Raw genomic sequence first — 57,671 nt, forward strand, 5'->3', positions numbered from 1 at the left:
TTCGGATGAGAGTGTCCAGGTCGCAGCTACTGCCGAAGAAGCTAAAAAGCAAGCGCAGCAAGGCCATGACCTTGCTTTGGATGGGCAACAGCGCATTAATCTAGTCACCAAGGAATTTGATAAAATTGCCTCTGCCATCAGTCACTCGGCTACATCTGTCGAGACATTGCAGGAAAGTGCCGCTTCCGTTCGCCAGCTGGTAACCACCGTCAGAGAAATTGCCGAACAGACTAACCTACTGGCCTTGAATGCTGCCATAGAAGCTGCCCGCGCCGGAGAAAGCGGACGAGGTTTTTCTGTCGTTGCCGACGAAGTCCGGAACCTAGCCACGCGAACAGGTACGGCTACCGTCGAGATCAATAATGTCATCGACAAAATCGACAGGGAAACCAATGAAGCGGTAACCAGTATGGTCGAGGGACGTTCCGAAATGGAACGCGGTGTTTCGATGGTCACTGATATGGTTAAGCCTCTGAGTGAACTCAGTGCCGGAGCAAAATTATCTCTGAGTCAGCTTGAAGAGTTAGAGGAAATCGCCGCCAAGCAAGCAAATGACAGTATCAATATCAAATCCGAAATTGAACGCATTGATGACATTGCCAGAGACAACAAGCATCTCGTCAATCACCTTGCTCAAACAACAGACACACTGAGTCGCCAATCTTCGGATCTGATTGAGCAAGTATCAAAATTCACCCACAATCAGTAGCTACAACACCTAACCCGCACTTATACCCAAGCTACCTCAAGGTGCAGGATTCAGAGTGAGGCCAGCGGGCTCAGATTAAGGAAAATAACGGTAAGAATAGTAGCCCCACAGTAAGGTGGGGCGACATCTTTCCTGTCAGTGTCCTATTTCAGATACTTCACATGCGCTTCCATCTCCTCACCGATCTCCTTGCGCATATTCATTAACTTAATCGCGGAGTCACGCAGCATCTTATCTTCCTCGGTTTGAGGCACCCACTCAGGGACTGATGTCGGTTTACCATCTTCGTCTACGGCAACCATGATCACAATACAATGCGTCGTTAACCTTCTTTCCAGTGTTTTTGGATCACTCGCCTGTACATCAATAGCAATATGCATAGAAGAGCTACCGGTATAGATAACCTTTGCACTTACCTCAACCAGATTGCCAACATGAATCGGTGCCACGAAGCGGATACCACCAGCATAAGCCGTAATACAGTATTTCGCACTCCACCCAGCCGAGCATGCATAGGCCGCCAAATCAATCCACTTCATCACTGCCCCGCCGTGAACCTTACCGCCGAAATTCACATCTCCCGGCTCCGCAAGAAACCTCAACGTCACATCACGTTGTCCACCTTCCATATCCACTCTCCCTACAGCAACTTCACGGCTCATGCCTGATTGATCCTAGTATCACGATACACTAAGCGTTAAAAATACTTAACATAATCTAAACATTTATCAATCTCAGCCTTGTTGGGCAAGAACTTTCGAGCATCTTGTACCAGATAAGCTATGGAGCATAAAAAAAACGCCCTGTGAGCGGGGCGCTTTAAAGAATAGAAAGAATCATTATTCGGTATAGTTTGAAGAATGTTCCAGCTGGTGCTGTAACTCTTCTATACGTTTTTGTAAGCCGTCTTTCTCGGCAATCAATTTTGTTTGCTCTGTCGTCAGGGCTTCAAGTTTAGTAGCCACCTGCTCAGAGTCATTTTTTTGCAATTCCGACTCTTGCCTTGCTTGTGCAAGTTCAAGCTCTAAGTGCTTATTTGCTGTCTTCAACATTGAGTTATCCGACAGTTGTTGATCGTATCTCTCTGTATATTTTTCGCATTCAGCTTTAAGTGCCGATACCTGATCGTTACTTTTCTCAAGCTCAGATTTTAACTTTCGCTGAGCACGCTGCGCTGATAGTTTGGCTTTCCGGGCCCTTTCTGATTCAGATAATTGTGATGCTAACGTCTCCTCTTTCTCTGACAACCTATGGATTAATGAAGCATTCTCTCTTTTAAATTGCTTTTCCATTCGGGAGAATAACTTCTCCTGATTATCAACCCGCTCAGCCAGCTTAAGCTCAGCCGTTGATTTACCGCCCAGCAACACACACCAATTATCAAATGCCGTTTTGGATACGTGATCCATGACATCAAAGGGAAAGACCAAGCTATTGTCCATTGCGCTTACCGTTGTTGAAAGGTTGGCATCCATGTTTTCAAGCAACTGGTTTGTTTGAATAGTAGCCGTCTCAATTGAATATTGAGCCTGTGTGACTGCAAATGCTTCCAGCATTTTACCAGGCAACATAAACAACTGTATTGAATGATAAAAACTCTCTAGTGGCGTGTTCAATGATAAGGAATGGTAACGGTTATTTTGCGAGTTACAGTCCATTCATTCTCTCCCTGAATTTTGTTTTAAACATCTAAAATTTATAGACTATAAACATACACTACGCATATAAATTTTTGATGACGCTTCAGGAGGCAACCAACCTACCTCACTATCATCTGCCATCATCAAGGCAGCTTTTTAGCGCAATCGTCCCTATGGCTACTGATATACATGTACCTCCAATGATCATTATTAGTGCTTCCCAGAGAAAATACTCCATTACATACTGCCCGATAGATAGGTAATGTATTGCAACAACTCTGGCCAGGAAAAAACCAAGCACTGTAATAATCAATGAATTAACCATTAGACAAAGTAATATCTCATTATCGTTTAACCCAATCACAACAAATGATTTAAATTCAGATGCATTATTTATAACTTTATTTATGGCTATCCCCCAAGTGCACAATATAAATAGTAATATGACTAGAGCCTGACCCAATAGAGAGAGAGTATTGCTATATTCATAATATGCGGTTGAACCTGGTATATAATAACGGAAAATCAATAACAGCAAATAAAATATGCCAACAGATACTATCGAGAGCAAAGAAGAGCGCCAGTGATAAATTAGACAATTTTTCATCAATCTTAGCTGCAGGTTTAGACTCCCCATGGAAGCGCCTCAGAGACCTTGCTCCGCTGAATAGAGGCCAACGGCACATGCTCTACAATATTGCCATCATGTAAGTGTATGATGCGATCACAGCCAGAGGTCAACTCAGCGTCACATGTTGCGATCAGCACAGCACTTCCTGTTTCTTTTCCTATTTGATTGATTGAATCAATCAGACTCGCAGCATCACTACTCTCTAGGTCAGCGACTGGCTCATCCGCAATAACCGCAGCAGGCCGATTAATAAAGGCTCTGGCAACCACAACCCTTCGCTTCAGTTCCACAGGCAATTGATCGGGCTTAAATCTTTTGTACTTTTCCAGATTTAACTTCAATATCATGTCCGAAACACGCGTACGGCGAAGCTCATCAGGAACATGATTGAGAATCAGTGGAAATTCAATGTTTTCAAACACAGTATAGGCTGCAACCAAACTAAACCCGGGATAGATTAATCCTATTTTTTCACGACGAATATCGACAGAAAATTCAGGCGTTTTCGTAATTGCCTCACCATCTATAATCACTCGCCCTTTATAACTATTATCAAGCAGGCTGCAAATATTTAGCAACGAACTTTTTCCCGAGCCTGATGGGCCCAACAAAGCGACAGTCTCACCTCGGTTAATTATGCCGTGAACCCCCTTCAGGGCCTTATGAGCCTTCTGGCCTGATAACTGATAATTCTTTTGTATTCTCTGAAACTCAATCACAATCATTCCTCATAATAGAACTGAGTACAGAACACTAGTTTAACCTGCCCCCAGAAGGGGGCTCGGTTAAGTGCCAACCAACATTATTTTTATTCATTACAGAGTGATAGTAACAAGCTGCTTCGTTATTCCTGCAACTCTTCAGCTATATTCTTTAGGCCGTCTCCGTATATGCTGATAGATTACCAATTATATAGGTCTCGTAAACATCCATGCGATAAATGGTTATTGAGTAGGATAAAAGGAAGATACCACGATAAATGGGAATCAGAGTGCATATATCATATTGCTATTTCCCAGATTTACTCTGACAGCACTGAGAACCTAAAACCGCCAACCGCAAGCAGATGAAGCCACTTAAACGATATCAATATGAACGATACGCCATTCTTTGCAACCTTGCCTATCCGACAACCTGCGATCATACCCTGTATGGGTTCCCTTCGGAGGGGCGAAACTACATTTGCTTAAATAAGCCCTGGGCGTTTCGGCTCACCGCCAATTTCACATCGCCTGTCGACAAATGAACGTGCATTTTGCCAGTAAAATCTCGCTTTACACGTTCTATTGCGTCTACCCGTACAATCGTCGCTCTGTGGATTTGCCAAAAAAGATCTGGATCAAGTTGTTTAATGAGTTCTTTGAGCGGAGTACGAATGAGATACTCGCCATACCGTGTATAAACACTGACATACTTATCTTCAGCTTGTAGATAGTTCACATCATCAACAGGAACCAGACAAATATCATCCCCTTTACTGGCTTTAATCCACCGTAAATAACTGTTAGCCGGAGACTGAATTTTCGCAACCAGTCGCTCAATCGCTTCAACTGAATTTGAATCGGTCCGGTTTTGCTCCGCCCGTACGGAAAACAAATAAGATCTGATTCGTTCACAAGTCTTTAGCAGACGTTTTTCGGTAATTGGTTTGAGCAAGTAGTCAAAAGCATGTTCATCAAAGGCTTGAATGGCGTACTCGTCGTAGGCCGTAATGAAAATAATCAAAGGAATTGGATCGGTCCCGTTTAGTGCCTTGGCTACAGAGATACCATCAAGTCCCGGCATCCGAATATCTAAAAACACAACGTCCGGTCTTTTTTGCTTTATGCTCTCTAACGCTGACTTACCATCCGCTTCACTGGCGACAATATCAAGCTGGGGAAACGCCTCAGAAAGGGAACGATTTAAGTGGTGTCGCAGTAATGGTTCATCATCAGCAATGACAGCCGTGATCGTTTTCAAGTCTGTCATTATATGTATTCCCCCGGGATTAATTCGATTTTGGTTATTACTCCTCCCGTATCTGGTGACGTAACCGACAGAAAGGATTGATCCCCATACAAAGCAATCAACCGCTGGCGAATATTATCCAAACTCACTCCGTTTCCCTTATGCAAGGATTTACCATCAAGCCCTACACCGGTATCTTTAATTTCTACTCTTACTCTTCCATTTAGAGATGTCAGGTGAACCATAACCTCTCCCCCTTCCTTACAAGGTTCAATCCCGTGGTACACCGCATTTTCAACCAGCGGCTGCAACATGTGAGGCGGTATATTCCATCGTTTATTTACGCTTTTATCAACAATGAGCTGATAAGTTAACCGCTCCCCTAGGCGTATTGATTGAATCCCCAAATACGCATCAAGTAGATCGATTTCATCTTCCAGCATTATCGATTCTTGACGGCTTTTCTTTAAGCAGACCCTCAATAGATCCGTCAGGCGCTCAAGCAACATATTGGCTTTCTTTGCATCTGAATCGATCAAAACTTGCAGATTTGCTAACGTATTGAACAAAAAGTGAGGCTCAATTTGGCTTTGAAGAACTTGTAGCTGGCTAATAACCAGCGCTTTCTCATGCTCTACCTGAAGTAATTTGGCCTGTTTCAGCTCGGACTCGTATCTCAGTGCCTTTTCGCGATTATGGAAGAAATAATAGATTAGGGTTGAAAAAAACAGGGCTGCACTTAGCAAGCTAAAAAGTTGCCAGAGATCACTTTCGTACGGCGTCCAGGCCGACCAGAGCATGGCATGTAATGTTCCGAAAATAACAGTACCACTAACGACAACAAGAAAGTGAGCATAAGACTGCCACGACGGCCAATAATTTCTTAGAAGCAGACTGATTAAATTACAACCCCCACCATAACCAAGCACAATGATTAACTGGCGGCTAAACTCACCGCCTCGGGCAAGGTAGGTGACAAACGCAATACCAATACACAGTAATATACTGATATAGATGTCACTTATAGGGTTATTAAGCCTCATAGCACTCTATAGTACATTTCAAACATAATTGGCTATTAAACAGCATGTACATCAGGTGGCGTATTGGTTAAAAACCATTTTGCGACCTAGTAGACAATAATGTCAAAAGTCCCCAATAAAGTTACATCTCCCCCTGCTCTCTCTTCAATATTCAAAGCCCAAATTGGTGGTTTAGCTCAGGAAGGCTGGTTGATATAATTCACGTAATCTCATATCGAAAGCGTAGATAATTCAGCATGTCAGAACATCACTCTTATTTTAACGATCTCATCCATTCTCGGCGCTCTGTCAGAAAGTATGACCAGGACTCTGAGTTTGATCATGATGCCGTCGCTCGGTCACTTGAATTAGCCACACTCTCCCCAAACAGTTCTAACATGCAGTTATGGGAATTCCACCGTGTGATCAGTGATAATGAGCGCCATCAACTGGCCCATATCTGCATGGGACAAAACGCGGCCAAAACAGCGAATGAACTCGTTGCCTTTGTTATCACTCCCTATAAATGGGAATCTCGTGCAGAAATGAATGCGGCGCAAATCCGCCAAGCATTCGACGGACGCGAAGACGCAACAGCCAAACGAGCTTTAAAGTACTATGAGAAGCTCATCCCCTTTGTTTATCGCAACGACCAATTAGGCTTAATGGGTGTTGGCAGAAAGTTCCTTAGCTATTGCCTCGGCCTTAAAAAGCCTATGGTACGAGAAGTCAGCAAAAGCGATCTACGAGTCTGCCTCCACAAAAGCAGCTCTCTGGCAGCCATGACTTTCATGATGGCAATGCGGGCCGAAGGTTATGATACCTGCCCGATGGAAGGGTTTGACTCCAAGCGAGCCAAGAAACTTCTTGGTTTACCCAAAGAAGCTGAAATTACTATGATTGTCAGTTGCGGTAGACGGACAGAAGAAGGGATCTATAGCGAACGACATCGCGTACCTAATCAAGATATCATTATAAGTCATTAATTAACCAATTAACCTTCTTCACCATACCTTATCAAACACAATTGCGGTAAGGTGTGGGAACCACTACTCAAGAATAGATGATATGCCTTCACAGATTGAACAACTCATCAATGCAAAAAATGCCTGGATGGCTAGACACATAACCGAGGCAGAATTCCCAACGCCGTTAAGCAAGCAAGGGCTTGCTCTCTATCAGCAGCAACAACAGTCTAGCCAACAGATATCATCTATTCCCGATACCCCTGAACCGGCGCTCACCATCTACCCCGTTGACTGTCACCCACTGACAATTCGCTATGCGCTAATATTATCCAGTAAATGGCAAGATGAGGCCGAAAAAGAAGCTGTTGTCGAATTTTTGACCCAAATGATGTTTGATGATGAATCACCTGCGCAACTGTTTGTCGGATTCTATAAAGGCAAACCTGCGGCCTGCGGCCTGCTTTACCACACTAATTATGACCTGTCGCTGGTATCAGATATATACGCACTGCCGCTTGCCAATCAGCAAGCTTTAATTGAAGAAATGGAAAACCGCTTACTTGCGAAAGCCGGCTCTGATAATAATCGCACACTAGTCATTAGCAGAAGCTCGCTTTAGGTTATACGAACACCTAAGATCAATATCACCTTCATTCTTCAGGAAAATACCAGAAAACGATATATTTTCTTTGGGTATTTTCCAGAGGTTGATTGCTCTCTCCATTGCTTTTTTAGCATGTTTTCCGTCACATTCCTTCAATGAACTTTGACGCTCCATATTTCGCTTACCATAATGGATCATAGATGTTGCGAAATAGGTAAGAATATGAAAGGAATCATCTTTACTGAGTTTTTAGACATTATCGAAGAGAGTTTTGGACTCGAGGTTTGTCAACAGATGCTTGATGAAGCCGCCGATACTGGAAGTTATACTGCCGTCGGTAGCTATGACCACCGGGCGCTTGTAAAACTCATTACTACATTAAGTAAGCTTACGGGCGTTAAAGCAGAGTCCCTCCAGGAAGTGTACGGCGAGGCCGTTTTCGTTCGCTTGCTGGAAACTCTGCCAGCAATGGCAGATCGCCAACAAGATACATTTAGTTTCATCAGAAAAGTCGAAGATCATATCCATACAGAAGTCAAAAAGCTCTACCCGGATGCTACTCCGCCCCAGTTTGAATTTATATCAGAAACTGAAAGCCACATGGTCATGGACTATAAATCCGCACGATGCATGTCACATGTCTGTCTGGGACTTATCAAAGGCTGTGCAAAGCATTTTGACCAGACCGTTTACATCATGATGGAGCCACTGAATAAAAAAGAAAGTCACGTCCGGTTCAACCTTGAGTTAATTGTGGAGTGAACATGGATCACAGCCAGCATATTGCGTTACTGCATAAAAAGCTTCAACGCGAAAAGCTCGCTCGCAAGGAGGCAGAAAAACTACTGGAGGTTAAAAGTCATGAGCTTTACTCTGCCAAAAAGCTCATTGAACAGTCTGTTGAAAAACTAAAGGCGAAAGCTGAAGTTGACTCAGAGCTGCTAGCCTATCAGGCGAAAATGGAAACCATGCTTTTGGAGTATGGTCGCCTGTTCCTCATTCAGTCTCCCAGCAAAACCATTATTCAGAAACTGGCAGATAGTTTAGTCGATAGCCTCTCGGTAACTGCCTGCCATATTGAAGTTAGTTGTGAACCCGATATAGGAATAAACGACAGCTTTATCTCAGGCCGACGTCAGGTGTGGCAGCCTCCCGCTTTATTAAAAAACACTAACACGTATTGGGATAGCACGGAGGGCATTCTATGGATATCAATGAGTACTCCCCCGGCAATTGATGGCTTTTTTGCTATTCGAATTCGGGCAACAGGTGTTTGGCTTCAGACGCTTAAGAAGCACATGGCCTTATTTAGTGAAATGCTCCGCTCATCGATAGGTCGACAGCTAAACTACGAAGAAGCTATTTCGGCTAGACAGCGAGCAGAAGCCTCTGAACAAGCCACACGTGACTTTCTGGCGATGATAAATCATGAACTCAGAACGCCGCTGAATGGCGTCTTGGGCTCAGCAGAGCTGTTAGAAGATACCGAGCTCACTAAACACCAGCATAAGCTCTTAAACACCCTGAACCATTCTGGTGAACTCTTACGGGCTATCATTAACGACTTATTGGATTACAGCAAGATCAATGCCGGAATGCTGGAGTTATCAGAAAAACCCTTTAACTGTCATAACATGACAAAAAAGATCGATGATATTTTCCAACTTCGCGCATCAGAAAAACAGCTCCAACTATCGGTAACATGTAGCCGCTCAGTACCAAGCTCACTCATTGGTGATGAGGACAGAATCAAACAGATCTGCGTGAACCTAATTGGTAATGCCATCAAGTTTACATCTCAGGGGCATGTCACTGCTCTCGTTGACTGGCAGGCAGAGCACTTAGTCCTTACTGTTACCGATACTGGCTGCGGTATCTCTCCTGAACAACAACATAAGCTATTTAAACCTTTTAGTCAGGTCGATATCTCCAGCAAACGTACCCATGAAGGGACAGGACTAGGACTCGCTATCTGCAAGAAACTTGCCGTTCAAATGCAAGGCAAGATAACTGTCGATAGTCAAGCCGGAAAAGGGGCAACCTTCACCGTCGCTCTCCCCTTATCTATCCATCATTCACCGATGGAGCAAGCCCCGACAAACAGCAAAGAACACAGGCAAATTGATGAGCTTAAAGTGCTGGTGGTTGAAGACCTCAAAACCAACCAGATGTTAATCAAGCTGATGTTAAGCAAACTCGGCCTTGTTCCAACAGTCGTTGATAATGGCCAGCAAGCGCTCGATATTTTAAGTGACCATTCTTTTGATGTGATTTTGATGGATTGCAGAATGCCGATTATGGATGGGTACTGCGCAACCAAGAAGCTGCGCGAGCATGGTTACCGGAAGCCAATACTTGCTTTAACTGCCGGGACGACAACAGCCGAACGCCAAGAGTGCATTGATGCCGGCATGGACGATATCCTCTGCAAGCCATACCAATCCAAAGAGCTAAAAGAAATGCTTGAAAGGTGGGGAGCGCACTAGCTCTCCACCTTTTCGTCTATACCTCAACGTGACACGGTCACCAAAGCGTTGGCTAAATAATCTAGCTGCTGTTCCTGCATACCGGCAACATTGATTCGCCCGTCACCAACAGCATAAATTGCAAACTCATCGCGTAAGCGACCAACTTGTTCAGGGCTCAAGCCTGTCACTGAGAACATTCCCTTATGCTGTTCTATAAAGTCGAATTCATCTGAACCTTGTGCTCGTACCGCCTTTGTCAGGCCGGCGCGCAGGCTCAACAATCTACCCAGCATTTCATTCAGCTCTTGCTTCCACACTTGAGTTAGGGCTGGATCGCTCAGAATTGTCGCAACAAGTGCAGCACCATGATCAGGTGGCATGGTATATGTAGAACGTGCAAGGTTCAAAATTCGTCCTTTGGCATTTTGGGCTACCTTCAGGCTATCGCTAATCACGATCGCGGCACCAGTTCGCTCCCGATATAAGCCAAAATTCTTAGAACAAGATGTAGCGATAATCATTTCTTCAGTATTGTCTGCCATGTGTTTTAAGCCAGCTGCATCTTGCTCCAATCCATCACCAAACCCCAAGTAGGCAATATCGACAAAAGGCATAAAACCATTCTTGTTGGCGAGTTCCGTAATCGCCTGCCAGTCAGAGAAGGAAATATCAGCGCCTGTCGGGTTATGGCAGCATCCATGAAGCAATACCACATCCTTGGGGCCGGCCTTCGCTAACTCGGCCAGCATCGCTTGGCTATCAACTAACTTCGTTGTCGGGTTAAAGTACGGGTAATAACGTACTTTAAGCCCTGCCGCCTCCATAACAGGCTTGTGGTTAACGTAACTAGGGTTGGAAATCCATACCGTTGTATCAGGTTGGGCTATACACATTAGGTCTGCCAACATTCTCAGTGCCCCGCTGGCACCTGGTGTTTGGATAGCCGCTGCGCGGGTATATGCTGATGTGTCTGCCAGCAACAGATCCATCATCGACTGGTTAAATACCTCATTCCCGGCAAGACCGACATAGCCTTTAGTTGTTTGCGTCTCCAATACATGCTGCTGAGCCTGCTGAACCGCCTGCATAATTGGCGTTTCACCTTGGCTATTCCGGTACACCCCAATACCTAAATCCATCTTGTTTTCACGCTCGTCTTCTCGATAAGCAATTGAAAGCGATAGAATAGGGTCAAGTTGTGCTTCAGTAAGCTGCTTAAACATCGGATAAATTCCATTTAGTGGCTGTTCATAGAATCAACCTATCACTTAGCTTACGAAAGGTCACTATGAAATCATTAAAAATATCAATGTTGTTCTATCCCTTTTTTGGCAAAACTGTGACCCTTAGCGGGCTCTGTTTTTGATCTTAAATAACATTCAACTAACTTAGCTTGCAGTCAACGGAGCAGGACCTAAATTTATAAGTGTAACTTTCGTTTTTTATCGTAGGAACAATATGAAATTGGGTGGAGGTTGTTATGAAGAATAGTGTTGATGTGCGTACCCTGCTTAGTGTGTACGAAAAGATCAAAACTCAGGGAACAGCGACAGATACTGGCATCCAGCTTGGTGGAGTCACCTGTACTGAGAACCCGGATGGGTATTATGTCAATCTATCTGATAGCAATGTCAGTCTTGATATTAACTTCCATAATACTTATCACTTCCATACCGCGAATGAAGATCCTGATACAGTCATTAACCAAACAACCACTGAGTTTCATAATAACAACGAAGCCCAAATCCAGGCATTCATTCATAAGCTAGTGGAGTTAGACAAAAGGTATTAGCCTTACGAAAACCTCCCAATAATAAGCGGCAGGCATGATTTTGAGTATTCACATAATCATTACTCAGCATCAGCCTGCCCAACACCTTGAATTGCCACCAATTACTTTCTTTATTTGACACTTTCCTGACAAAGCCAGCTAGCAAAATCAATAGGCTAGATTCGTTTCCAACAACAACAAATAAGCAATTACACGCCGTTCAGTTTGCATTCATACAGACTGGGATATGGTCGAAATATAAAATTACGACCCGCTTAAACGGCATGTATTAATAACGTTTCTGTCTTACCAGGGAGAGAACCAAGATGCACACTCCACAACTCAGTACTAAAGAGATTGATAATGCGATTGCTGCCCTAGGTGAATGTTATAGGCGTCTAAACGCAGCCGAGATGACAGCCAAGGAATTGTCGCAGGACGGCTTCACTCTAATGTTCAAGTCAGCTTATGAGGATCTCTCGAAGCGCCATTAGGGTATAGGCATAGACAAAAAAGCTCAGGTCTTAGCCTGAGCTTTTAAATATGTATTGAAATTAGCAATCCCAATCGCGGTTTTGTAGTACCACGCGGTATCCATCCACATCTTCGAATGTTTTACCGACATTCTCCCAATAAGGGTTCGTCGAATCTACCACACTAAACCCCGCATCAATCATATTACGGCAGGTTCGTTCCCACACGCGGCTGCAGTCAATAAAGAAAACTAGCAGGTGCTCTTGTGAGGGCGCTTTCCCGACGGTAGCGCCTTGCTGATGAATAAACTCCAAATGATAGGCATGTTGTTGGTGACCTAGCACTACACCATCAAAGCCATCATGATCTTTAAACTGTTTAAGCATCTCAAAGCCGAGCGCCTTGCTATACATGACAGCAATTTGCTCTAAATTATCGGTAGGTCTGACAACACGGAGTGTCGCGTCTCTTGGTATCATGGCCGTATCATCCTTTGATTCTAATTTGTTTCTATCGCGTTATAGTCCGGTATTATTTTTTCTATATAAAATGAATCACCACACTAACTAGCAATATCGTTATTTTTCACCCCTCAATACTCAAGGGGTTGAATATACCTATACTGTTACAGCTATTCTCCATACCGTCAAGCCATTAGATAAATTAATCAAATGCTAGAGCTCAGCTTTGCTGAACATCGCACATTTTCTGCCCTGGATCACACTAAGATGGAAAAAGAAAAAAGTGGCACCAGGCCACTTTTTAAACAACATTTATTGTTTCAACTCTCCTGTGGAAAGCAGCGACAAATTATCGGGAGTAAATTTCTGGTAACAGATCTGTGAACGTTCTGGTGGATAAATAAACTTGGTTACTTTAACCACGTATTTGGCAATAATGCTTCCGGTTAAATCTTTCTCATCATACCAAAAGGTATCAATATCTGTTTCCTTGCCGATATCCCACTTCATGTCTGTGCGTATGAAACTATGACTACTGGGTATCTCTAGTAACTCTTTGTACATAGTGATGCTCCAACTTTCAAAATCCTGACGCTATATTTCCATAACATTAAAAGGGATATAGTTAGTCCAGTCACAGTTCAAAAAACAACCAACATATCAATTCACTTTCATCGCTTTTCATAAAGCATGGTTAAACTAGTTCATTTACGGCACAACATTAACAAGCGGTGGGTTCAGCGATTTACAATAGATAAGCTCACGCTTCTTCGACTCACCACGTAGCTCACAACGGCGCTTATCCCATAAAAAACCCTCTGGTATGTGTTTTTTATCGATAACTATAAATACATCTGACTTAGCATTTTTCATCAACTCTGTAATTGGCTCACTCACCGCTTTAGCCTGACCATTGGAATAGAACTGGGCAGAAAAAGGCCTGTGGTTGATATATAGCAACTCGCTCTCGCTCGTTTCGGCTTGTGAGGACCATTGAGCCATCAAGTGTTTTTCAGCTTCTTTTCCGATTAGGTTGAATTTGAGCAATAGAGCAACGATGACAATTAACACAGGAGTGATCAGCCCCAGCTTAAACACGCGTTCAGATAAAGGTTGTTGATAATGGTAAGCCGTAATGAGTAAAGCCAACGCGGGTAAACCGGGAAGTACATAGCTAGGCAGAATATTGCCAGCAAACGTAAACAAAAGTAATGGCGATACCATCCAGCACCAGAGAAACCCTAGGTAGCCCGATTCAGACTGAACACCTTCTTGTCCGTTTCTAAAAAATCGCGAAACCTGATAGATCAATACCGGAGACCAAGGTAACGCAGCCAATACCCAATATACCCAAATGGTACCTCTTAACTCTTTATGGGCCGAACCATAGAGATCTCCCTCCCAGCCGCTAACAACAAATCGCTTAATATGCTCGCCGATGATGAAGTAATTCAAAAACCCCGGGGTTTTCCATTCTGCCAGCAAGTACCAAGGCAATGATATGAGTAAAAATAAAACCACTCCTCCCTTCCATGGCAGACAAGTGGGTATTTTCTGCCAGCGTTTATCCTGAGCCAGCCATAACACCAAACTAATTCCGACCAGTACTAACGTCAATGGTCCTTTCGCCAACATACCAATAGCGAGGCCGACAAAGAACAAGTAGCCCCACCCGCGCGATTTTTGCTGCCACGATAGCCAAAAGCTCACCATACTTAAGGTAATGGCCAGGGTTAACGCCATATCGGTCATAACTGCACCCGCAATAACACTGAATGCAGCTGTAGTTGCCAAAACTGCAACAGCCAGCCAGGCAGTATTGCGATTACCTTTTCCTCTGGCAGCCATTAGCCACACCAGGCCTAACACTATACAGCCAACGATGAGGTGTGGGACTCTAGCCGCGAATTCGGATACACCCAAGAACTCAAATCCCGTCGCACTTAGCCATGAAAACAGAGGAGGTTTACCCCAAAATGGAACATCATAGTCAAACATCGGCGTGATCCAGTTACCGGTCTCGAACATAATTCGAGCCATCTCGCCATAACGCGCCTCTGTTGTATCCATTAATGGATAAATACCAAGTGTTAACAACCGAACAGCCATTGCGAACACAGCTAATGCAATTGCAAATTGAGTGAGTGAAAGTTTCTTTAGTGAATGAATCATGCTTCTACTTCTTTATTCATTTTAACTGCTTCTCGTACGTTGTTATCCATAACAACAAATAAAGGTCGCTGCTTTGCTTCAATAAATAATCGCCCGACATACTCTCCCATCAAGCCGATGGAAAGCAGTTGGATTCCGCCGAGAAGCAAGACAACCATGATTGTTGACGGATAGCCTGCTACTGGATCTCCCCAAATCATGGTTTTGGTAAAAACAACAGCTGCCATTGCAATTGCTGCCACCGAGGTAATCAAGCCGGCACCAGTTGCCAATCGCAACGGACGAGTACTGAACGATGTGATCCCCTCAAATGCCAGGTGGACAAGCTTGGTGTAGTTCCACTTAGTTTCACCCGCGAGCCTTGGGTCTCGATCGAACATCATGGTTGTACGACGAAAACCGGGCCAGGCGAATAACCCTTTCATAAAACGGGTTCTCTCTGGCAGCTTATTGATTTCATCGACAACTCGGCGGTCAATTAACCTAAAGTCACCCACATTTTCAGGTATAGGCATTTCTGTGAGCTGATTGATGAGTTTGTAAAACATTGACGCGGTAAAGCGCTTAAGCCAGCTCTCGCCATAACGTTGATTTCTCTTCATATCGACAACATCAAATCCCCGTTGCCACTGTTCAACCATTTCGGGAATCAACTCGGGGGGATCTTGTAGATCAGCATCGATCAAAATAACCGCCTTCCCTGATGCTGATTGCAAACCCGCCGTCATGGCCGCTTCTTTGCCAAAGTTACGGCTGAGCCTAACCGTTCTCACCCAATGATTCGAACTTGTCATCCGACTGACCAAGTCCCAACTACGATCAGTGCTACCATCATCGACATAGATGATTTCACATTTTTTCTCTAAAAGATCTAAAGCATTACAGAGACGCTCGTGGCAATCTTCAAGCACTGCTTCTTCGTTATACATAGGTACGATCACCGAAACAAAGAGCTCCCCATCCCGGTTATAGCGTTGCTCTCGGTGCTGAGAAAGCAAAGTAATAGATGACATAATTAACCTCAGTTCGTAACCTGTCTGTTAATATGTATTTTATCGTTTACTATGTCGTAAAAAGGTCATCGACATTTTTTTCACGTTTATATATGCCATCATAGAGAAGCTGTTTCTTACCTACGGACAACCTTCATGAAGTTACTATTAGTTGAAGATCATCAAGACATTGCCGGGATCATTTTTGACTTTTTTGAAATCAAGGGATACACACTGGATTACGCCAGCAATGGCCGGCAGGGATATGATTTGGGATGCGAGAATCACTACGATCTGATTATTCTTGATGTCATGCTTCCTCGCATGGATGGCTATACGGTATGCAAAAAGTTGAGAGAACATGGGGTCGATACCCCAATCCTAATGCTTACAGCTCGAGATACGCGGGAAGACACCCTGGAAGGTTTTTCTCAGGGAGCTGATGACTACCTGGTCAAACCGTTTGATCTTGAAATCCTTGAAGCCCGTATCAAGGCCTTGACTCGCCGCCGAACCGGAGAGACAGCAACCACGACACTGACTTTCGGCCAGCTTGAATTAGATCTTGGTAGTCATACTGTTCACCGGAGCAACTGCAGCTTTTCTCTAAACCCAACGTTATTCACCATTTTAAAGCTGCTCATGGTGCGGGCTCCAAAATTGGTTACCAAAGAAGAAATCATTTCGACCCTATGGGGAGACGACGAACCTGAAGGGAATGTATTAAGAAGCCACATTTATCAGCTTAGAAACCAGATAGACAAGCCTTTTAAACATAGCTATATCAAAACAGTGCCCAAAGTTGGCTACCAGCTGATTCCAGAGGAAAACCAGTGACTGCAAACAAACAGGTTAAAAGTGCAAAGCAGCTGACCTTCACCTACTTTTCGATTGTTGCCTTTGCCATCATCAGTATCCACTTCGTCTTACTTGAGACAACTCTTGAAGACTTCGAACTGATTAATGCCAATAATAGATTGCAGCATGCAAAAGAAGTGGCCAAGGAAGTACTCAGCGAGAACGATGCCCAGACAATCTCGATTCCTCCCTTCAGCCATGCCTATATTGGGAGAGAGCTCCTGCCGTCACACCTCATCATTCCAGACTCCCTGCCTGACGATGAAGCCGTTGAACTCAAAAGAGTCAGCTCGGATGATACCGAGTACTTTATCATGCGCAGTAACTTGATGATTAAAGGTAAACAGCTGAGCGTTTATTTCCTGTATTACGATGACATCTACGAATTAAGCGAGGAGCAGATATTCTGGAATCAGGCCAAACAGCTTTCCATCACTCTAGTCTTAATCTTAATTAGCCTCTTTGTCATTTTAAGCATTTCCCGAAGGCTGACCGCCCCTTTGTCAGAGCTAACCAATGACCTAGAGGCCCGTTCTGTCACAGATTTATCCCCTATTCAGCCGCCCAGAGGTGTGGTTTCAAAGGAGCTTTTGCAGCTTGTCACCAGCTTTAACCTCTATTCCGAACGGATCCATCAGCTACTGGAGCGAGAGCGTTCTTTCAATCGCTATGCCAGTCATGAACTACGTACTCCTTTGATGGTTATGAAGGGAGCAATCTCTCTGCTTGGGCAGTCGAACGATCCCGCGTTTATAGAAAAACAGCGCATACGCCTACTCCATGCTAGTAATGAGATGAACGACTTCGTCACTACCTTGCTCTCGCTAACTCGAGAAGAAAACCTGACCAAGCTCAGTCCGCGAGCCTTAGGCCATGATGAACTCAGCAGCATTGCCACCGAACATGAGCACTTGCTGGCAAACAAACCCGTTGAATGGCGTGTGACCATGAATGGTGAGACGACTGTCAAAGCGCCTGAGACCACAATGAAAATACTCATTGGCAACCTCATTAAAAATGCTTTTGCCTGCACAGAAGAAGGGACCGTTACGCTAGAGACCTCCCCTGATAGCATCAAGGTGATTGACAGCGGGATCGGGTTAGGGGGCAAACCTCGTGGCGTCGAAGGCTTTGGCCTTGGTTTGCTTATTGCCGGTGACATTTGCCGTAAATACGGCTGGCAACTGAAGCATTACAATAACGACTCGCAAGGCTGTACTGCTGAAATCATCCTAACGTCGGGCGATATACCCAGCGAGCCGCAAGGCTAAAATTGGCAGCCATACCTAATAAAATACCGGGGATCATCGCAGCCAGTGGCCAGAAATAAAGCCCGTTTTCACCCACCAGTTGCGTGATCCATACATCATCTACCCACCTGATCAGCACCCAGTAGCAACCCCAGTTTGGAATAAAACCTACACATGCGGTTAAGAGAGACTTGAACCATTGTCGCAGTGGTGCACTTTTTTCGGCACCTTTAAAAGTAAACTGACGATTACACCACCACGTAAACGATGCCGCGGCCCAAAATGCTGCCGCCCTTGCCGGTATTACCGGCAGCACTTCAGACAATAATGTCATTGTCGATACATCCACAACGAAGCCAAGCCCTCCTGACACCGCGAATTTTAGTATTTTTTTATCCATTAAATCATATACACATCTATAACCTTGTCTGGCATACAAAGACTAGCCGTACACAAGTCAAAAAAAGGTAAAACTGACTCATTGCTACATTCCTATATAACAACGTCACCAAAGAGCAAAAAAACACTTATTTTTCACGGCGACACGGTATAATGGCGGTAAGTTCTGCTATTCAATTATTCAGATTACGGAAAACCATGAGCAAAGTTTTTACCTTTCTAAAAGGCATGGCGATGGGTGCCGCTGACGTGGTGCCTGGCGTTTCAGGCGGTACAATCGCTTTTATTACAGGGATCTACGATACACTACTTGAAAGTATTCGACGTGTTAACCCAAGCCTAATTGGCATTTGGCGGGACAAAGGCTTCAAGGCCGCTTTCGAGCATATTAACGGGACATTTTTGATCTTGTTATTATCGGGCATTCTAACCAGTATCTTTACTCTGGCACGCATTATTACATGGATGCTGCATACTCATCCGATCCCGCTGTGGTCATTTTTCTTTGGCCTCATCATCGTCTCGGTGAACCATATGTTCAAACAAATCAAGCACTGGAAGCCCAATCGCTTTCTTTCGGTTGTGGCTGGTGCGATGTTTGCCTACGGAATTACAGTCCTGCACCCACTTAGCCTAGAGCCAACATTACTGAACACCCTTATCGCTGGCTCCATCGCTATTTGCGCCATGATCCTACCCGGCATTTCAGGCAGTTTTATCCTGTTGCTACTGGGGATGTACACCCCTATCCTTGCAGCAGCCAAATCACTCGACATCGTAACACTTGGGACGTTTGCCTCCGGCTGTCTGCTGGGTCTATTAAGCTTCTCCCACGTTTTGTCCTGGGTACTTCGCCGCCATCGTGATATCGCCCTAACATTCCTGACGGGCTTAATGATAGGTACGCTCAGTAAAATTTGGCCTTGGAAAGAAACCTTGACCTGGAGAACAAATTCTAGTGGCCAGCAGGTTCCGTTGTTAGAGCAGAACCTTTCGCCATTAAACTTTGAGCAAATTACCGGACAGCCTGCACTGCTAGGCTACGCCATTGCTGCAATGCTAGTGGGAATTGGTATTGTCTGGGCGCTTGAAAAAGTCGCTGAAAAATAACTGCTTACTTCACCTTGCCCTGCTTATCCGGGGCAAGGTTTACACAATTCCCACGAACGAACAGCTTAACTTCAACGCCCCTCACAAAATTATCTCGTCACCAATTGCCCCCACTATTATCGTGATATCATTCACAAAGTCATTACAAGCACGGACCAAATGTAAATAATGAAAAAGAGCACATGGAAGCCAATAGCCAACCTCGTATTTATCGTAGCCGTCGGTTGGGGCGGATACCAGGTGTCTGAAATCGGTAAAAACAAGACTGACAAGCAACAACAGCAAATTGACTATTGTCAGCTCAGCACTCAAGTTTGTGAACAAAACAACGCATCTGTTACACTTGCTACTGATGTAATCAACCCAATGCAAAACACTGAAATCAATGTCCAATGGCCTGACTTACCGGCTGAAACCGATCATTTAGTACTCACATTGGAAGGTCATGAAATGATGATGGGCGTCTATCAGTTACAATTATCACGCACCGCCAGCGGTGGGTTTTCTGGCGACCTGACACTCCCGTTTTGCACATCGGATGAAATGACTTGGCAAGGGAATATTAAGCCCTTGTCTGACCAAGAAAAAATCACACCTATCAACGTTTCAATAAGGATGGTCAAGTGAAGTTTCAGTGGATTGTACTCGCACTCGCACTTTCAGCAGGTTTAATTACCCAGTATATTGTTGGCTCCAAGGATCCTGCTTTAGCTGAAGCCAGTTACCCTATGAATATTCTTGAGAGCGGTCAAGAAGCTGTTGACCTTTATGACGAGGAAGACTCGCGTCTACGAGTTATCTACTTTGGCTATACCCACTGCCCTGATGTCTGTCCGACCTCATTGGCTGTACTTTCTGCTGCACTGAAAGAGCTCGATAATAAACAACTGGAAAATCTCTGGCCTATTTTTATCACCCTGGATCCAGATCGTGATACTCCTGAGAAAAGTGCCGAGTACGCACAATATTTCCACAAAAATATTATTGGAATGACAGGGACAGAACAACAAACAAAGGCACTCGCTGAGAAATATGGTGTTCTTTATATGCGAACTGAGTTAAAAGACTCTGCCCTTGAATACGCTGTTGACCACAGCTCATATTTTTATTTCCTCAAACCTGACGGAACCTTGGTTGAAAAAGTTCAACATACATTGAATCCACAGATTATTGTCGAGACGATAGAACGACTTTTATCCAAGACATCATAAAATCAAATAACTAAGCTTTTATACCCGCTCCGGCGGGTTTTCTCGTTTTTGAGAGACCTTTTTTAGCTATAAATAGGTGACAAAGAAGAAATTTGAGCAGCATATGCCATACTAATTCTGCCGACTGATAACATTTAACACTCGGTCTGTAGTGGCAAACAAAGGAGAAGAAAGAAAAATGAACCGTTCATTATCTATCCTTACCGGTATTATTCTGAGTGCGACACTGATTGGTTGTTCAAGCTCAGATGAAGTTGATCAAATGCAGCAACTTACCAACAAAGTAGATATGCTCTCTGATCAGGTAGGTGCTCTGCAAAGTCAGCAAGATCAAATGGCAGGTGCAGTTAATGATGCACGTGCTGCTTCTGACGCAGCGTATCAAGAAGCAATGCGAGCGAACCAGCGAATCGATAATATCGCGAGTTCGTACAGCAAATAAATCAAAAAGTGGCGCTTCTTGCGCCACTCCTTTTATTTAGGTTGCTCAAACCACACCCACCGACTCAAGAAAACTATATCCTCTTCCTCGAACCGTTTTAATATGCTGCTTAGACAAGCCAGACTGCACCATCTTACGACGAATGTTACTTATGTGCATATCAAGATTACGATCAAAAGGGCTTAACTCCTTTTTGAGCACTTCCTTTTGTAACTCTGCTTTTGATACCACAACACCGTGCTGGTTTATCAAATACTCGATAAGTTCAGACTCAGTCCCCGTTAAAGGCAACCGAGAAATCTGCTGGCTAAGATCTGTTTGGCAATGATTAATACTCTGCCTCTGACGTTCCAGGCCGACACGCCTCAATATTACAGTAATACGCGCTAATAATTCAGGCACCCGAAAAGGTTTTGCTAGATATTGATCAGCACCGGCCTGCAACCCCTCTAACATTGAAGGTTCATCGCCTAACGCCGTCAGCATCATTATTGGTGTAGCAAATCGCTGGCAAACTCGGCGAGCAACCTGCAGGCCATCAATGTTAGGCAACATCACATCAAGCAAAACAAGATCAACGGCATTACTCTGCATGTATGCGAGTGCATTTTCACCACAATGCTCGCAATGAACATCATAGCCTTCTTCAGTCAGTACTTCTTTTAGCAATTCACACAGTTGAATATCATCATCAACAACTAGGATCTGGGACACAAACTAACACCCAAAGAAAAACAATTCGCATTATTATCCTTATTGTCATTTAGTTCAATAATGATAACAAAAATACTTATTCCACCTTTTTAAGTGGACAAAAACTCCGCAGCCGTCCCCGCTTGTCTATGCCGATTTATCCAGCCCGATAGCTTAACAAAGCTAGCTATACTTAGCGTTCAACACTCATTTCATATCGCCTTATTTGAAAAAATTATTGACGTTTTTTTGATATTGAACTAAATCAATCTATCTGAGATTACATGACTTTTTCATTACGTACAGTATTGACTTTGTTGAATCCGGCATGGGGATTAGGCTCAAAGCATTTCCCACAGAGTTATTCACAGCTTCTGTGGATAAACAATTTATCCCCAGCCCAATATCAAAGTCATACAACGAAAAAAACGTTGCAAAATACCTACTTTTAGCGGGTTCTCTGCTGATTGATACTCTACCTTATAAAAGTAGATACAACGTACCATCTCACAATTAACGGTAATATCATTGCAGACTGCCTTAAAAACCATCATTGTCATAAGGACTTTGCTAATACTGAATTCAAACAGCCTACTGGACAGCTATCACCAGTGTAGCCCTTGGCGACTAAAGTATAAGGATTCGTTGAGATGCATACATCAGACATACTCATTCAAAATATTTTGCTACAAAACAAGGAAGACCTGCATCAAATTCTGATTGAAAGTGGTCAGTTCAAAACAATAGCTCCAATGAGTAAAGCGCTAGACCACACCTGTAAAGTACTTGATGGCGAAGGAGGCATGGCAATTGCCCCATTTTGCGAGCCGCATGTCCATTTAGATACCACGCAAACAGCAGGTGAACCAAGCTGGAATATTTCCGGAACATTGTTCGAAGGTATCGAGCGCTGGGCGGAAAGAAAGTCCATGCTATCTCTTGAGGATGTAAAACAACGAGCCAAGCAAACGCTAAAATGGCAAATTGCCAATGGTGTCCAGCATGTACGCACCCATGTCGACGTTTCTGATCCAACACTGATAGCGCTAAAAGCGATGCTTGAAGTCAAAGAGGAAATGAAGCAATGGGTTGATATCCAAATTGTTGCTTTTCCTCAAGAGGGCATACTCTCCTACCCTAACGGCAAAGAATTACTCGAAGAAGCAGTGAAACTTGGCGCTGATGTGATTGGCGCGATTCCCCATTTTGAATTCACGCGCGAGTATGGCGTTGAATCGCTACACTACGTATTTGAACTCGCCCGCAAGTACGACCGACTTATTGATGTGCACTGCGATGAAATTGATGATGAGCAATCACGTTTTGTTGAAACACTGGCCGCCCTGGCTCATAAATTCGAAATGGGAAACAAGGTAACAGCCAGCCATACAACCGCCATGCACTCATACAACGGCGCCTACGCTTCACGCTTATTTCGTTTGCTAAAAATGTCGGGTATCAGCTTCGTTGCCAACCCTCTGGTGAATATTCACCTACAGGGCCGCTTTGATGATTACCCCAAACGACGTGGTATTACCCGGGTCAAAGAAATGCTGACGGCTGATATCAATGTCTGCTTTGGCCACGATGATGTCTTTGACCCGTGGTATCCACTTGGCACAGCAAACATGATGCAGGTGCTCCATATGGGGTTACATATATGCCAGGTAATGGGTTACGACCAAATCAACAATTCACTGGCTTTAATTAGCACTAACTCAGCGCGTACGCTTAATATCCAACACCACTATGGTATTGAAGAAGGCAAGCCAGGTAACCTGCTGATCTTACCTGCTGAGAATGGTTTTGATGCTGTTCGTCGCCAGGTCCCGGTGCGGTATTCAGTCCGTCAAGGCAAGATAATTGCACAAACTCAACCTGCAACGACACAAATTTGCCTAGGAGAAAACAGCGAAGAAGTGACTTTCCGCCGATAGCTACTATTGTGAATAAAGCCACCGTTCCATTTTGGTGGCTTTATTCGAATCACTTACCCTTCTCTAATCCCTGCCCCGCAACGAGCCCAGCAAGCAATAATCATCAATAATATCACCCCCCAGGCGCTTGCTCCGCCACTGGCTGACTTCAAATTGCAGTTATTGTGTGAAATACCAGAAGAGTTAAGGTTACAGTCACTATTAACAAGCTCATCTTCTTTTCCGTCACCGGAGCCTGTATTACCACCAGAGCCCGTAACACTACCGGATTCTGCATCACCACCCGAATCATCTGTACTTCCCTCTGGCGATGTCGAAGAGGATTCTTCGGCTGTAATAAAGTCGGGCTTGGTAACTGGCTTTTCAGGGATGGAACCGACAATCGATAGAATCCAAGGATAATAGGTGCCAATCCGTGTATAAAAACTAGGACGCACAAGCGAGCCACAAACCAGCTTACCTATAGGGCCACCGCTGACAATACCAAACTGCACCCATTCTCCCAGCTCATTCTGTGCTCTTAGAGGCCCGCCACTATCTCCCTTGCATGAATCCGAGCCAAATTCCAGCGAATTACCATCGCTATCAAAAATGACCGATGGCGGTAGCGTACAGATCTTTGTTCTGTTCATTGGGCTATCAATGATGTAATGAGCGTCGTTTCCAAGCTCTAGACGAGTAAAACATTCATCCATTGGAACAAATGATAGCTTAGCTTCCAGCAATCTTTTTGATACCCCACCTCCATTTGTCTGAGTTGATCCCCAACCGGATACTTTTGTATTCTCAGGTCGTTCTTTATCAGACCACTGCAACCCTAACTGAATATCGAGTTCATCAGCATCTTTATCCGTTGCCAGAGCAACATGATTAATATTCACAGAGAAAGGCTTATCAACTCGCAATAAAGCTAGGTCATTCTCTAATGCCGTACTGATCACCTCGGTAAGCATAGAGCCATCAGGCTGGAGGGTTTCTTTGAGAATGATCTGGGGGGAGTATTTGGGATAAACGACAACATGAGAAACCGCGTATAACGTTGCAACGTCTTCAACAACACTACTTGTTGTCCCTACCATCACACTCAACTGACTGGGAGGAATCACGATAAACTTACCATCATCCCCCTGTCGAACAACACAATGTGCGGCAGTAAGCACCCAGCGTTGGTTAACAACGGTTCCGCCGCAAGTATGGCTTAGCTGATTTGAACTTAGACGAATCGAGGCCATCCAGCTATAGTCTTGACTAGGTTTAACGGGCGTGCCACCGACTACATAACCAGTAACATCTGAAGCTATTGCCTGGCCAATATATAACAGGCATAAGCCTATTGAGGCGAGTAAGTGCCTAACTGTCATTACGTTCAATCCCCGGCAAATAAAAGCAGTAATTTACCAATGGATATAAAAGTGAATATGAGAAAAAAGATGTTATGCGAGGATATTCGAATTAATTTACCCCGTAACATAAGTAAGCAACATTTATCAGTTAATCTGATCCAATTTTATTGTTTACCTTTCGAACATTAATAACGCTGGGCTTGTGAAACAAACCCAGTCTTCCAAAGCAACGCTCCCGTTAGAGTGCCTGAAGTGAGGCACAGCTTACTTCTTTATAAGCAATATCCACGTACAGCCCACCAACTTCAGCGGCTAATTTAGGATAAAATCCATTGCTTGACGCCGTTTTAACTTTATCAAGATCAATCGTATAAACCGCCAAACCGAGCATATTAATCTCACTCGGCAGGCAGCTGCTTGAATTTCCGCTTTGGAAGCAAACCTGATCAGTGATATCAATTCTGCCGCAAGTCTCTCCCTCAACCGAGATTCCCAGATTTTCAAGTGTAGACTTTGAAGCAACTGGCAGACCGTCTGGCGACGTATTCCCCTGGCTTGCACTTGTAATTACAGCAATGTCGTAGTAACCGGGATCCAATGTTCCTAGCTTACTGGCTACCTGCGCCCCCGTAACCGTAAACACTTTAGTATTCCCTTGCGCTAAATCTTTGACATCATCTTCATCACAGCCCGCCAAAGCAAGTATAGATAGTAAAAAAACAGCCTTCTTCATCACTCGTCCCTACATCGTCTTATAATATTAATTTAAGGCAATTATGATTTTATCCTTATCTCTACATTATTACAGCCTTTCAACAACAATGAGCAAATAATTGATAGCTTAAGGCGGCTATTTCTCTTCAACCAGGTCGCTCGATAACGGGCAAAAAACGACCAGCGCCGATAAAGATGTTCACTTACCATACAATTCACTATCTGCTTAGGCTTATTTGTGTGACCTAAAGCAGGATTTCTTTCCTTATCGAAAAATGCTGGCATAATAATGCCACAACAAATCTACGGACAAATCCCTATGACTATTGAAAACATCGTTAAGCAGCGTGCTGACGCAAAATGTGAACTTTGTTCATCTGAAGATAACTTGAGCGTATATGAAGTGCCTGCTTCTCCGGACACAACTGCTGGTAGCTGTGTGATGGTCTGTGGTACTTGCCGAGGTCAAATTGAAGATGCTGATACAATGGATCAGAATCACTGGCGCTGCCTGAACGATAGCATGTGGAGCCAGGTTCCTGCTGTTCAGGTTATGGCTTACCGTATGCTGAAACGTCTTTCGGCTGAAACGTGGGCGCAAGATCTTCTTGATATGCTTTACCTAGAAGAAGACACAATTGAGTGGGCTGAAAAAGGGATCGCACTAGAAGCACTAGACTCTATTCAAACACTAGATGTGAATGGCACTCCGCTTCAGGCTGGTGACAACGTCACTATCATCAAAGACCTGCCTGTTAAAGGGTCTAGCCTGGTTGTTAAGCAAGGCACCGCTGTTCGTGGCATTCGCCTAACAGACAATCCTCTGCACATCACAGGTAAAGCAGCCGGTACCAACATGGTAATCATCGCCGCGTACTGTAAAAAAATGTAATTTACGTTCGCAGTAACGATGAATCACCAAAGGCGCTATCTAGCGCCTTTGGTGTTTATGAGGCTACCTAATTCATAAATTAGCAGTATTATTTATCGGACCATATCGCAAGCTCGTTGCCGCTTGGCTCGGTAAAATGAAAACGACGCCCACCCGGAAATGAAAAGATAGGTCTAACAATAACCCCGCCCGCCTTTTTGACATTTTGCAGCGAAGTCTCCAGCTCCTGACTGTAAAGCACAACCAAAGCGCCGCCATTAGCTGTGGTCGAACTCAATGCCGACTGAAAAAAGCCGCCATCTAACCCTTGATTGGAAAATGCGGAATAGTCTTCACCATAATCAACAAACTCCCAACCAAATGCCTGAGTAAAAAAAGCCTTTGTCGCAGAAAGATCCACTGCAGGGAATTCAACATAATTGATTTTTTCATGCGATTCTTTTTGGGAATTATCCATATTTCACCTCTTGAGATTGATTACCCCACCTTTATTTGTCTAAAGCTTACACAGGTTGGTGATTTTAATCTCAGAGGCTGGTCAAGTGAAAACAGTCCTGCCCCAGAAATTTTCACAATCATGTTTGCTCTCTGATAAAAAACATGGTTAGAATAGCGGGAAAATTAATAACAGCATCATTTGCTGTTTAGTCAAACATATTAAACGAATTTTAGTACGTTAGTCGGGGAGCCTTTGGCTGAGACCATTTCGATGGGACCCGTTGAACCTGATCCATTTAATAATGGCGTAGGGAACTAGCAACCGTGTCTCTCTGCGCCCTTCTCTCCTGTGGCCTTTCTTTGACACCTGCTACCCTGCGCTCAACTTTAGGGGTAGTTATGGCGATTCCATCAAAAACACCAATCACACTAACGATTGCCGGCTCTGATAGTGGCGGCGGTGCTGGCATCCAAGCCGACATCAAGGCTATTTCGGCAACAGGAAGTTACGCCTGCTCCGTCATCACTGCATTGACGGCACAGAACACTCAAGGAGTGTCTGGTATCCTGGCCGTCGAACCCGAGTTTGTCGAACAGCAACTTGATAGTGTCTTTACTGATCTTGATGTCAAAGCTGTAAAAGTTGGCATGCTAAGTGACACCAATATTATCCGTGTAGTTGCCGCCAAGCTCCGTCAATACCAGCCTAAATATCTCGTTGTCGATCCTGTCATGGTCGCGACCAGCGGTGACCTCCTACTGCAACAAGATGCTATTTCAAGCCTGAAATCAGAACTGTTGCCGCTAGCTGATGTTATTACCCCTAATCTACCTGAAGCAGCAGCCCTACTGGGTGTCGCTATTCCTCACAGCGAGCAGGAAATGGCGAATATGATAGACGGTTTACGTGAAATCGGCGCTAAATCCGTTCTTCTCAAAGGCGGTCACCTGGAACAGGACACCAACAGTACCGACCTGCTTATTCTGGCTAATGATGTGGTCCGCATGAGCACACCTCGAATTCCAACTAACAATACCCACGGAACCGGCTGCACGCTTTCTTCAGCAATCGCATCGTTTCTTGCCCAGGGTATTGAGCTAACAACTGCCGTCCAATACGCAAAATCCTATATCACAAAGGCTATCAGCCACGCTGGCGAACTTGAAATTGGCTCGGGTCATGGGCCTGTACACCACTTCTTTACCGGTCACTACCAACCGGAATAAGGACAATGGCTATGTCTGTATCTGCAACAACAACCACTCACTCTCGTGCTGTCGAAGTTCGTATGCAGCACGTCTCGCTGACATACAAAGATGCCAATGATGCGCTGTTCGCGGATCTGAATCTGACCCTGCCTGCCGGTGAGTGGACATGCCTGCTGGGTAAAAGTGGCTGTGGTAAAACAACACTGCTAAGGCAACTTGCAGGGCTTAACAAAGATCGTGTCAATTGGCATGGCAGCCTTGTCACATCCGATAATAAGTCGCTGTCTGAACGTATTGCCTATATGGCTCAGCAAGATCTTTTGCTGCCATGGCTGTCAGTGATGGATAACGTTTGCCTGAGCCATCGTTTCGGTTCGTCTCCCTCCCTTCGGGATCAGGATAAAGCCGTCAGGCTGCTTCAGGCAGTAGGGTTAGAATCCTACGCGACAGCAATGCCCAATCAGCTTTCTGGCGGAATGCGCCAGCGGGTAGCACTGGCCAGAACGTTGATGCAGGACAAGCCGCTGGTGCTTATGGATGAGCCATTCTCGGCACTTGATGCCGTGACACGCCATAAGTTGCAGACTTTATCAGCCGAGCTTCTCAAAAACCGTACTGTATTGCTGATCACCCACGACCCTCAAGAAGCACTGCGCCTCGGGCACAATATCTACATCATGACTGGCAAGCCTGCCAAACTCATTGAACTAAATACGCCACCATCAGTACCACCGAGGCAATTTGATGCCCAAATGGCTGCCCACCAACAGACCATTATCGAGCAACTGGAGCAGGATTATGGCTGAACAACCCACTACCAATACCATGACCGAGTCAGTCCAAATCCGGCATCTAGTACCGGAACAGCACCGCGGGCTATCACAAAGCCTGATGCGCATTCTGATCAGCTTTGCTGTGATTATGGGTTTATGGCAGGCCTCTGTCGTAACATTCGACATGCCGGCCTTCATTTTGCCTGGCCCGGCTGCAGTCTTAAGTAAGTTAATCGAACGCTCTGAGGTGTTATGGCACCACACAATAGTCACTAGTACCGAAGTTATACTCGGACTGTTGCTTGGTTTATTTATGGGGCTGTTTTTTGCATTGCAAATGTTGCTGTTTGCCCCGTTACGCCGCTGGCTACTGCCAATTCTTATCACCAGTCAGGCAATTCCCGTCTTTGCTATCGCTCCGATTCTGATGCTGTGGCTGGGATATGGTATTGCCTCGAAAGTTGTCATGGCCGCCCTGATTATCTTTTTCCCGGTAACAACCTGCTGTTATGACGGCCTTCGTCATACACCTTCAGGATATCTGGATCTGGCCAAAACCATGGGCGCAACGCGCTGGCAGCTCCTATGGAAAATTCGTTTACCGGCGGCTCTGCCAGCTTTGGCCTCAGGCATTCGAGTCGCAGTTGTCGTCGCTCCAATCGGCGCAGTAATTGGTGAATGGGTAGGCTCCAGCGAAGGTCTTGGCTATTTAATGCTTCAGGCAAACGCCCGAATGTTTGTCGACGAAATGTTTGCCGCCCTTTTTATCCTGGCTTTCTTTTCAGTCAGCCTCTATTTCACCGCCGATGTATTGCTGAAAAAAGCAATTCCGTGGCAAAGCAAATAACACCAACAAAGCCTGGCTATCAGGCGAATAAGCAATAAAAATAACAACTTAAGGACAGGAACAATCAATGAAAAAGCATTTACTCCATGGATTTGCTGCACTTTCTCTATCTATGGCCTCATTCAATGCGGCAGCAGAAAAAGTCACCCTGATGCTGGACTGGTTCGTCAACCCCAACCACGGCCCTATTATCCTGGCCCAGGAAAAAGGCTGGTTTGCCGAACAAGGTCTTGAGGTCGAGATTCAGGAACCAACTGATCCAAGTATTCCAGACAAGCTTGTTGCCGCAGGCAAGATTGATATGGCCGTTTCGTACCAAAGCACACTTATTTCAAGTACTGCAGCCGGTTTGCCAGTCGTACGCTCGGCCACTCTTATCTCCGGGCCACTCAATTCTCTGATTGTGCTTGATAAATCAGGTGTTAAGAGTCTTGCAGATCTGGAAGGCAAACAAATTGGTGTCGCGATTGGCGGTAACGAAGATGCAACTATTGGTACCATGTTAAGATCTGCCAATGTCAGCATGGATAGCGTAAAAATCATTAACGTTGGCTGGGCGCTTTCATCTTCTCTCGCTTCCGGCAAAGTGGATGCGATTTGGGGCGGATTGAGAAACTTCGAACTGAATCAACTAGAGCTGGAAGGCTACAAAGCAACGGCATTCTACCCTGAAGAGCACGGTGTTCCACCCTATGATGAGCTGATCTTCGTAGCCAACAAACACAAGTACAGCCCGGAAACAGTGAGTAAATTCAATAAGGCTATCGAAAAAGCAACTGTCTACCTGATCAACCATCCTGAAAAGGCCTGGCAGGAGTTCGTTGCATATTCTCCCGATACTCTGAATAACGATCTCAACCGTAATGCCTGGGAAGATACCCTTACCCGTTTTGCATTGCGTCCGGGAGCTGTTGAACTGAAACGATATGACGAATATGCCGAGTTCATGAAGCAGCACAAAATCATCACAACCCTGCCGCAGGCTAAAGATTACGTATTAACGTACTAATCACTTCATGGCTTTATTTAACAAGGACTTCCAGTGAATCATCAAGACCTTATCAAAGCCTGCCAGCAAGACTGGCAAGCTTACACCGAACATAGCTTTGTTACTCAACTTGCTAAAGGTGAACTGAATAAAAGTGCCTATCTTCATTATCTTAAACAGGACTTTTTATTCCTCAAACACTATGCACGAGCCTATGCGCTCGCTATCTTCAAAGGACGCACCCTTGCAGAAATGCGTGAACCGTTACCAAGCCTAACGGCTTTGCTTGATTCCGAGATGTCCCATCATGTCGAATACTGCGCCAAGTGGGGATTGACCGAGTCTGACATGGAAGGTGAACCAGAAGATTTCGGTACCGTCAGCTACACTCGCTATGTCCTTGATACCGGGATGGCAGGGGATCGTGTTGATCTCTTTGCCGCCCTCGCTCCTTGCGCGATTGGCTATGCCGAGATCGGTACTCAGCTCCTTAACTGGTCTGAAACAAAACTTGACGGTAACCCTTACCAAAGCTGGATCCAACTATACAGCGGTGAAGAGTTCCAGTCTGGCGTTCGTGAGACCATAAAACGCCTTGACGAGATGCTGACTGAAATTTCGCTAGACAGCCAACGCGGTCAAAGACTGTGCGAGATCTTTAAAACAGCGACTCGTATGGAGGTTGCCTTTTGGCAACAAGGCCTGAACGCTTCTGATAGCTAATTCGAGCATTTAGCAATTCTTATCAATATCAGGTGCCTATTCGCAGGCACCTGATACTTTTTGTCCATCAAGCATAGTCAGTAACACAGACAGGGCATCATCAATCATTTCGTATTGCCGAGCTTTCCCCAGTACTCTTATTCCCTGCATCTGCATCACCAAGAAATGGCTAAGCCTCGCCGGTTCAACACTTGTATTCAGCTCTTCCCGTCGCTGCGCATTTTCAATCGCATTCTTAAAGCTATCGGATAGTGTCTGATAAAGCAGACTTCCGGCTTCCAGCACGTCATCATCACTGTATGCCCGCTCCAAAATGGCATTCTGCATAAAACAACCGCATTTTTGCTCCCGTTGCAAATCGGCGAAGCATGTCAGATACGCAACAATGTCCTGGTAACCCGCGTCAGCAGACAGACTATCTGAAAGCATCGGAAATGATATTTTCTTCAGGTAATAGTCCAGCGCTTCCCGATACAACGACTCCTTATCGGTATACGTGTTGTAAAGACTGAACCGGTTGATTCCAAGATGGTTAACCAGGTCTGCAACTGAGGTTTCCGCGTAGCCTTTTTGCCAAAAAAGCTCCATCGCCAACAGCAGTTTTTCCTCGCGGTCAAAATTCTTCGATCTGGCCATTCCTATTCCTCGCCAAAAAAAGATCAAATCATACTTGACTGATCGTTCCGTTATTGAGTAGATTTTAAACTAAACGAACGTTCAGATAAAGGAAGTATAATGAAAATTTATGAACTAGGGCCGGCACCAAGTGCTCGCCGAGTCAGTATCTTTCTGGCCGAAAAAGGAATTGACGTTGAACGTCAGCAAGTCGATATTCGTGGGGGCGAAAACCTCAGCGAGACATTCAGGGCAATAAGTCTCAATGGGCAAATCCCTGTCCTTGAACTCGATGACGGCACCACAATCTGTGAGTCAGTTGCAATTTGTCGTTACTTTGACGAAGCCTTCCCTACAGAGCAGTCACTCTTCGGCAATAGCGCACTCGAAAAAGCCCAAATTGAAATGTGGCAACGCTTGGTCGAACTACGTGGCCTGCTGGTAGCAATGCAAGCCTTCCGTAACATCAGCGGCATCTATCAAGACAGAGAAAACTGCATAACGGCCTGGGGGGAAGAATCTCGCCAGCGGTTAGTTGATTTCCTACCGACGCTTGAGAAACAACTCTCAAAAACAACCTATGTTGCCGGTGACAATTTCAGTATTGCTGACATTACTGCAGTCATATTGTGCGATTTCATGAAAAATCTAGAAATCCATATCGATGAAAACTTACCAAACTTACAACGCTGGTATCAGCTAGTTAGCACACGTCCTTCAGTTAAAGGTTAAAAGGAATTAGTATGATAGATCTCTACACAGCAGCCACGCCAAACGGCCATAAAATCTCTATCGCGCTGGAAGAAATGGGGCTTGAATACCGAGTCCACCCACTCGACCTGATGGCGGCGGAACAAAAACAGCCAGAATTTACTGCCATTAACCCAAACGGTCGAATTCCTGCCATCGTCGACACAGAAAACGACAATTTCGCTGTTTTTGAATCCGGTGCCATCTTGTTGTACCTGGCTGAGAAAACTGGAAAGTTCTTGCCTGAGGATCCTAAAAAGCGCTCTCAGGTTATTCAGTGGCTGATGTTTCAGATGGGCGGTGTGGGACCAATGATGGGGCAGGCAAATGTGTTCTATCGTTATTTCCCGGAGACCATTCCGGCGGCAATAGAAAGATACCAGCACGAGGGCCGACGCTTGTTCGAGGTCATGGATAAACAGCTGGCCAAACATGCCTATCTCGCTGGTGATGAATATACCATCGCAGATATGGCAACCTGGCCATGGGTTCGAATCTATGAATGGAGCGGAATTGATATCGACGGCCTGGAGCATTTGCAACGCTGGCTCAATGAACTTGCCGAACGCCCTGCTTGTCAGAAAGGTATTCTTGTTCCGCCGCCATCAGAACTGAGTGACGAAGAGAAGGCTGCTGAAATTAGAAAAATGGTGACCCGATAACTGAGCTTAGGGTCTGTTGATCTTCATCATCTTTGTGACAGGTGAAAATAGAGAGATGAACAGACCCGGGTAAGCAACGATCTAGAGTGCGGTTTGCTAAGTAGTAATCAAATGTTCGTTGAAACCCAGTTCGACCAGTGATTCAAATGCTTGCCAGATATCGTCAGGAATATGTTGTGGCATTGAATACCCCAGAGCCGGATAATCTTTGATTCGCTGAAGATCGCCTACCATAACGTTTATGACATCGCTGTAGGTGAGCAATTCATTTGGATACTCATCGAAACTGATAGGCGGCGATGTCACCATCACTTGCTTGCCCGGCCACTGCTGCATAAATGTGGCGTAGGTTCTCCTCTCCATAAATGGCTTTTGAACCAATATCAGCGTTTTAGGGTCAAGCCCCTTATCTTCCAATAGCACCTTGGTAAAAAGAATGTTTTCACCGGTATTCGTCGACTGGGGTTCAATAAGAATAGATTCTTTGGGTACGCCCATATCCGCAGCAACCAGAGCAAAGGCCTCTGCTTCCGACTCACTGAACATCCCACTGGTCAATTCACCTACCCCGCCAGAAAAGACGATATAAGGCGCATAGCCGTCTAGGTACAATTTTGCTGCATACTCGGCTACACGAATATCGTTACTGCACAGAACAAAAATACAATCACTTTTCTCAAGCTGATCATTGAGTAAGTGGTAGTTCCAGACTTTCTTAGCCAGAGAGTGAACCTGTGATGCCATATATCCGTCCTTGAACTGAAACCGCTGGACCCACTTTGAATCCAGCATATTGAGGTAGTTTGTGTATTACTTTGCACAGCTAGAATGAAGTTAGCATTACAATACCAGCGAATACCACTTTGAGATCTGGCTAGACGCGATGCCACCAGTCCGGGACGATGTTACAGCTGGCTTCACCAGAGCTTAGCCAACCCTGCTCTCCCTCAATAGTCAGTTGAAGCTGCATAGTACGCTCAACCATCGCTTCCAGCTCGGCTAATGTCTCATCCTTGATGAAAACGACTGAAACATTCGCATATTGAGTGATCTTGCTTTTGTTTTGCTGCCACCAGACCGAGGCGGCATTGTCGCCATAGGCAAAAATAATCACCTGCTGCGATCGGTGGGAGGCTTTACGAACCCGTTTTTCTTCCGGTAGACCTAGTTCAATCCATAGCTCTATCTCATCACTGAGGTTCTTAATCCACAGATCAGGCTCGTCGGTTTCTGATAGCCCTTTGGTAAATTGCAGCTCTTCATTTGCATTCAAACCCCAGGCAACTAGGCGCAGCATTAGTCGCTGGATTGTTTCCGAAGGGTGACATGCTAATGTGTGCGATTTATCAATATAAACGTGACGGTCCAGATCAGCGACGTTGAACTGGGCCTTATAAATGGTGGCTTTCTGTGCCATAACAAAACACCTGATTTTAAGATGCCTGAAGTGTAGTAAGAATAAGACTAGAGTTCAATTTCTATTGGCTTTTCAACGCAATAACTTGCTTGTTAATAGTGGTCATTTCTCTTGCCAGCTGCTGGCATTCTTGCTTCAGCTCTGTCAGAGGCAACTGGTTGAACTTTTGCTTGTAGTGATTTCCGGCTTTAGCCAGTAACGTTTTCCATTCGACCACATCTACGGCGGACAACTCTTCATTAAGCAACCTTTTGCCCTCCAAGATATAATCTTTGGCTACCACGGCATAATCATCAAAGGCTGTTTGAACATCTTTACTTATACCATTTTCGAGCCGGTTGCAGCCTTGAATCAGAGTCTCTCTTAGTTGATATGTCGTGTATATCCCGACTAGTTTATCTTTCAACACATCTCTTTGTCCTCTCGGACTAGGTGTGGTCGTCACCTCTGAGGCGTGAACTGTCAAAGAGGCAAATATTAACGAAAAACCAAAACACCAAGTTCTAATGAACACAGTTATTAACCTATCAAACTTACTATTAACTCCATGATACGTGATTACTGCTATTGTGCTGTGCGATTTTCGTGATCTAACACTCAGCTTTAAAACATTGTTTTATTCCAATAGTGTATTGATTTTCAGGGTGTGGTTAATAATTGACTCTTTCTTGGCTTTCGACAGCCTTTTGATTCTGTACTCCAACCGCATAGCCGTTTTCTTATCACCGACTTGCTCAGTCCAGGCCAAATTTAATGGGCCTTTCCCTTTCAGGTACTTAGCCCCTTTCTTACTACCACTATGTTCATTCAGACGGCGTTTCACATCTGTCGTCACACCACAATAAAGCTGATTTGATGCAGTTCTGATTAAGTAGACCGACCATTGCGCGGCTTTATTACGCTCTGAATCAGTCTGCTTTGCTGTATATTCAGCCTGAGAAGTAATATCTGTTTGTTTCATCATATAAAAAGGCTCAGCCAATGCTGAGCCATAACTTTAGTGAATAACGCGATTATCTCTGCACTTAAGAAGTCAATGATTCAAGTAGCTCTTTAAGTTCGGCAATTTCTTGCTTCATTGTAGCAACTTCTTCTTCCAGCTTCGCTACACGCTCAGAAGTTGGAGATGAACTGCCGACAACAGGTACCGCAGCCTGCTCAGCCAAGGCTTCGAGATCAACCTCACCACTGAACAAATGCATGTAACGGAAATCACGCTTGCCCGATTCTTTTGGCAACTTCACCACATATGGACCTTTGCTATGTTCTGCCAGGCCATTTAATACAGCTTCTGCCTCTTTAACGTCTGCAAGATCACACAGGCGATTCGTTCGGGTACGGATTTCGCCAGGTGATTGCGGCCCACGCAGCAACATTACACACAGCGCAGCCTTCTCCGGCTTGGTAAACTGTAATGTACTGAACTCAGTATTGCAGAACCGGTGCTGGTACTTAGCGACACGGCTACCAAAACCTGCCGTTACTTCCTGAATAATGCGTTTAGCTTTCAGCGCTTCAACAGTATCCAGCACGGTCGCTTCGTCCAGCGACATTACAGGGTCTCGATTACTTTTCTGGTTACATGCTGTTGTCAATGCATTCAATGTTAATGGGTATTGATCCGGGGTAGTCACTTCTTTTTCTAGCAAACAACCCAACACTCGCGCTTCATTCTGCGAAAAGCAAATATCCATGATCTTCCCTCACCCTTCTTATTGTTGATACCAATACTGATTCCACTCTTTATGAACATGTCATGCCAAGACTGGGATCAGCACTGACCTGTAGGCAGATTAGCACGCACAGCCTGAACAACAAGCGTTTGTCGAACCGAGTGTTTGAAAATCAATCAATTAGCATTTAATCTTGCGAAGTTATACCTACCGCCTCGGCTCAGCCAATGCGTTAGTTGGTAGCTATTGTTTGAATGGAGTGATGTCTCACAACATACTCAACTGCCTTTCAAGCCCTGTTTACGGCAAAAAGAACAGCCAAGCTGATGTGACTCTTGGAGGGAGATTAATGCAATCAGGTAAACTCTGCAGCAACGTAACGATTACGACCCTGCTCCTTGGCTTTGTAGAGCACCTTGTCAACGATTTCATACATGTTCTCAGGCGTTTCAAGGCCCGTAGGGATCCACGAAACCATCCCCTGACTCACGGTTACCACATCCGATGTCGTCGATTTCGAGTGAGGGATCTCTAATCGCTGAATACAGGCCTTCAGCCTTTCACACTCCCTCACAGCCTTGGTTTTTTCACAATGACTAATCAAGACAACAAACTCTTCACCACCGTAACGAGCGGCAAGCTCTCCAGCCCGGCTAAATGTCTGCTTGAGCTCACCAGCAACCGCCTGAAGGCAGCGGTCACCTTCAAGGTGCCCATAATGATCATTAAACGGTTTGAAGTGATCCACATCCACCATGATGATAGTCAGCGATAAGTTATTGCGTCCATGCCACGAAATAAACTCAGCCAACTTCTGATCAAGATAACGTCGATTGGCCAGCTTGGTTAAGCCATCTTCATTAACCTGTTGTGAAAGGCGCTCATTAGCCAGTTCAAGTTGCTCCGACGCTTCCTTCAGTTGATGTCTCATGTGCGCAATACGCTGCATGGCTTTTAATTTAGAGACCAAAACCATTTTGTTTACTGGCTTGACCAAATAATCATCCCCGCCCATATCAATGGCTTTGGCAATCATTTCAGGTTCATCATGACCGCTCAGAAAGATGATAGGCACCCAGTCAGGGTGTTGAATTCGAATTTGCTCCGCCACCTCGGTGCCACTCATATCCGGCATGCTAACATCAAGCAGCACTAAGTCCGGATCAAACAACGGGTATTTTTCAATAGCTTCATGTCCTGAACCAACAGCCTCGACAATATGACCAAGACGCTGCAACCTCATTGCAAGCTGCATACGTTCAAGGTGAACATCATCGACCAGTAAAATACGCATTGCTTCCATGAAAGCATCCTATTGATATTGAAACATTTGTATTGTCTTTAGTTATAGCACAGCTAGAAAATTTGCCTAACGATAATATGAGCATACTTTCACTATAGGCGATCGAACGTGACCTGCTTAGCAAGTTTTCAATCCTGACTGGTAATCTGTTACCGATAACAAGCTATATTACTCTGGCTAACCAAATTAGACGGTTACGCTGAGAAAAGTTGACATTTATACGTAGGGCTATAGGATTCCCCTCCTTAACTATTCATGCTGTAGGAATTAGCTATGTCTGAGATTGAAAATAAAGAAGAACAAATCGCCGAAGAAGTAACCTTTACTCTTGACGATTGTTCGCCAGAACTTCGCCAGGTTGTCGAGTTTGAAGAAGTGCCGGAAGAACTATTGGGCATGCTAGTCAACGTCTACAAAGCTTCTGAAGGAACATCTCGCCTAGCGTGGGACCAGCTTCCTGCAAGTGCGCAAAATGTGCTGGACAACTTCGAACAGTTTCATGCTCTTATCGCGCTTAGCCAAAGCTACTCAGGTGTAGACTTCCTGGGTGAGCTACAGGAATCGAAAAAGCCTGATGACATGACAGACGAAGAATACACAGAATACAAAGCCGTTATGCTAGACAAAGTACTGCATAACTGTGTGAAAGACATGTGCAAGCAGCTGAAAAAAGCACGCCGCAACCCACCAATGAAGCGTGAGTTCCTGGAAATCTTTAAGAAATAATCTTATTGTTCCGGCAGGGAGGTATCCACCTCCCTGAGCCCCTTCAAAGCTGCGCCGTCATTTCCTTCCCCGAACGTACCTCCCCCCTACTCTTTTCCCTTATTCATGGTAGACTTACTTTCCAGCGTAAAATTAAACGTAGCGTACTAGATTTCTTTATCTATGCTTTTCGGCTGATGAAATCTCTAATAATTAGCGCTTTGAGCTCTAAAAGGAAACGTTCCACTGTGTCACAAGTCATCAGAGGTATTAATGTCAAGCCGTGAGCATATTAAATTTCAAACTGACGTTTACTTCATTCCATGCCAAGGCATTATCAAATCTTCTGACTCAATACAAAAGCTCAACCTCTCAGAACAAAACATCCTGACTTTTTTAATCGATAACCACCAGCGTCCGATTACCAAGAGCGAATTACTGAAAGTAGGATGGCCTGATCGGGTTGTTACAGAAGCATCACTGTTTCAGGTTATACGGGCGCTTCGGGTAAAACTGCAGGAAAGGCATAAAGGTGAGGTCATTGAAACCTTGCCTCGTGTTGGTTATCAAATTACTCAGTTCGAACGACAGGAAGTTCCACTCGACACTGAGCTGACAAAGAAAACCAAGTTTCTCTTTAAGCACCCTCTTTTCCCGTTTTCGTTTGTTTGTTTTCTTCTCATCGCCAGTATTGGTACCTATTTCTGGTTAAATCATTACAAACGACCGGCACAAAATTACTACTTAACCCAAACAGAAAACTGGGGAGATAACTCAGTTACTCTCATTGCCACTAATGACGACGATTTGGATGATCTGCGGCAAAAACTCAATCTAGCCTACCGGCAACACCTAGAGTTGGTCTCACCACCCAAAATTACCAAGGTTAAAGCCTTTGCTTTTAAAGGTGACGGTATCTACTCTGTTGCCTGGTGCCGGGTTGACAGAGAAAGCGCCTGCCAACCAAACACCGATTTTTCATATACTTTTGGTTATCACAACTGGGAACAATTTTCTGATCTTCTCGTTCATGAAACCAAGACCTACCGGGATGATCCGGTTATCCAAACCCAGCTGGCACGAGAACCAACCGCGCAGGTGTTCATGAACTATATCGACGAGTCCGGTATTCAGTCGAAGGTTGTCCATCACTATATCTCGAAAGGTGAATCTGCCACGCTCAACTACTCCTATATGTCTTTCATTACTGAAAAAGACACTGATTTCCATCACGCCCTGTCGGTGCGTGCGGCTACCTTGTCAATCATCGAAAATGAGTCGCCTTTTCTTTCAACCGCCCAGCTAAAACCAGACATGTTTCATTGGGCGTACCAGCCGAGTGATTTATTTGTCGAGGAAAAATCAACGGCGTTAATGACAGAATCGAAGATGAGAGACGATTTTAGAGCAAAACGTATCGCGTATAGTTACCTGCTATACCAACAGCCCTACTTGGATCTGATCTTCTATCCCAATGTAGGGATCTACTGGGTCCATAACAGTGTGAAAAACACCAAACTGTTTAATTACAAGCAATATATGCCGGAGTACAAGCAGCAAAGCGCTAATTGAACAACGTTAAAATAAAATCTTGTTATACCGCGGTGGCTACTTATACAATATTGAGATGTCAACCAGTTAATAAATCATCCATGCGCTTACCTTTTTTGAAGCACAGCAATAGAGTGGCGGTGATCCTTTTCACCCTGATTTTCTCAGGCTGTGCTGTATATGCCGGCTTCAACTACGACCAACTCTATGGTCTGCCTGAGCCCAAAGACCGTATAGTGCCGACAACAACACCTATTGCTCAGCGCTACCTGACCGACGTCAAGCCGGTTATCGAAAACCGCTGCGTAGTTTGCCACGCCTGCTATGATGCTCCGTGCCAACTAAAGCTAAGCTCAGCGGAAGGCATAGACCGTGGTGCCAATAAAGAGAAAGTCTACGAAGGCACTCGTCTGCTGGCTGCCAATACCACGCGCATGTTTATTGATGCTCAAACTACGGCCCAATGGCGTGATAAGGGCTTTACCCCCGTGCTCAACGAACGTGAGCAGTCACCTGAGGCCAATACCCAGGCAGGGGTAATGGCAAGAATGCTTCAGCTTAAACAAGCGCACCCATTACCATCAGATACCGTTCTAAACCCGGATAACTGGGACTTTAGCCTGGACCGGGATCAGCAATGCCCAACAATAGAGGAAATGGATCAGTACGAGCAAGCCTACCCTAAATGGGGCATGCCTTACGGCTTACCTCAAATCTCACAAAACGAAAACGACACTCTCATGGAGTGGCTGGCTGCTGGCGCACCAATGACCAGCGTTGAACCGCCTTCATCGGCGACATTGGCAAAAGTGCGCGAGTGGGAAACCTTCCTAAATGGTGATTCACTCAAGGAACAACTTGTCAGCCGATATATCTACGAGCATCTGTTTGTTTCTCATCTCTACTTTTCAGATGAAGAAAAGCCGGTTTTCTTTAAACTAGTCCGCTCAAAAACCGCACCGGGCAGCCCTGTTGATTTAATCGCGACCCGTCGACCGTTTGATGATCCCGGGGTAGATCGCGTCTACTACCGTTTCGAGCTGGTACGAGAAACCATTGTCGATAAAACTCACATGCCTTACGCCCTGAACAAGAGCAAGATGGCACGGTATGACGAACTCTTTTTCGAACCCTCTTACGTCGTTTCTACCCTACCGGGCTATGAGCCAGATCTCGCTGCCAACCCTCTGATGGCATTCAGCCAGTTGCCGGCCAATGCCCGCTATCGATTTATGATCGATAATGCACAAAACACCATCATGGGCTTCATCAAAGGGCCTGTATGTCGTGGCCAGCTGGCTTTAAATGTCATTAATGACCGCTTCTGGGTCTTCTTCGTTGCTCCTGAAATGGCTAACGTTCCTAGCGTCAATACCTTCTATGCAGAACAGGCACACAACCTGCGTTTGCCAGCAGAAAAAGAAAGCAACACCCTGCCGCTAACAAACTGGATTTCCTACGCCAAACAGCAAGGGCGCTTCTTACGAGCCAAAAACGAGCTATTGAACCAAACCTTTGAAAACGGAGAGCATTTAACAACAGACTTGATCTGGGATGGCGACGGTAGCAATGACAATGCGACCCTGACCATTTTCCGTCATTTCGATAGCGCCACCGTTGCAAAAGGACTTATTGGCGAGCATCCGAAAACGGCCTGGGTACTTGATTATTCACTGATTGAACGGATCCATTACCTACTGGTAGCCGGTTTTGATGTCTATGGTAATTTCGGCCACCAGCTTATTACCCGGATGTATATGGACTTTCTGCGTATGGAAGGTGAATCTAATTTCTTGTCACTACTACCGACAGAAACCAGACGTCAGGAGCTCGCTAGCTGGTATCAGGATTCCAACCAACATTTAAGCCTGTTCATACAAGGGGATATCAATGCCTTTAACCAGCCGACAGGTGTCCAGTTCAACACTGATAATCCTAAGAAAGAGCTGTTTAATATGCTGCTGGATCGCTTAAACGATGTGAGTTCGAACCGTTTTGCATTGTCCAATGCACAGTTGACACCAGCAAGTATTGCAGCCCTTGATACGATTAACCAACTAAAAGGCAAGCAGGCAACCCTGTTCCCCGAGCTGACGTTTATCGTCATAGAACCAAATGATCGCACCGCCCAACCGCAACTGTTCACACTGGTTAGAAACAGCGCCCACAAAAACATTTCTAGCCTGTTTGATGAAGAATCTAATCGCCTGTATGAACAGGATGACGTGACTTTGGTTTCAGGCTTACTTGGCAGTTATCCCGGTGCCTTCTGGCATCTACAGGAGTCCCAACTGCCAAAACTGGCTGAACAAATAAAGACAGTGAATACAGAACAAGATTATCGCAAACTTCTTGATAACTACGCCGTTCGTCGAACAAGTTCGGACTTCTGGTCTTTCAGTGACAAGTTGAATCAGATATATCGAGATAGTTATCCGATTGAGGCTGGACTACTTGACTATAACCGCCTGGAAAACCGATAACGAAATCACCTTTATCCTACAAAGCCTGCTTCGTGCAGGCTTTTTTTCGTAATCGACTAATTTAATCAACAAATGCAAGGCTCAGCCCGCTGCTTAATAGTAATCCGCATAGAGAGCGACAGGCTCTGGCGGTGTTTTTATCGGTTGCCAGCCCTCATTGAAGGTATATTTCACATACAATTGAAAATGGTTCGGCTCATAGAATTCGGACCGCTCCGCATCCACCAGCGCCCCGACATACCATTTTGAGCTTACCCGTTTTTCTGCCGCCAACCGAAGGGAATAACCAAAATCCCCACCTTTTTCTTCACTGCCGTCAAACCCGTATGGCGCATCGAGTTCACTCCAGGAATGTGATACCGAGGCATAAGCAGAATAGGCCCAGGTATTCTGATAGCGGCCGTAGTAGCTGACCGGTAGCGAAAGCGAGAAATATGACTGGGGACTATAGTATCCGCCATGCCCAACGGCAAACTCACCCAAGTTTTTATCGTAACTCATGTAAAATGCACTGATACCGGCACTCAACCGCTTATCTTCCTCGGCGATTAGTTTGCGGTAGCCGCCCCCCATCAATGCAAACCGGGTATTGTCTACAGTATTTTTTCCATCCAGGTAATGGAATTGCGCACTCGACCAGTAACCATACGGCCCGCCGTCATCCCATGACAGGCCAAGGTTGATACCCGTTTTTAACACCCCTCCCCACTCTTGTTCAGTTGGTGCCGCAGGAGGTACGGCCGCTTTTATGCCCGAGTAAGACACGGTTGTACTGGTTTCAGGACGGCGTGACAAAGCAGCACGAAAGGTAAACTGGTCGATATCAAATACCTTCTCAACGCCACCGACAACACCCGTATTGAGAAAACTCAGCGGCGTGGTTCCGATATCTATCCGCCAGTCTTTGGCTTCCCAACCAATGCCAATGGCAGTGCCGCTCTGCTTATCGTCAAAACTAACATCACTATCAAAAAAGGTTTGATCACCAGAATCTACCTCAACATAATCCACCTTTACGACCAAATGACCGTCATACTCAGAGAAAGGTATCTTGGCCTCCAAGGGCACATTGAGCTCATGGTTCTCACCTTCACGGAAACCATAGTCAATCCCGAGCTTGATATAGCCATCTTCCCTGGCTCTCAGGGTATCGATATCGGCTTTCACCCTACGCGTCAGCCAATAGTCATCGGCTTCAAGATACATAGTTTCTAGTGTAAGCTCCTGCCCTTCCTTTTTGACAGGATGTTTAGCCTGCCTGTCAGCCAGCAAAGTCTGGTATGCCAGCTTTTCGGCAGTTTTCCATTGCTGTTTATCCATCGCAATGTTCAACGATTCCCACTTATCAATGACCGTCCCATCATCGCGTTCACTAAGCTTGGCCAGCATCAGGGTCGCATCCTGATTATTATCGGTCTCGTAAAGTACCTCAGCCAATTTGAGTTGCTGTGAATAAGAAAGAAGAGGCTGGCGCTGTATCAAGCGCTGCGTGACATAGCTAAAGGTTTTTTCATCAGCCAGTTTATGACTGGTCCGAACAAGACGAAGTGCTATCTCATCTTGGCTGGCCACTTCAGAGTTAAGTAAAAACTGAAACGTCTGGTGTGCTTTATTGATGTTTCCTACCGCGTAATCGGCTTTGGCGCCGTATAATTCATAGTCGGCCACTGTCTGATAGTATTTCGCCTGTAACTCTTGGTTTAATTTCCGATCCTGGGCAGCTATGCGCCAGCTATCGAACAGAAACCTATCATCGAGGGCAACAGCAGCCTCCCCATAGCGAATGAACATATTTTCATCCAATGTTGAAAGCTCCGGAGCACCAAGAACTAAACGCGCCTTGCCAAGATCTCCCATTCGTACCCAGGCAAACGCCAGGGTTAACCGACTTTCTACCCGCTTGGGGCGAGGATAGCTCTGCAGCAAGCTGATCGCCTTGTCAGGATCTTGCTCATAAAGGGCAGTAGCCCGGGCAATCACTTGCTTGAGTTTCAGCCTTTCCAGAGTCTGCTGCATACTGACTGTTCGATTTTCGTCAGGTATAGACGAAACCGTAGCTATTGCAGCATCAAGCCGATCTTGCTGGGATAAATACAAACCATAGGCATAGACCATTTCCGGCTCCTGAGAGTTCGCAGCCCAGTTCGCCATCAGGCGATCAGCCAGCGCTTTCTGACGGTAACCTACCAGCAAATCAGCCACTTCTTTCCTTAACCAGGGATCACTCGGATTAAGTGCCACCAGCATATCGAGCGTTTGCTGTACTAGGCGCAGGCTTTTCTCACTGCTCGCATAGGTATCAAGCCGCCTGGCCAATAGCTCTATCGTTAGCGCATCAATTTCCTTGCGTACCAACGCTTGTTGCGCTGGCGTAAAAGAGCTCACCTGCAGCAATGCAATCTGGGGTTGCTGCTGCGTCACATAGGTAGCCAATATTCCTCTGAGTGCTGCAGCATTCAAGGGATCCTTTACCTTTGCTTTCCGAAAACCGGCACTTGCCGCTGTATACTCTCCCTCGGCAAGAGAAAGATTTGCCAGACGGGTATAACTTTGCGGGTTGTCTGGCAAGAGGATCTGCGCTTTAGAATAGTATTCCTTTCCTTGTTGAAGCAGCCCTTCTTCTACCAGCTGATCGCCACGCTCAATGTAGGTCCAGTACTGGGCAGTTTGAACAAGAGACTGGTATTTTGTGGCGTTATCAGGGTCTTTATCAAAATACGCAGCCCGCTTGAAATACAACAATGCCTGTCCTGATTCCCCTACGCGCAGATAATACTTTCCTATAGCCTCTAATAATTGAGGATCATTCGGTCGGGTCGATATCGCATAGCTTAGCTGCTCGTAAGCATCCGGGAGGATGGCGGGATCCTCGGTTTTCACTAAAGCAATTCCCTTTAGCTTGGCAAGATAAGTCGGATCTTTTAGCCATTCTTGCTCCTGTCTCCAGCGGGACTGGGCAGCAATATTAGCTTGCTGGATAGCGAAGTTGTAAGGGAAGTAACTGGCAAGTGTCGCATGCTGTTTTGCCCAACTATCATCAACGGGCAGATCTGCAAGTGCGCTTAGCCACGTATTGGCTGCCTGTTCCCCGACATGTGGATTTGCTGCCAACCTCTTAACAGTCGCCAGCATCCAGGGGTTAGCAGAGTCCCGCTTTCTGAGGTGGTTGGCAAGGCTGAGCTGTAATACCGGTACATCCGGGTATCGGTAATTCATCTGCTCGAGCTGGTCTTTGACCCGTTCCCAGTTGTTATCATCTTCAGCAAGCAGAGAAAGGTAGGCAAGCCTGAGCTGGTACGTTGGCAAGCCATGGGGGAACAAAGTATCGTAGCCTGCAATAGCTTCCTTTGTACGGCCAAGCTTTTCCAATAACTGAAGCCGTTTGTACTCATTCCGTTTATGGGTATAAATGGACAAATATGATTCTAATAACAACACCGAACTCGTTCCGGAATGCTGCACTCGCAGCAAGTTCAGTATCAACTCGGCCTGCTTGATCTCATTCTTTCGCGCACTAAGGCGCGCACGTGCTGCTTGTCCTTGTACATCATATGGCGAAACAGCCATTAATCTCTCGACAGCACTTTGGACAATATCATCACGATTCATCAATTCTGCGGTAACAATCTGGCCATGGAGCCAGTCAACAGAGTCTATCGCTTGGGGCTGGGATGCTTGCTGTATCAACGACGGCGACAAACTATAGACTTGTTGACGCTGCTCAGGGGTCAGCGCCCAGGCAAAACTGGCGAGTAGTAACCAATAGAAAGACAGACTCGCATTTATTATTATGCGTACCGGAATTACTGACATTGCGCATCCCAAAATGTAACCAGGCTACCATCGCGCTCGAACCGATACCGGTTCTCAAACCATCCCTCGCCAAATAGTGCCAGAACGTTATCGTAGTAGTAATCGTTCTGCTCACTGAGCAGTGACTCTTTCACCGATTGATACTGGCTCTTGGCAAATTCACGTTCGCCCGATGCCACCAACAGCGGCAACATAGAAGCTGAAAAACCAGCCGACCCCTTACCCCGATAAGACCCATTACGCGTGTCTACCGTTTGCGGCGGTAAACCTTTACGGGTATTTGCAGTAACCATAGGCTGCATAACCTCGACAACCTGGGGCTTAAACGGATCATCATCGGCCAGCATACCCGCCCACAAATAGGTACGGATCGCGTTATAGCTTCCTTCTCCTTTGGTTTTTTTGTCTCGGGTATAACCTTTCTCTGAATAAACAACCCAATCAGGGCTGAAGCCCTTTGGCATTGATTCAACGATAAGCAGTTCACTTCCCTTTCTGAGTGAAGCCCAGTCTTGGTGAGGAAAGGATGTCGCCATTTTTTCTATCAGCTGTATTGGCACATAGCTGGGATTAAGGCGATATGTGCGGTCATCAATAACAAAACCTGTTGGCGCCGGCAGCAAGAGACGCTCACCTTGTTTCAGCGCTACGGTCTCCTCGCGCAAGATCCTACTGGCAAGGAAGTAGGCAACACTCTGATAGTAATAGTTGTCCCATAGCCGGCCAGCTTCATACAGGGCATAGGCTATCCACAGATCCGAATCCGAGGCTGAATTAGCATCGAGCACCGAAAACATTCCCTGCGCATCTCTTCCCCACAGCCATGCAGGAAGCCGGGCTGTCAGATCACCTTTGGCCAAGTGTGTTTGGGTCCACCTGAAAAGTAGATCAAAGGTCTCGGGATCATTGGCAATCAACGAAAAAAACAATGCGTAGGACTGCCCTTCAGAAGTAGTGATCTGCCTAGGATCAGATGCATCAAGCACTCGCCCATCATCAAGAATGTAGGTGCTTTTAAACGTTTCCCACAATGGCCAGTTACATTGCTTCGCAGATACCTGAGAGCTGATCATAATGCAAACTAGCAGAGTAATTAGCTGTTTCATTACTTACCTCCGTCAGCCAATCTGTCGGCAGATATTCGTCGCAATACACGCCAGAAAATTATCGTGAGCGCGACAATTAGGAATACGACACACAGGGCGAGCAATACCGGGTGGGAAGAGAAGTGGTACCAAACCAAGTCCATTACTGGTAGTTGCCCTAGGTAATAGCTCTTTCCGACCTCGAAGCTTGCCACCTGCCCCTCCTGTATAGTGACAACCGAACCAAACATATGGTCTAACTTGCCACTGTCATTCAGCGCATCACCAATCAAGGCAAAATCATTGGGTTGCGATGCCACTAGCGAAATGAGGCTACGTGTCTTGGTTAGAGGTGACTCCATAGCAACCATGCTTGCAAATGCACCTTGAGCCGTTACATCAACGGTCCCTAATACATCTGCATCATCAGGCTTGCTCTGTAACCAGCTCGCCCAACCCAGCTTGTTATTACTCGCAGGTAAGGCAAGTTTCCTAGTCATTTCCCCCAAGATCAGGTTCGCGCCATCTTGAGAAACGGCATTGTCAGCCTTTGGCGATAGTCGCCCAATCGTCAAAATATCTTTATCACTCAACTGCTGCGGATCCCAACGATCCAACATGGCTACTTTTATTGCCGGATACCCTGTTTTGGCTCCTATCGCCCCCATCGTGTCGAGCATCAGCGCTACTTCAGGCGCTGGCGGATTTGGCTTCATAACCACAGCTGTTTCCGATAAGTCGGCCATTCTGGAATATGGAAAGCCTGATTTTGCAAATGCGCGTAAGTTAGGCATTTTTATGTAATGTGGAAAATCGGAAAAATCCAGCGTAGAGTCCGAGTCCATCACCGCATAATAGCGACTGGGTTGTGCCGACTGACAGTTACCACCCGCCCCTGATATGAAGCTAAACTCAAACTGCATCGTATTACTGCTATCAATACGAAAAGCCGGGATGCGAGAGATGGAATTCGCACTGATTAACGTATCGTCCAGTAGCGGTACTCTGATCGGGCTGCTAGCGGCATGTTTGCCCGTATCTGATAAATTAAAGGCTTCAACAAACTGCCCATTGACCGAAAAGCTCATTCGCGATTCGGCATTCCCTAACGGCGGGGAATAGCGGTAGGCTAACTCAAGCGGTATCCCCCTCGACTGCCAGGCAAAAAGATCCGGTGGTAAGTGGAATTCCACGTTAATTGGTGCAGCACTACGCCCTTCACGCTGTAACTGATAAGGCCCCTCAACCAGTTCGGCAAAACTCACCGGCCTGTCTGTTCTCACCCAGTTTGGCGCATCATAGGGCTTGCGGGGCTTTAGTTCGGTAACATTATTAATTCGTGCTATAGGCCCAGAGAGCAAACTGTCTCCTAGCACCAAACCACGTACAGCAGTATTCAGATCACGGCTGTCACGCCCCAGTACAAGCAATAACTTCCGGTAACGGTTGGTGGGATGAGTAATTAGCTGAAGCACAGGGCCATTCACTGTTGGCAGGTCTTGAATAAATGAAGGGCGATGCTGATTCGTTGCAAAGACTATCGCATTATGCTGCTGGGGAAGGTCGTCAAAATAGACAGGGAAATTAACACCGCGCCAACTGGCCAGAGTGCCAAAGTAAGAAGCCATCACCCCTGCAGCGGTTAAGCCGTCAATGTCACGTTGAGGTGGAAAAACAAAAGGAAGCGTTAAATGCGAAAAGTCTCTTTGATCAAAAAATGGCGCTGGCAGCAAAGCAAGATCCGTTGCCAGAACAGCATTGTGAACTTGCAGCTTAATGCTGCCTGCCTTGCTGATTTCAGCCCAGATACTCGGACTATTCGGATCACGGCAAGTACTGTTGATTGATCCAATAAGTTCAAAACGTAACTGATTAAAGTTACTAATAAATCTTGGGTTTAGCGGTATCGAGGCTGACACGCGTTGTCCCTGGTCACCCTCATTAATGGGAACGACCCCCATCAGCTCTTCATTCAAAAAGACTTTTAGATGAGAAACGGCGGACTGCAATGCCGGAGAGGGAATAAAGCTAAACTCTAACACTGCCTTCGAGACGATTTCATCCAGCCGTGAGCCGAAGCTCAGATAGGCCGCACTTTCGCTTCCGGACATAGTGATGGAGCCATTAATACCCAACTGCGAAAAGCTAATATCCTTATGCTCGATATCCGCAACAGGTTCAGACGCCTGTACAACAGTCGCTAAACAGAAAAGCTGTAAACCAACGAGAAGTGTAATTATTTTGATGGTTAGACGCTTCATTTATCATCCCTCAACTGCACAAACCTTGGCCTAAATGACGACAGATAACTAAGTAGAGCCCCAATAGCAGACTTTAGAGAGAGGTAGGCTTTTTTAATAACCGAAGGACTATTCTCCAATAGCTTTTCATAACCTTTAACGCCTACCATCAGTACGCTTTTGAAACTATTCATTGGTCTATCTGGTTGATATTGCTTTTTCCAAATCAACCAGTTATCCGCACGAGCAAACGTACACTGTACGAAATCAATTTCTTGTTTAGTTGTAAGGGGACAGAGCTTAAGGCCAACGCACTCTTCGTCACGGTAGATAACCATGCATTTAAACGTTATTTCCTCTGACGAACGGTGCAACGTCACTTCTATTTCATGTTGTCCGTCAAAGATTGAATTGTCAGCAGTTTTGACCCGCAGCCCTCCCAGTGAGAAATCGACCAAAGTCGCCGGAAACATATGGCCGCTTTGTAGGCGAATCATTGCGGGAATTTCGACATCGATACGATGATTCTTTCGAATCTGCTTCTCTTCGGCCGCAACAGCAATTGCGCCTCCCAAAATAAACAAGTTATACAGGGTCCAAACCAAATTAACCCCGGTGGTTGCGAGTTCGTCTCCTGGCCCCCATCCAAGCCGGTAGATCCCGAAACCCAGCCCAACGACATTCATTCCTATCAACACCAGATAGGGTTTCGAAATACTCCAGTCAAAATAGGCCTCTTCAATCAACCCGCCTTTTTCGGTCACATTGAAGCGGCCTTTTTCCGGGGCAAACAACGCAACCGTTGTCGGACGAGCGATATACCAGGCCAATACCGTTTCATAGACATCCCCCCAAAAAGAGTGCCGATATTTTCCCTGGATTCTCGAGTTCGCTATAGCTGCATGGATCATATGTGGCAACACATACAGAACAATTGCGATTGCCGGGGCATAAATGATCTGCATTTGAAAGACTAAAAAGGCCAGCGGAGCGACAAGGAAAATTATCCGGGGGATCCCCGATAAGAAATGCAGCATTGCATTGAGGTAACAGAGCCTCTGAGGCCACTTCAGTCCTTTTCCCCGCAAAGGATTATCCAACCGAAAAATCTGCGCCATTCCCCTTGCCCAGCGGATCCGCTGGCCGATATGCGCCGATAAACTTTCTGTTGCCAAGCCGGCCGATACTGGCTGGCGTAGATACGCTGAACGATAACCAAGGCGATGCAACTTCAAGAACGTATGGGCATCTTCAGTCACCGTCTCGACCGCAACGCCATCAATTTCATCTAGCGCAGAACGACGTAATACCGCACATGAACCACAGAAAAAAGTCGCGTCCCACATATCATTGCCATCTTGCACCAAGCCGTAGAACAAGTTCCCTTCATTAGGCACATCCCTAAAATTCGCCAGGTTACGTTCAAAGGGATCAGGTGAGAAAAAATGATGTGGTGTCTGCACCAGTGCCAGCTTGTCATCTTTCAGAAAGCCGCCCATCGTGACCTGAAAAAAGGCCCTTGTTGGCACATGGTCACAATCAAAAATAGCAACAAACTCACCCTTAGAGCGCTTCAAGGCATAATTAAGATTACCTGCCTTGGCATGTTCATGGGTTGGCCTGCGAATATAATGTACCCCAACCTCCTTCGCGTAGGCCTTGAACTCATCGCGCTGCCCGTCGTCCAATATATAAATATTGAGCTTACTCCTGGGCCAATCCACACCAAGCGCTGCCAGTACCGTTGTTTTAATTACATCCAGGCTTTCGTTGTACGTCGGGATCATCAAATCAATTGTTGGCCACTCTGAAACGTCTTTCGGCAGCGGGATAGGCTTTCGCTTTAATGGCCAGGCATTCTGAAAATAGCCCAGCATCAAGACAAGCCAGGAGTAACTCTCCGCCATCAGCAATATCATACCCAGAGCCAAATCGACGGAGTTGTCCCAGTTAAGTGTCGAGGTATACCGCCACCATATATATCGACACGAAACGGTTACAGAAAGAATAATCAACAATAAGTTAGGCACCCGACCAGGCAAGCGCCGTATCATCATTGCCGCCAGCCAAAGTAATAACACAAAAACGATTTGAGCTTGCCAGGCAAAAGGGACAGTAAGACAAAGCACTGAAGCAATACCGACCAACACACTCAGCAGTAACTTGGAAAAGCTCACTCTATCGGATCGGTTTTCTGTTTGAGATTTATCTGCCACCCTTTCGACCCAGGCTCCAGCCCAATGCACGATAGACATCGGAAGGCCGATAAACCACAACAGGCCGTCTCGTAGGGTATTGATCGGCTCTGTCTCCGTAACCTCCCGTCGAGTGCGTTCAGCACCATTTTGCTTTACCACAAGCAACCATAACGCCTGTATCAAACAGCGTACCGAATCCAAAAAACGCGGTCTGGCAAAATTAATATGCGGGAAAAGCGTTAGAGGTAATGTCCAAGTCTGATGCCCGAAAACGGTAGGCCGAAGAACAATAGAGCAGATACAAAACCAGATGAACAATATAAAACGACCTGAACTCGATGCATGCTCACTCTCGGGATACACCGTCAGGTATTTGTTGAAGCTCTGCATAACGGAGGGCTTGATTATCCCTCTTGCAATGAAGCTAAGCATAACTGCCTTCATCACAACTGAGAGCTGCAATGCTCCACAGCGCTAACGTTTTGAACTCTGCGGCGGCAAGACTTCCGGGTGAATAGCAGCTCACGGTTTGTAAATTAGCCGTTGCTTCCGTAAGCGCCTCATCGAAATGAATCGGGTTTGAAATTAAGGTCTCTCCCCATATTTTTTTCATATAAAAGGAAAAGTCACTACTTACTTCACTCGTCGAATAGAACTTATTCGCAAGCAGTTTGATTTTAGAAAGCTGGCTTACACTTTTACTCTGAGCATCGAGAATGGAGTAGCAAGCCGTATCGGGATTGATCACGACTAAGTGCAGATCAATAGTGGCATGAAGATCTCGCAGGGGCTCCATGAAACTGCTAGTAAAGCTAACGGATGGCAAATGAATGATGGCGTAGTCAAATTGATCAGCCAGCGTTGTCAGCATCTCAGAAAAAAAGCTATTAGACAGCCGATAAACTGATTCGGGTTCTGAAAAATAATCGATTTTACGCTGTTTACTAAGACTCTTCTCCCTGCCGGATAGTACAGGTTTCGCTTGCGCTCCGAAGGGAAGAAAGCTCACCCCGGCAGGACTTTGATGAAAAGCAAGAGCCCAGTCCTCACCACAATATTCGCGGCTAGCCCAACCATCACCATCTGTCATTTTCATCGAAAAGTACACACGAAGAAAATTACGAAGGTCCAGATCTACAATTGCGACATTCTTATTAATATCATGAAGCCCACCAGCCAGGTTAGCAGCAACCGTCGATGCACCAACCCCGCCCTTCAAGCCAGAGACAGCGATTAATTTCATCTATTTAGACCTTTCGGAGAATAAGTTATGGCTCTTTTGTTTCTATTATTCCATTCACTGGTTTCGGGTGGCGTTCATTGACTTCATCAAAAACACCCCAACGCCCGTTAATAATGCGAGCTCTTTCGTTATCGGCAAACTCTTCATAGTCAAAGTCATCCAAATGGTATGAAGATGCTATGTAAGATAGATCTGATTCTATATCCATATCACTTTATAGTTATTTTAAATAAACAAAATGTATTGATGACGGACATCAGCAGAGATTCCATACAAAATCACTTACTGATCTTAACGCCCTAGTCTCTAATACGCTTATCTACTTATAATCATAATTATCAACATAATAAGAATAGCAGAAGTTAATAAAACAGCCACAATCTGACTTTTTTTATTGCACTTTTTTACTTATCGTTGAGAGCTGGCTGTAAAAGCAAGCATCAACCCATCTTTGACTTTTCTGCCTAGTAGCACCCTCTTCGATTCTGCTTCAGAAGCGTCTGAGCCTTGTTGGCTACGGGTCGGTACTATCACAATGAGTTTATCCTGCTGAAAATTGACCAAATTACGATCTTGGTACTAGGCTTATTAACAATTGGGGAACGTCGATACTGAAGTATATTGATTGTACTTCATCCATATTTTGGAGGTTTGGCATACCAACCAATTCTAACTTTCCTCAACAGTGAATTTAGCGACTGTAAGAGAGTATGAGCAATATAAGTTATGACTAATTTTATTCTTTCAGAAGATGATAATGTGATAAATTTGCTTGAAACTGATCCTTGCCGTCTTCGAGGACCACATGTAGCAGATTCCGATTATCACGTTTTACTGTTAAATACGTCTTATGATTGCTACCAGAAACTCTCTATTAAGAATAAAGACAAGCTCTTAGCACTTTATAATGAAGTGTTTTTCTTAAAGTGCAGTAACAGCCTGAAAAATATTGTTCAGCTACTTGATGATATAGAAAAAATACCCGTAACATCAAATACTACATTATTTGTACTATCAGAGAGCAGTTTATTATCCCCTGATAACAACGAACAGCTCAGTGCTGCATTATCTCGCTTAAAGGTCTGGCAACTTAAATCAAACATCGCTGTGTATTTTTGCATTTATGACGTCCGCCATAATAAGTCGCTCGTTTCAACGTTATTGGCCCATTGCAACCAGATTGAAAGCGTCTCTCTCGTGAGTACTTCGGATGAAATCAACTACCACTACACGCTTCTTTTTGCCCACACCAAACAGGGCATCATAACTAACGCCGACTATTACTTTGATGCAAACCAAAAGACGTATACCCCAATCGAAGACAAAGCGTACTTGCGCAATTTATCTATCACCGACACTATCAATGACAACCGAGATATTTTAACGCTGGCCTCTTTGTTAAGAGAAAATGAAGTCCCCCCGGCACAGTTTCGGTTCTTTGAAACTCCTGAAGAGATTCTAGAGGCATCATTAACCAACAAGAAGGCAACCATCGTTCTTCCTTGTGTTTCCTACGAAGCAATTGAAGGTATATCCCGCCTCGCCTACCAACTAAGGACATCTTGCGGACTTGAGCTGAAAATAATTATCAGGGAACTCATCCAATGTATCAGCTATTTTGATGAACGCCTGTTATTGGACTCAGGAGTCAATCTTATCGTTCCCGCCGAGGTTTCTTTCTCTCACTTTGTCAGCCAGACACTCGCAATACAAAACCAAGTGTATGTTGGTCAGCTCCCTGATAAATATGAAGACCTTCTCAGCTTACGGCCACGTTACAGTTATTCAGGCCAAAGCGATATAACGTTGTTCACTCAGCACGTTAAGTCACTTATTTCACAGCAAATGAGCTTAAATATAGACTTTGCCTTGATAAGGCTCAACATACTCCCGAGCCAAGACATAACAGAGTGTGCCTCATTGTGTAAGTTACGACGTGATGGCGATTTGCTCACAACCGGAGATAGCGTTATCTATGTTTTTTTAAGTGCAATTAGAGCCAATGATATAGACGACGTACTAAACGGTATCTTTCACCTCAAGGTCAGTGAGCTATTTTCTAGTTATTACGTTTTTATTAACCCGGTTGACATTATTGAAGAACTTACCAACGCAACAGCTCCACATTTAAACAAAAACGTCAAAACTAAACCAACACGCTGGCACACAAGCAAACCGTTACCTAGCCACAAGACTACGACTCGCACCTACGCCAAGCGTGTTCCTCTAGAACGGAAATCTCAGAGGGTACTACCATGAATCTGACTGATTTTATCGTGACAATCTCGATTGCGATTGCTGTCGGCTTTGTGCTTGGCTTTTTCACCAACTCAATGGTTTCCCAAGTACGTCGACACTGGCTAAACAGGCACCTTAGCTATTTCAAGAAATACAAAAACAAAGATGATGCATTGTAATTCAAGCAGGGACATGGCTTATCATGACAACGAAACAACTCAGTGAAAAAGTAACCTGGTCTCTGGGCTGGTGGAACATCTACTTTTTGCTCAAGATAGCCTTAAAGGTTAAAGGGGTGATAGGATTTTCGACCCTCTACAATTTTGCATTTTTCTTTTTCCTGCTGATCCCTGTGGCTAACAAGGGGCTAAGGGCAGCCAAAAATAGCATTGCCGTCGTTGTCGGCCTATGGCTGTTTCACTATGACTCGTTCTTACCACCACTTGACCGGTTAACCACCCAACTTTCTCAACTGCTACAGTTCGATTCGCTCTATCTGCTTGAGCTGCTTACCCGGTTTATCTCTCTTGATATCATCCTTTTACTCTGCCTTATCCTCATCGGTTACTACTTTGCTCAGCAAGTCTTTCGGGTAACGAGCCTGGTGATGATCACCATGGTTTTTTTTAGTTTTAGTAACACTGAAAAGCCGCTCTATGTACAGGCCAAAGTACCTACTACCCATGTTTCACAAAACGACATACATCAGACCCGTATCACTCCGCCCCAAACAGCGTCGGCCTTATCCGCAGAACCTCCTGGCGCTGAATTAAAGCTTCCTGACATCATTGACGATATCAGCCTTAATCAATACCGGAAGGCTTTTTTCGCTAATGAAGCGCAAAAACGTTCCAGCTTACAAAGCGGGCTCAACCTAAATCATAACTTTGATGTACTCCTGTTGAACATATGCTCGATATCCTGGGACGATCTCGACCTGACGGGCCAAACTACCCATCCATTATGGGCAGAATTTGATATCCTGTTTGAAAATTTCAACTCCGCAACAGCCTATAGCGGCCCAGCGGTTATTCGCCTTCTGCGTGCCAGCTGTGGTCAACAAGAACACACCAGCCTCTTTGAAGCTGCAAGCAACAAACAATGTCTGCTATTTGAGAACCTGGCGCAACTTGGTTTCAAAAATGAATTGCTTTTGAACCACAACGGTGAGTTTGGGAATTTCATGACCCATATCAGCAACAACATCGGTGCGCTCTCTCCCGCCGTCGATCTTGATAAATTGTCGCCGTACCAGAAAAGCTTTGATGGCTCGAGTATTTACCGAGATGCCACTGTATTAAAGCAGTGGCTTGCCCAAACCAACCAAACTCGCAATACACCAACAGTCACCCTGTACAATTCTATTTCTGCCCATGATGGAAACCGGATCATTCGAGGTAATTCCGGTAGTAGCCTAATCAGCTACAGGCAGCAGCAAAAAAATGTTCTTGATGATCTCTACGCATTTGTAAACAAGCTTAAAAAGTCAGACCGGAATCTGGTTGTGATATTCGTCCCTGAGCACGGTGCTGCAATGCGAGGTGACAAAATGCAAATTCAGGGAATGCGAGAAGTCCCGACTAAGACCATAACGCATGTTCCTGTTGGCATTAAATTCTTCGGCCCCGACCTCAATATCCAAGGCGATAAAATACAGCTGAACCAACCCAATAGTTATCTCGCGATTTCCGATTTATTAGGGAACATTATCGCCAGCGATGTCTTTTCCGGAAAGCCCTTCCAGTTGAGTGATCTTGTTCAGAATTTAGATGAAGTCGGAATTGTTTCTCAAAACCAAGGAACAACCATACTGGAAATCAGAAAATCCTCTTTCTTGACACTGGATGATGAAAGCTGGCTCCATTACGATGCTAAATAGAGACAGAGCAATATTTTGGCTTGCCACTTCTTACATCAGCTAAATTGTAAATGTTTGAAAAGATGGCATAAACAACATGGTATGACACTGCTAATTCTGTAAAAATAATCACAGTTGATTAACAATT

General features: G+C 45.3%; 56 protein-coding genes, 1 pseudogene and 1 riboswitch (1 of these 58 only partly in view). Of the genes and pseudogenes, 29 read left to right on the forward strand and 28 right to left on the reverse strand.

Translation table 11 applies throughout. From position 1 onward, the window contains the following. A protein-coding gene (locus tag EIZ48_RS10605) for a methyl-accepting chemotaxis protein (protein ID WP_160650780.1) crosses the window boundary here: on the forward strand, positions 1-709 show its end. It extends 920 nt beyond the left edge of the window; the window shows 709 of its 1,629 coding nt (coding positions 921-1,629); the start codon falls outside the window, past its left edge; the stop codon is at positions 707-709. A 143-nt stretch (positions 710-852) separates the two neighbouring features. Here EIZ48_RS10605 and EIZ48_RS10610 read toward each other — a convergent pair whose 3' ends face one another. From EIZ48_RS10610 to EIZ48_RS10620, 3 genes are all read right to left on the reverse strand, one after another. Further along, positions 853-1,338, reverse strand: a complete 486-nt coding sequence (locus EIZ48_RS10610) for an acyl-CoA thioesterase (protein WP_160650986.1) — start codon at positions 1,336-1,338, stop codon at positions 853-855. Positions 1,339-1,548: 210 nt separating this feature from the next. Further along, positions 1,549-2,367, reverse strand: a complete 819-nt coding sequence (locus EIZ48_RS10615) for a hypothetical protein (protein WP_160650783.1) — start codon at positions 2,365-2,367, stop codon at positions 1,549-1,551. Positions 2,368-2,973: 606 nt separating this feature from the next. Next, positions 2,974-3,699 (reverse strand): ATP-binding cassette domain-containing protein, encoded by a 726-nt coding sequence (locus tag EIZ48_RS10620; RefSeq protein WP_160650786.1) that lies wholly within the window; start codon positions 3,697-3,699, stop codon positions 2,974-2,976. 347 nt (positions 3,700-4,046) lie between these two features. Here EIZ48_RS10620 and EIZ48_RS30685 point away from each other — a divergent pair. Beyond that, positions 4,047-4,163: pseudogene (locus tag EIZ48_RS30685) on the forward strand (lipase family protein); the annotation flags it as partial. Here the strand turns inward: EIZ48_RS30685 and EIZ48_RS10630 are convergent. Both EIZ48_RS10630 and EIZ48_RS10635 read right to left on the reverse strand, forming a co-directional pair. Then, on the reverse strand, positions 4,157-4,951 hold the full coding sequence (locus EIZ48_RS10630) for a LytR/AlgR family response regulator transcription factor (RefSeq protein ID WP_192928533.1): 795 nt from the start codon (positions 4,949-4,951) through the stop codon (positions 4,157-4,159). The pseudogene EIZ48_RS30685 and the gene EIZ48_RS10630 overlap by 7 nt on opposite strands. Continuing rightward, the gene (locus EIZ48_RS10635) at positions 4,951-5,973 is read right to left on the reverse strand and encodes a sensor histidine kinase (protein WP_160650792.1); all 1,023 of its coding nucleotides are present in this window, start codon (positions 5,971-5,973) and stop codon (positions 4,951-4,953) included. Before EIZ48_RS10635 ends, EIZ48_RS10630 begins: the two co-directional genes overlap by 1 nt. Before the next feature lie 236 nt (positions 5,974-6,209). Here EIZ48_RS10635 and EIZ48_RS10640 point away from each other — a divergent pair, with 236 nt between their 5' ends. From EIZ48_RS10640 to EIZ48_RS10655, 4 genes are all read left to right on the forward strand, one after another. Further along, positions 6,210-6,938, forward strand: a complete 729-nt coding sequence (locus EIZ48_RS10640; protein WP_160650794.1) for a nitroreductase family protein — start codon at positions 6,210-6,212, stop codon at positions 6,936-6,938. An 82-nt stretch (positions 6,939-7,020) separates the two neighbouring features. After that, the gene (locus EIZ48_RS10645) at positions 7,021-7,539 is read left to right on the forward strand and encodes a hypothetical protein (protein ID WP_160650796.1); all 519 of its coding nucleotides are present in this window, start codon (positions 7,021-7,023) and stop codon (positions 7,537-7,539) included. Between the two features lie 207 nt (positions 7,540-7,746). After that, entirely contained in the window at positions 7,747-8,286 is a 540-nt protein-coding gene (locus EIZ48_RS10650) for a heme NO-binding domain-containing protein (RefSeq protein WP_160650797.1), read from the forward strand. Positions 8,287-8,288: 2 nt separating this feature from the next. Next, entirely contained in the window at positions 8,289-10,010 is a 1,722-nt protein-coding gene (locus EIZ48_RS10655) for an ATP-binding protein (protein WP_160650799.1), read from the forward strand. A 23-nt stretch (positions 10,011-10,033) separates the two neighbouring features. Here the strand turns inward: EIZ48_RS10655 and EIZ48_RS10660 are convergent, their stop codons facing one another. Continuing rightward, the gene (locus EIZ48_RS10660; protein ID WP_160650801.1) at positions 10,034-11,215 is read right to left on the reverse strand and encodes an amino acid aminotransferase; all 1,182 of its coding nucleotides are present in this window, start codon (positions 11,213-11,215) and stop codon (positions 10,034-10,036) included. Positions 11,216-11,472: 257 nt separating this feature from the next. On the opposite strand from EIZ48_RS10660, the gene EIZ48_RS10665 reads away from it, so the two are divergent. Next, entirely contained in the window at positions 11,473-11,784 is a 312-nt protein-coding gene (locus tag EIZ48_RS10665) for a DUF3081 family protein (protein ID WP_160650803.1), read from the forward strand. 305 nt (positions 11,785-12,089) lie between these two features. Beyond that, positions 12,090-12,257, forward strand: a complete 168-nt coding sequence (locus tag EIZ48_RS29065; RefSeq protein WP_175577486.1) for a hypothetical protein — start codon at positions 12,090-12,092, stop codon at positions 12,255-12,257. A gap of 60 nt (positions 12,258-12,317) precedes the next feature. Here EIZ48_RS29065 and EIZ48_RS10670 read toward each other — a convergent pair whose 3' ends face one another. From EIZ48_RS10670 to EIZ48_RS10685, 4 genes are all read right to left on the reverse strand, one after another. Then, positions 12,318-12,716 (reverse strand): VOC family protein, encoded by a 399-nt coding sequence (locus EIZ48_RS10670; RefSeq protein WP_160650805.1) that lies wholly within the window; start codon positions 12,714-12,716, stop codon positions 12,318-12,320. 294 nt (positions 12,717-13,010) lie between these two features. After that, a complete protein-coding gene (locus EIZ48_RS10675; protein WP_160650807.1) occupies positions 13,011-13,262 on the reverse strand; it encodes a hypothetical protein in 252 nt (83 codons plus the stop codon). A 144-nt stretch (positions 13,263-13,406) separates the two neighbouring features. Next, complete coding sequence (locus tag EIZ48_RS10680) at positions 13,407-14,870, reverse strand: ArnT family glycosyltransferase (protein ID WP_160650809.1); 1,464 nt, start codon at positions 14,868-14,870, stop codon at positions 13,407-13,409. Next, positions 14,867-15,883 carry a glycosyltransferase family 2 protein gene (locus EIZ48_RS10685; protein WP_160650811.1) on the reverse strand — a complete coding sequence of 339 codons (1,017 nt, stop codon included), beginning with the start codon at positions 15,881-15,883 and terminating at the stop codon, positions 14,867-14,869. The genes EIZ48_RS10680 and EIZ48_RS10685 overlap by 4 nt, the downstream gene beginning before the upstream one ends. A 135-nt stretch (positions 15,884-16,018) precedes the next feature. Here EIZ48_RS10685 and EIZ48_RS10690 point away from each other — a divergent pair, with 135 nt between their 5' ends. Further along, on the forward strand, positions 16,019-16,699 hold the full coding sequence (locus EIZ48_RS10690) for a response regulator transcription factor (protein ID WP_160650813.1): 681 nt from the start codon (positions 16,019-16,021) through the stop codon (positions 16,697-16,699). After that, positions 16,696-17,991 carry a histidine kinase dimerization/phospho-acceptor domain-containing protein gene (locus EIZ48_RS10695; RefSeq protein WP_160650815.1) on the forward strand — a complete coding sequence of 432 codons (1,296 nt, stop codon included), beginning with the start codon at positions 16,696-16,698 and terminating at the stop codon, positions 17,989-17,991. Before EIZ48_RS10690 ends, EIZ48_RS10695 begins: the two co-directional genes overlap by 4 nt. Here EIZ48_RS10695 and EIZ48_RS10700 read toward each other — a convergent pair. Continuing rightward, on the reverse strand, positions 17,948-18,370 hold the full coding sequence (locus EIZ48_RS10700; RefSeq protein ID WP_160650818.1) for a GtrA family protein: 423 nt from the start codon (positions 18,368-18,370) through the stop codon (positions 17,948-17,950). The genes EIZ48_RS10695 and EIZ48_RS10700 overlap by 44 nt on opposite strands. 197 nt (positions 18,371-18,567) lie before the next feature. Between EIZ48_RS10700 and EIZ48_RS10705 the strand changes: the two genes are divergently transcribed. The 4 genes from EIZ48_RS10705 to EIZ48_RS10720 all read left to right on the forward strand — a co-directional run bounded on the left by EIZ48_RS10705 (position 18,568) and on the right by EIZ48_RS10720 (position 21,132). After that, on the forward strand, positions 18,568-19,479 hold the full coding sequence (locus EIZ48_RS10705; RefSeq protein WP_160650820.1) for a polyprenyl-phosphate transporter: 912 nt from the start codon (positions 18,568-18,570) through the stop codon (positions 19,477-19,479). Between the two features lie 168 nt (positions 19,480-19,647). After that, a complete protein-coding gene (locus EIZ48_RS10710) occupies positions 19,648-20,106 on the forward strand; it encodes a hypothetical protein (protein WP_160650822.1) in 459 nt (152 codons plus the stop codon). Next, entirely contained in the window at positions 20,103-20,690 is a 588-nt protein-coding gene (locus EIZ48_RS10715; RefSeq protein ID WP_160650824.1) for an SCO family protein, read from the forward strand. Before EIZ48_RS10710 ends, EIZ48_RS10715 begins: the two co-directional genes overlap by 4 nt. A gap of 178 nt (positions 20,691-20,868) precedes the next feature. After that, positions 20,869-21,132: an Lpp/OprI family alanine-zipper lipoprotein gene (locus EIZ48_RS10720; protein WP_036821101.1), complete on the forward strand. Its 264-nt coding sequence runs from the start codon at positions 20,869-20,871 to the stop codon at positions 21,130-21,132. A gap of 45 nt (positions 21,133-21,177) precedes the next feature. Here EIZ48_RS10720 and EIZ48_RS10725 read toward each other — a convergent pair whose 3' ends face one another. After that, positions 21,178-21,846: a response regulator gene (locus EIZ48_RS10725; RefSeq protein ID WP_160650826.1), complete on the reverse strand. Its 669-nt coding sequence runs from the start codon at positions 21,844-21,846 to the stop codon at positions 21,178-21,180. Positions 21,847-22,475: 629 nt separating this feature from the next. Between EIZ48_RS10725 and EIZ48_RS10730 the strand changes: the two genes are divergently transcribed. After that, complete coding sequence (locus tag EIZ48_RS10730; protein WP_160650829.1) at positions 22,476-23,762, forward strand: cytosine deaminase; 1,287 nt, start codon at positions 22,476-22,478, stop codon at positions 23,760-23,762. 53 nt (positions 23,763-23,815) lie between these two features. Here the strand turns inward: EIZ48_RS10730 and EIZ48_RS10735 are convergent, their stop codons facing one another. Both EIZ48_RS10735 and EIZ48_RS10740 read right to left on the reverse strand, forming a co-directional pair. Continuing rightward, positions 23,816-25,123, reverse strand: coding sequence for a S1 family peptidase (locus EIZ48_RS10735; protein WP_160650832.1), 1,308 nt, complete (start codon positions 25,121-25,123; stop codon positions 23,816-23,818). A gap of 220 nt (positions 25,124-25,343) precedes the next feature. Then, positions 25,344-25,838, reverse strand: a complete 495-nt coding sequence (locus EIZ48_RS10740) for a hypothetical protein (RefSeq protein ID WP_160650835.1) — start codon at positions 25,836-25,838, stop codon at positions 25,344-25,346. 300 nt (positions 25,839-26,138) lie between these two features. Between EIZ48_RS10740 and EIZ48_RS10745 the strand changes: the two genes are divergently transcribed. Further along, positions 26,139-26,711, forward strand: coding sequence for a PhnA domain-containing protein (locus tag EIZ48_RS10745; RefSeq protein WP_075761912.1), 573 nt, complete (start codon positions 26,139-26,141; stop codon positions 26,709-26,711). Positions 26,712-26,799: 88 nt separating this feature from the next. On the opposite strand, the gene EIZ48_RS10750 is transcribed toward EIZ48_RS10745, so the two are convergent. Continuing rightward, positions 26,800-27,168: a VOC family protein gene (locus tag EIZ48_RS10750; RefSeq protein ID WP_160650838.1), complete on the reverse strand. Its 369-nt coding sequence runs from the start codon at positions 27,166-27,168 to the stop codon at positions 26,800-26,802. Between the two features lie 214 nt (positions 27,169-27,382). After that, positions 27,383-27,480, forward strand: a riboswitch (TPP riboswitch). Positions 27,481-27,548: 68 nt separating this feature from the next. Here EIZ48_RS10750 and thiD point away from each other — a divergent pair. The 5 genes from thiD (at position 27,549) to tenA (ending at position 31,689) form a co-directional block, all read left to right on the forward strand. Next, positions 27,549-28,376, forward strand: coding sequence for a bifunctional hydroxymethylpyrimidine kinase/phosphomethylpyrimidine kinase (thiD, locus tag EIZ48_RS10755; RefSeq protein ID WP_160650841.1), 828 nt, complete (start codon positions 27,549-27,551; stop codon positions 28,374-28,376). A gap of 11 nt (positions 28,377-28,387) precedes the next feature. Beyond that, positions 28,388-29,164 carry an ABC transporter ATP-binding protein gene (locus tag EIZ48_RS10760; protein ID WP_160650844.1) on the forward strand — a complete coding sequence of 259 codons (777 nt, stop codon included), beginning with the start codon at positions 28,388-28,390 and terminating at the stop codon, positions 29,162-29,164. Beyond that, a complete protein-coding gene (locus EIZ48_RS10765) occupies positions 29,157-29,978 on the forward strand; it encodes an ABC transporter permease (protein ID WP_439126575.1) in 822 nt (273 codons plus the stop codon). The genes EIZ48_RS10760 and EIZ48_RS10765 overlap by 8 nt, the downstream gene beginning before the upstream one ends. A 67-nt stretch (positions 29,979-30,045) precedes the next feature. Continuing rightward, positions 30,046-30,987 (forward strand): ABC transporter substrate-binding protein, encoded by a 942-nt coding sequence (locus tag EIZ48_RS10770; RefSeq protein WP_160650847.1) that lies wholly within the window; start codon positions 30,046-30,048, stop codon positions 30,985-30,987. Between the two features lie 33 nt (positions 30,988-31,020). Next, complete coding sequence (gene tenA / locus EIZ48_RS10775) at positions 31,021-31,689, forward strand: thiaminase II (protein WP_160650850.1); 669 nt, start codon at positions 31,021-31,023, stop codon at positions 31,687-31,689. A 36-nt stretch (positions 31,690-31,725) separates the two neighbouring features. Here tenA and EIZ48_RS10780 read toward each other — a convergent pair whose 3' ends face one another. After that, complete coding sequence (locus tag EIZ48_RS10780) at positions 31,726-32,325, reverse strand: TetR/AcrR family transcriptional regulator (protein WP_160650853.1); 600 nt, start codon at positions 32,323-32,325, stop codon at positions 31,726-31,728. 99 nt (positions 32,326-32,424) lie between these two features. Here EIZ48_RS10780 and EIZ48_RS10785 point away from each other — a divergent pair, with 99 nt between their 5' ends. After that, on the forward strand, positions 32,425-33,036 hold the full coding sequence (locus tag EIZ48_RS10785; protein WP_160650856.1) for a glutathione S-transferase family protein: 612 nt from the start codon (positions 32,425-32,427) through the stop codon (positions 33,034-33,036). Positions 33,037-33,047: 11 nt separating this feature from the next. Next, positions 33,048-33,716 carry a glutathione S-transferase family protein gene (locus EIZ48_RS10790; RefSeq protein ID WP_160650859.1) on the forward strand — a complete coding sequence of 223 codons (669 nt, stop codon included), beginning with the start codon at positions 33,048-33,050 and terminating at the stop codon, positions 33,714-33,716. A gap of 96 nt (positions 33,717-33,812) precedes the next feature. Here the strand turns inward: EIZ48_RS10790 and EIZ48_RS10795 are convergent, their stop codons facing one another. The 6 genes from EIZ48_RS10795 to EIZ48_RS10820 all read right to left on the reverse strand — a co-directional run bounded on the left by EIZ48_RS10795 (position 33,813) and on the right by EIZ48_RS10820 (position 38,100). After that, positions 33,813-34,460, reverse strand: coding sequence for a YdcF family protein (locus EIZ48_RS10795; RefSeq protein ID WP_160650863.1), 648 nt, complete (start codon positions 34,458-34,460; stop codon positions 33,813-33,815). A 130-nt stretch (positions 34,461-34,590) separates the two neighbouring features. Continuing rightward, positions 34,591-35,133 (reverse strand): YaeQ family protein, encoded by a 543-nt coding sequence (locus EIZ48_RS10800; protein WP_160650866.1) that lies wholly within the window; start codon positions 35,131-35,133, stop codon positions 34,591-34,593. Positions 35,134-35,194: 61 nt separating this feature from the next. After that, entirely contained in the window at positions 35,195-35,542 is a 348-nt protein-coding gene (locus tag EIZ48_RS10805; protein ID WP_160650870.1) for a hypothetical protein, read from the reverse strand. A 207-nt stretch (positions 35,543-35,749) separates the two neighbouring features. Next, positions 35,750-36,094 carry a GIY-YIG nuclease family protein gene (locus EIZ48_RS10810; protein ID WP_160650991.1) on the reverse strand — a complete coding sequence of 115 codons (345 nt, stop codon included), beginning with the start codon at positions 36,092-36,094 and terminating at the stop codon, positions 35,750-35,752. Positions 36,095-36,158: 64 nt separating this feature from the next. After that, positions 36,159-36,827 (reverse strand): YceH family protein, encoded by a 669-nt coding sequence (locus EIZ48_RS10815; protein WP_160650873.1) that lies wholly within the window; start codon positions 36,825-36,827, stop codon positions 36,159-36,161. Positions 36,828-37,161: 334 nt separating this feature from the next. Then, positions 37,162-38,100, reverse strand: coding sequence for a GGDEF domain-containing response regulator (locus tag EIZ48_RS10820; RefSeq protein WP_192928543.1), 939 nt, complete (start codon positions 38,098-38,100; stop codon positions 37,162-37,164). Between the two features lie 282 nt (positions 38,101-38,382). Between EIZ48_RS10820 and EIZ48_RS10825 the strand changes: the two genes are divergently transcribed. From EIZ48_RS10825 to EIZ48_RS10835, 3 genes are all read left to right on the forward strand, one after another. Then, positions 38,383-38,835, forward strand: coding sequence for a DUF3069 domain-containing protein (locus EIZ48_RS10825; protein WP_075761882.1), 453 nt, complete (start codon positions 38,383-38,385; stop codon positions 38,833-38,835). A 252-nt stretch (positions 38,836-39,087) separates the two neighbouring features. Continuing rightward, positions 39,088-40,386, forward strand: a complete 1,299-nt coding sequence (locus EIZ48_RS10830; RefSeq protein ID WP_160650878.1) for a winged helix-turn-helix domain-containing protein — start codon at positions 39,088-39,090, stop codon at positions 40,384-40,386. 80 nt (positions 40,387-40,466) lie between these two features. Further along, positions 40,467-42,848, forward strand: a complete 2,382-nt coding sequence (locus EIZ48_RS10835; protein ID WP_160650881.1) for a fatty acid cis/trans isomerase — start codon at positions 40,467-40,469, stop codon at positions 42,846-42,848. Positions 42,849-42,941: 93 nt separating this feature from the next. Here the strand turns inward: EIZ48_RS10835 and EIZ48_RS10840 are convergent, their stop codons facing one another. From EIZ48_RS10840 to EIZ48_RS10865, 6 genes are read right to left on the reverse strand one after another with little or no spacing between them, the layout of a single operon-like run. Then, the gene (locus tag EIZ48_RS10840) at positions 42,942-46,661 is read right to left on the reverse strand and encodes a cellulose synthase subunit BcsC-related outer membrane protein (protein WP_160650883.1); all 3,720 of its coding nucleotides are present in this window, start codon (positions 46,659-46,661) and stop codon (positions 42,942-42,944) included. After that, a complete protein-coding gene (gene bcsZ, locus EIZ48_RS10845) occupies positions 46,652-47,767 on the reverse strand; it encodes a cellulose synthase complex periplasmic endoglucanase BcsZ (protein WP_160650886.1) in 1,116 nt (371 codons plus the stop codon). The genes EIZ48_RS10840 and bcsZ overlap by 10 nt, the downstream gene beginning before the upstream one ends. After that, a complete protein-coding gene (gene bcsB, locus EIZ48_RS10850; protein ID WP_160650889.1) occupies positions 47,767-50,007 on the reverse strand; it encodes a cellulose biosynthesis cyclic di-GMP-binding regulatory protein BcsB in 2,241 nt (746 codons plus the stop codon). Before bcsB ends, bcsZ begins: the two co-directional genes overlap by 1 nt. After that, positions 50,004-52,616 (reverse strand): UDP-forming cellulose synthase catalytic subunit, encoded by a 2,613-nt coding sequence (gene bcsA, locus EIZ48_RS10855; protein WP_500690607.1) that lies wholly within the window; start codon positions 52,614-52,616, stop codon positions 50,004-50,006. Before bcsA ends, bcsB begins: the two co-directional genes overlap by 4 nt. After that, on the reverse strand, positions 52,609-53,427 hold the full coding sequence (gene bcsQ, locus EIZ48_RS10860; RefSeq protein ID WP_160650891.1) for a cellulose biosynthesis protein BcsQ: 819 nt from the start codon (positions 53,425-53,427) through the stop codon (positions 52,609-52,611). Before bcsQ ends, bcsA begins: the two co-directional genes overlap by 8 nt. Positions 53,428-53,452: 25 nt before the next feature. Further along, positions 53,453-53,635: a hypothetical protein gene (locus EIZ48_RS10865; protein WP_160650895.1), complete on the reverse strand. Its 183-nt coding sequence runs from the start codon at positions 53,633-53,635 to the stop codon at positions 53,453-53,455. Between the two features lie 518 nt (positions 53,636-54,153). Here EIZ48_RS10865 and EIZ48_RS10870 point away from each other — a divergent pair. From EIZ48_RS10870 to bcsG, 3 genes are read left to right on the forward strand one after another with little or no spacing between them, the layout of a single operon-like run. After that, positions 54,154-55,686 carry a BcsE family c-di-GMP-binding protein gene (locus EIZ48_RS10870; protein ID WP_160650898.1) on the forward strand — a complete coding sequence of 511 codons (1,533 nt, stop codon included), beginning with the start codon at positions 54,154-54,156 and terminating at the stop codon, positions 55,684-55,686. After that, positions 55,683-55,844 carry a hypothetical protein gene (locus EIZ48_RS10875; RefSeq protein WP_160650901.1) on the forward strand — a complete coding sequence of 54 codons (162 nt, stop codon included), beginning with the start codon at positions 55,683-55,685 and terminating at the stop codon, positions 55,842-55,844. The genes EIZ48_RS10870 and EIZ48_RS10875 overlap by 4 nt, the downstream gene beginning before the upstream one ends. 23 nt (positions 55,845-55,867) lie before the next feature. Further along, positions 55,868-57,544: a cellulose biosynthesis protein BcsG gene (gene bcsG / locus EIZ48_RS10880; RefSeq protein ID WP_160650904.1), complete on the forward strand. Its 1,677-nt coding sequence runs from the start codon at positions 55,868-55,870 to the stop codon at positions 57,542-57,544. Positions 57,545-57,671 lie beyond the last annotated feature (127 nt).

Origin of the sequence: Photobacterium alginatilyticum (genome assembly GCF_009910675.1) — a bacterium.
GTDB classification, from domain to species: Bacteria; Pseudomonadota; Gammaproteobacteria; order Enterobacterales; family Vibrionaceae; genus Photobacterium; species Photobacterium alginatilyticum.

Bases quoted from the DNA above. Each gene is read 5' to 3' on its own strand.
- EIZ48_RS29065 (WP_175577486.1), top strand. From the start codon at position 12,090: ATGCACACTCCACAACTCAGTACTAAAGAGATTGATAATGCGATTGCT.
- thiD (WP_160650841.1), top strand. From the start codon at position 27,549: ATGGCGATTCCATCAAAAACACCAATCACACTAACGATTGCCGGCTCT.
- bcsB (WP_160650889.1), bottom strand. From the start codon at position 50,007: ATGAAGCGTCTAACCATCAAAATAATTACACTTCTCGTTGGTTTACAG.
- EIZ48_RS10765 (WP_439126575.1), top strand. From the start codon at position 29,157: ATGGCTGAACAACCCACTACCAATACCATGACCGAGTCAGTCCAAATC.
- bcsA (WP_500690607.1), bottom strand. From the start codon at position 52,616: ATGCTTAGCTTCATTGCAAGAGGGATAATCAAGCCCTCCGTTATGCAG.
- EIZ48_RS10710 (WP_160650822.1), top strand. From the start codon at position 19,648: ATGAAAAAGAGCACATGGAAGCCAATAGCCAACCTCGTATTTATCGTA.
- bcsZ (WP_160650886.1), bottom strand. From the start codon at position 47,767: ATGAAACAGCTAATTACTCTGCTAGTTTGCATTATGATCAGCTCTCAG.
- EIZ48_RS10820 (WP_192928543.1), bottom strand. From the start codon at position 38,100: ATGCGTATTTTACTGGTCGATGATGTTCACCTTGAACGTATGCAGCTT.
- EIZ48_RS10670 (WP_160650805.1), bottom strand. From the start codon at position 12,716: ATGATACCAAGAGACGCGACACTCCGTGTTGTCAGACCTACCGATAAT.
- EIZ48_RS10635 (WP_160650792.1), bottom strand. From the start codon at position 5,973: ATGAGGCTTAATAACCCTATAAGTGACATCTATATCAGTATATTACTG.
- EIZ48_RS10700 (WP_160650818.1), bottom strand. From the start codon at position 18,370: ATGGATAAAAAAATACTAAAATTCGCGGTGTCAGGAGGGCTTGGCTTC.
- EIZ48_RS10870 (WP_160650898.1), top strand. From the start codon at position 54,154: ATGACTAATTTTATTCTTTCAGAAGATGATAATGTGATAAATTTGCTT.
- EIZ48_RS10630 (WP_192928533.1), bottom strand. From the start codon at position 4,951: ATGACAGACTTGAAAACGATCACGGCTGTCATTGCTGATGATGAACCA.
- EIZ48_RS10685 (WP_160650811.1), bottom strand. From the start codon at position 15,883: ATGTCATCTATTACTTTGCTTTCTCAGCACCGAGAGCAACGCTATAAC.
- EIZ48_RS10675 (WP_160650807.1), bottom strand. From the start codon at position 13,262: ATGTACAAAGAGTTACTAGAGATACCCAGTAGTCATAGTTTCATACGC.
- EIZ48_RS10735 (WP_160650832.1), bottom strand. From the start codon at position 25,123: ATGACAGTTAGGCACTTACTCGCCTCAATAGGCTTATGCCTGTTATAT.
- EIZ48_RS10740 (WP_160650835.1), bottom strand. From the start codon at position 25,838: ATGAAGAAGGCTGTTTTTTTACTATCTATACTTGCTTTGGCGGGCTGT.
- EIZ48_RS10730 (WP_160650829.1), top strand. From the start codon at position 22,476: ATGCATACATCAGACATACTCATTCAAAATATTTTGCTACAAAACAAG.
- bcsQ (WP_160650891.1), bottom strand. From the start codon at position 53,427: ATGAAATTAATCGCTGTCTCTGGCTTGAAGGGCGGGGTTGGTGCATCG.
- EIZ48_RS10780 (WP_160650853.1), bottom strand. From the start codon at position 32,325: ATGGCCAGATCGAAGAATTTTGACCGCGAGGAAAAACTGCTGTTGGCG.
- EIZ48_RS10645 (WP_160650796.1), top strand. From the start codon at position 7,021: ATGCCTTCACAGATTGAACAACTCATCAATGCAAAAAATGCCTGGATG.
- bcsG (WP_160650904.1), top strand. From the start codon at position 55,868: ATGACAACGAAACAACTCAGTGAAAAAGTAACCTGGTCTCTGGGCTGG.
- EIZ48_RS10875 (WP_160650901.1), top strand. From the start codon at position 55,683: ATGAATCTGACTGATTTTATCGTGACAATCTCGATTGCGATTGCTGTC.
- EIZ48_RS10610 (WP_160650986.1), bottom strand. From the start codon at position 1,338: ATGGAAGGTGGACAACGTGATGTGACGTTGAGGTTTCTTGCGGAGCCG.
- EIZ48_RS10785 (WP_160650856.1), top strand. From the start codon at position 32,425: ATGAAAATTTATGAACTAGGGCCGGCACCAAGTGCTCGCCGAGTCAGT.
- EIZ48_RS10815 (WP_160650873.1), bottom strand. From the start codon at position 36,827: ATGGATATTTGCTTTTCGCAGAATGAAGCGCGAGTGTTGGGTTGTTTG.
- EIZ48_RS10865 (WP_160650895.1), bottom strand. From the start codon at position 53,635: ATGGATATAGAATCAGATCTATCTTACATAGCATCTTCATACCATTTG.
- EIZ48_RS10705 (WP_160650820.1), top strand. From the start codon at position 18,568: ATGAGCAAAGTTTTTACCTTTCTAAAAGGCATGGCGATGGGTGCCGCT.
- EIZ48_RS10840 (WP_160650883.1), bottom strand. From the start codon at position 46,661: ATGTCAGTAATTCCGGTACGCATAATAATAAATGCGAGTCTGTCTTTC.
- EIZ48_RS10655 (WP_160650799.1), top strand. From the start codon at position 8,289: ATGGATCACAGCCAGCATATTGCGTTACTGCATAAAAAGCTTCAACGC.
- EIZ48_RS10810 (WP_160650991.1), bottom strand. From the start codon at position 36,094: ATGAAACAAACAGATATTACTTCTCAGGCTGAATATACAGCAAAGCAG.
- EIZ48_RS10650 (WP_160650797.1), top strand. From the start codon at position 7,747: ATGAAAGGAATCATCTTTACTGAGTTTTTAGACATTATCGAAGAGAGT.
- EIZ48_RS10760 (WP_160650844.1), top strand. From the start codon at position 28,388: ATGTCTGTATCTGCAACAACAACCACTCACTCTCGTGCTGTCGAAGTT.
- EIZ48_RS10835 (WP_160650881.1), top strand. From the start codon at position 40,467: ATGCGCTTACCTTTTTTGAAGCACAGCAATAGAGTGGCGGTGATCCTT.
- EIZ48_RS10745 (WP_075761912.1), top strand. From the start codon at position 26,139: ATGACTATTGAAAACATCGTTAAGCAGCGTGCTGACGCAAAATGTGAA.
- EIZ48_RS10800 (WP_160650866.1), bottom strand. From the start codon at position 35,133: ATGGCACAGAAAGCCACCATTTATAAGGCCCAGTTCAACGTCGCTGAT.
- EIZ48_RS10640 (WP_160650794.1), top strand. From the start codon at position 6,210: ATGTCAGAACATCACTCTTATTTTAACGATCTCATCCATTCTCGGCGC.
- EIZ48_RS10665 (WP_160650803.1), top strand. From the start codon at position 11,473: ATGAAGAATAGTGTTGATGTGCGTACCCTGCTTAGTGTGTACGAAAAG.
- EIZ48_RS10680 (WP_160650809.1), bottom strand. From the start codon at position 14,870: ATGATTCATTCACTAAAGAAACTTTCACTCACTCAATTTGCAATTGCA.
- EIZ48_RS10720 (WP_036821101.1), top strand. From the start codon at position 20,869: ATGAACCGTTCATTATCTATCCTTACCGGTATTATTCTGAGTGCGACA.
- EIZ48_RS10795 (WP_160650863.1), bottom strand. From the start codon at position 34,460: ATGGCATCACAGGTTCACTCTCTGGCTAAGAAAGTCTGGAACTACCAC.
- EIZ48_RS10615 (WP_160650783.1), bottom strand. From the start codon at position 2,367: ATGGACTGTAACTCGCAAAATAACCGTTACCATTCCTTATCATTGAAC.
- EIZ48_RS10750 (WP_160650838.1), bottom strand. From the start codon at position 27,168: ATGGATAATTCCCAAAAAGAATCGCATGAAAAAATCAATTATGTTGAA.
- EIZ48_RS10830 (WP_160650878.1), top strand. From the start codon at position 39,088: ATGTCAAGCCGTGAGCATATTAAATTTCAAACTGACGTTTACTTCATT.
- EIZ48_RS10690 (WP_160650813.1), top strand. From the start codon at position 16,019: ATGAAGTTACTATTAGTTGAAGATCATCAAGACATTGCCGGGATCATT.
- EIZ48_RS10660 (WP_160650801.1), bottom strand. From the start codon at position 11,215: ATGTTTAAGCAGCTTACTGAAGCACAACTTGACCCTATTCTATCGCTT.
- EIZ48_RS10790 (WP_160650859.1), top strand. From the start codon at position 33,048: ATGATAGATCTCTACACAGCAGCCACGCCAAACGGCCATAAAATCTCT.
- EIZ48_RS10825 (WP_075761882.1), top strand. From the start codon at position 38,383: ATGTCTGAGATTGAAAATAAAGAAGAACAAATCGCCGAAGAAGTAACC.
- EIZ48_RS10770 (WP_160650847.1), top strand. From the start codon at position 30,046: ATGAAAAAGCATTTACTCCATGGATTTGCTGCACTTTCTCTATCTATG.